The organism is Dyella acidisoli (assembly GCF_030160295.1).
Classification (GTDB): domain Bacteria; phylum Pseudomonadota; class Gammaproteobacteria; order Xanthomonadales; family Rhodanobacteraceae; genus Dyella_B; species Dyella_B acidisoli.
Window position 1 is genome coordinate 664 of record NZ_BSOB01000061.1, and the last position, 56969, is coordinate 57632.

At 60.8% G+C, this 56969-nt stretch carries 50 protein-coding genes, 1 tRNA gene and 2 pseudogenes; 37 read left to right on the forward strand and 16 right to left on the reverse strand.

Features of this window, described 5'->3' with window-relative positions:
* Positions 1-128: 128 nt before the first annotated feature.
* The 3 genes from QQJ86_RS20715 to QQJ86_RS20725 form a co-directional block, all read right to left on the reverse strand.
* The gene (locus QQJ86_RS20715) at positions 129-1508 is read right to left on the reverse strand and encodes a PhoH family protein (RefSeq protein WP_284322883.1); all 1380 of its coding nucleotides are present in this window, start codon (positions 1506-1508) and stop codon (positions 129-131) included.
* Between the two features lie 71 nt (positions 1509-1579).
* On the reverse strand, positions 1580-2041 hold the full coding sequence (locus QQJ86_RS20720) for a peroxiredoxin (RefSeq protein WP_284322884.1): 462 nt from the start codon (positions 2039-2041) through the stop codon (positions 1580-1582).
* Between the two features lie 103 nt (positions 2042-2144).
* Positions 2145-2708 carry a glycine cleavage system transcriptional repressor gene (locus tag QQJ86_RS20725; RefSeq protein WP_284322885.1) on the reverse strand — a complete coding sequence of 188 codons (564 nt, stop codon included), beginning with the start codon at positions 2706-2708 and terminating at the stop codon, positions 2145-2147.
* A 124-nt stretch (positions 2709-2832) separates the two neighbouring features.
* Here QQJ86_RS20725 and dapA point away from each other — a divergent pair, with 124 nt between their 5' ends.
* A complete protein-coding gene (gene dapA / locus QQJ86_RS20730; RefSeq protein ID WP_284322886.1) occupies positions 2833-3726 on the forward strand; it encodes a 4-hydroxy-tetrahydrodipicolinate synthase in 894 nt (297 codons plus the stop codon).
* Between the two features lie 38 nt (positions 3727-3764).
* Entirely contained in the window at positions 3765-4361 is a 597-nt protein-coding gene (locus QQJ86_RS20735) for a hypothetical protein (RefSeq protein WP_284322887.1), read from the forward strand.
* Between the two features lie 178 nt (positions 4362-4539).
* Here the strand turns inward: QQJ86_RS20735 and fdxA are convergent, their stop codons facing one another.
* Both fdxA and QQJ86_RS20745 read right to left on the reverse strand, forming a co-directional pair.
* On the reverse strand, positions 4540-4863 hold the full coding sequence (gene fdxA, locus QQJ86_RS20740; protein ID WP_284322888.1) for a ferredoxin FdxA: 324 nt from the start codon (positions 4861-4863) through the stop codon (positions 4540-4542).
* 57 nt (positions 4864-4920) lie between these two features.
* Positions 4921-4996, reverse strand: a tRNA-Glu gene (locus QQJ86_RS20745).
* A 370-nt stretch (positions 4997-5366) separates the two neighbouring features.
* On the opposite strand from QQJ86_RS20745, the gene pcnB reads away from it, so the two are divergent.
* The 5 genes from pcnB (at position 5367) to panD (ending at position 9608) form a co-directional block, all read left to right on the forward strand.
* Complete coding sequence (pcnB, locus tag QQJ86_RS20750; protein ID WP_284322889.1) at positions 5367-6716, forward strand: polynucleotide adenylyltransferase PcnB; 1350 nt, start codon at positions 5367-5369, stop codon at positions 6714-6716.
* Entirely contained in the window at positions 6713-7195 is a 483-nt protein-coding gene (gene folK, locus QQJ86_RS20755) for a 2-amino-4-hydroxy-6-hydroxymethyldihydropteridine diphosphokinase (RefSeq protein ID WP_284322890.1), read from the forward strand. Before pcnB ends, folK begins: the two co-directional genes overlap by 4 nt.
* Positions 7196-7249: 54 nt before the next feature.
* Positions 7250-8080, forward strand: coding sequence for a 3-methyl-2-oxobutanoate hydroxymethyltransferase (gene panB / locus QQJ86_RS20760; RefSeq protein ID WP_284322891.1), 831 nt, complete (start codon positions 7250-7252; stop codon positions 8078-8080).
* Between the two features lie 13 nt (positions 8081-8093).
* Positions 8094-8939, forward strand: a complete 846-nt coding sequence (panC, locus tag QQJ86_RS20765) for a pantoate--beta-alanine ligase (protein WP_284322892.1) — start codon at positions 8094-8096, stop codon at positions 8937-8939.
* 282 nt (positions 8940-9221) lie between these two features.
* Positions 9222-9608 (forward strand): aspartate 1-decarboxylase, encoded by a 387-nt coding sequence (gene panD / locus QQJ86_RS20770; RefSeq protein WP_188792548.1) that lies wholly within the window; start codon positions 9222-9224, stop codon positions 9606-9608.
* 141 nt (positions 9609-9749) lie between these two features.
* On the opposite strand, the gene queG is transcribed toward panD, so the two are convergent.
* The gene (queG, locus tag QQJ86_RS20775) at positions 9750-10811 is read right to left on the reverse strand and encodes a tRNA epoxyqueuosine(34) reductase QueG (protein ID WP_284322893.1); all 1062 of its coding nucleotides are present in this window, start codon (positions 10809-10811) and stop codon (positions 9750-9752) included.
* Positions 10812-10845: 34 nt separating this feature from the next.
* Here queG and QQJ86_RS20780 point away from each other — a divergent pair, with 34 nt between their 5' ends.
* The 5 genes from QQJ86_RS20780 (at position 10846) to QQJ86_RS20800 (ending at position 17479) form a co-directional block, all read left to right on the forward strand.
* On the forward strand, positions 10846-12330 hold the full coding sequence (locus QQJ86_RS20780; RefSeq protein ID WP_284322894.1) for an NAD(P)H-hydrate dehydratase: 1485 nt from the start codon (positions 10846-10848) through the stop codon (positions 12328-12330).
* Complete coding sequence (gene tsaE, locus QQJ86_RS20785; RefSeq protein WP_284322895.1) at positions 12323-12784, forward strand: tRNA (adenosine(37)-N6)-threonylcarbamoyltransferase complex ATPase subunit type 1 TsaE; 462 nt, start codon at positions 12323-12325, stop codon at positions 12782-12784. Before QQJ86_RS20780 ends, tsaE begins: the two co-directional genes overlap by 8 nt.
* Before the next feature lie 187 nt (positions 12785-12971).
* The gene (locus QQJ86_RS20790; protein ID WP_284322896.1) at positions 12972-14531 is read left to right on the forward strand and encodes an N-acetylmuramoyl-L-alanine amidase; all 1560 of its coding nucleotides are present in this window, start codon (positions 12972-12974) and stop codon (positions 14529-14531) included.
* Positions 14532-14666: 135 nt separating this feature from the next.
* Entirely contained in the window at positions 14667-16490 is a 1824-nt protein-coding gene (mutL, locus tag QQJ86_RS20795) for a DNA mismatch repair endonuclease MutL (protein WP_284322897.1), read from the forward strand.
* A gap of 68 nt (positions 16491-16558) precedes the next feature.
* A complete protein-coding gene (locus tag QQJ86_RS20800) occupies positions 16559-17479 on the forward strand; it encodes a DUF1684 domain-containing protein (protein WP_284322898.1) in 921 nt (306 codons plus the stop codon).
* 153 nt (positions 17480-17632) lie between these two features.
* Here QQJ86_RS20800 and QQJ86_RS20805 read toward each other — a convergent pair whose 3' ends face one another.
* Positions 17633-18415 (reverse strand): enoyl-CoA hydratase/isomerase family protein, encoded by a 783-nt coding sequence (locus QQJ86_RS20805; protein ID WP_284322899.1) that lies wholly within the window; start codon positions 18413-18415, stop codon positions 17633-17635.
* Between the two features lie 295 nt (positions 18416-18710).
* On the opposite strand from QQJ86_RS20805, the gene bamJ reads away from it, so the two are divergent.
* The 3 genes and pseudogenes from bamJ to QQJ86_RS20825 all read left to right on the forward strand — a co-directional run bounded on the left by bamJ (position 18711) and on the right by QQJ86_RS20825 (position 21251).
* Complete coding sequence (gene bamJ, locus QQJ86_RS20810; protein WP_284322900.1) at positions 18711-19463, forward strand: BamJ family beta-barrel-assembly machinery protein; 753 nt, start codon at positions 18711-18713, stop codon at positions 19461-19463.
* Between the two features lie 167 nt (positions 19464-19630).
* Positions 19631-20412: pseudogene (locus QQJ86_RS20820) on the forward strand (CoA pyrophosphatase).
* Positions 20409-21251, forward strand: a complete 843-nt coding sequence (locus QQJ86_RS20825; protein ID WP_284322903.1) for a sulfurtransferase — start codon at positions 20409-20411, stop codon at positions 21249-21251. Before QQJ86_RS20820 ends, QQJ86_RS20825 begins: the two are co-directional and overlap by 4 nt.
* A 149-nt stretch (positions 21252-21400) precedes the next feature.
* Here QQJ86_RS20825 and QQJ86_RS20830 read toward each other — a convergent pair whose 3' ends face one another.
* Positions 21401-22159 (reverse strand): enoyl-CoA hydratase/isomerase family protein, encoded by a 759-nt coding sequence (locus QQJ86_RS20830; RefSeq protein WP_284322904.1) that lies wholly within the window; start codon positions 22157-22159, stop codon positions 21401-21403.
* 24 nt (positions 22160-22183) lie between these two features.
* Complete coding sequence (locus QQJ86_RS20835) at positions 22184-23641, reverse strand: DUF4139 domain-containing protein (protein WP_284322905.1); 1458 nt, start codon at positions 23639-23641, stop codon at positions 22184-22186.
* A 221-nt stretch (positions 23642-23862) separates the two neighbouring features.
* On the opposite strand from QQJ86_RS20835, the gene QQJ86_RS20840 reads away from it, so the two are divergent.
* Positions 23863-24552 carry a LuxR C-terminal-related transcriptional regulator gene (locus QQJ86_RS20840; protein ID WP_284322906.1) on the forward strand — a complete coding sequence of 230 codons (690 nt, stop codon included), beginning with the start codon at positions 23863-23865 and terminating at the stop codon, positions 24550-24552.
* A 221-nt stretch (positions 24553-24773) separates the two neighbouring features.
* Here the strand turns inward: QQJ86_RS20840 and QQJ86_RS20845 are convergent, their stop codons facing one another.
* The 5 genes from QQJ86_RS20845 to uvrA form a co-directional block, all read right to left on the reverse strand.
* The gene (locus tag QQJ86_RS20845) at positions 24774-25139 is read right to left on the reverse strand and encodes an Hpt domain-containing protein (RefSeq protein ID WP_284322907.1); all 366 of its coding nucleotides are present in this window, start codon (positions 25137-25139) and stop codon (positions 24774-24776) included.
* A 95-nt stretch (positions 25140-25234) separates the two neighbouring features.
* Complete coding sequence (locus QQJ86_RS20850) at positions 25235-25912, reverse strand: hypothetical protein (RefSeq protein ID WP_284322908.1); 678 nt, start codon at positions 25910-25912, stop codon at positions 25235-25237.
* A gap of 301 nt (positions 25913-26213) precedes the next feature.
* Positions 26214-26633, reverse strand: a complete 420-nt coding sequence (gene yjdN / locus QQJ86_RS20855; RefSeq protein ID WP_284322909.1) for a VOC family metalloprotein YjdN — start codon at positions 26631-26633, stop codon at positions 26214-26216.
* A 218-nt stretch (positions 26634-26851) separates the two neighbouring features.
* Positions 26852-27280 (reverse strand): acyl-CoA thioesterase, encoded by a 429-nt coding sequence (locus tag QQJ86_RS20860; protein WP_284322910.1) that lies wholly within the window; start codon positions 27278-27280, stop codon positions 26852-26854.
* Positions 27277-30168, reverse strand: coding sequence for an excinuclease ABC subunit UvrA (gene uvrA, locus QQJ86_RS20865; RefSeq protein ID WP_284322911.1), 2892 nt, complete (start codon positions 30166-30168; stop codon positions 27277-27279). The genes QQJ86_RS20860 and uvrA overlap by 4 nt, the downstream gene beginning before the upstream one ends.
* Positions 30169-30342: 174 nt before the next feature.
* On the opposite strand from uvrA, the gene QQJ86_RS20870 reads away from it, so the two are divergent.
* The 10 genes and pseudogenes from QQJ86_RS20870 to QQJ86_RS20915 all read left to right on the forward strand — a co-directional run bounded on the left by QQJ86_RS20870 (position 30343) and on the right by QQJ86_RS20915 (position 41770).
* Positions 30343-30828 (forward strand): DUF2059 domain-containing protein, encoded by a 486-nt coding sequence (locus tag QQJ86_RS20870; protein ID WP_284322912.1) that lies wholly within the window; start codon positions 30343-30345, stop codon positions 30826-30828.
* A gap of 120 nt (positions 30829-30948) precedes the next feature.
* Positions 30949-31263 carry a 50S ribosomal protein L21 gene (gene rplU, locus QQJ86_RS20875; RefSeq protein ID WP_284322913.1) on the forward strand — a complete coding sequence of 105 codons (315 nt, stop codon included), beginning with the start codon at positions 30949-30951 and terminating at the stop codon, positions 31261-31263.
* Between the two features lie 24 nt (positions 31264-31287).
* Complete coding sequence (rpmA, locus tag QQJ86_RS20880) at positions 31288-31545, forward strand: 50S ribosomal protein L27 (protein ID WP_284322914.1); 258 nt, start codon at positions 31288-31290, stop codon at positions 31543-31545.
* Positions 31546-31774: 229 nt separating this feature from the next.
* The gene (gene cgtA / locus QQJ86_RS20885; protein ID WP_284322915.1) at positions 31775-32845 is read left to right on the forward strand and encodes an Obg family GTPase CgtA; all 1071 of its coding nucleotides are present in this window, start codon (positions 31775-31777) and stop codon (positions 32843-32845) included.
* Between the two features lie 185 nt (positions 32846-33030).
* The gene (locus tag QQJ86_RS20890) at positions 33031-34500 is read left to right on the forward strand and encodes a DUF3375 domain-containing protein (RefSeq protein WP_284322916.1); all 1470 of its coding nucleotides are present in this window, start codon (positions 33031-33033) and stop codon (positions 34498-34500) included.
* Complete coding sequence (locus QQJ86_RS20895) at positions 34487-35161, forward strand: DUF4194 domain-containing protein (RefSeq protein ID WP_284322917.1); 675 nt, start codon at positions 34487-34489, stop codon at positions 35159-35161. The genes QQJ86_RS20890 and QQJ86_RS20895 overlap by 14 nt, the downstream gene beginning before the upstream one ends.
* Positions 35151-38531: pseudogene (locus tag QQJ86_RS20900) on the forward strand (ATP-binding protein); the annotation flags it as partial. The gene QQJ86_RS20895 and the pseudogene QQJ86_RS20900, both read left to right, overlap by 11 nt.
* Positions 38532-38538: 7 nt before the next feature.
* The gene (locus QQJ86_RS20905; RefSeq protein ID WP_284322918.1) at positions 38539-39720 is read left to right on the forward strand and encodes a Wadjet anti-phage system protein JetD domain-containing protein; all 1182 of its coding nucleotides are present in this window, start codon (positions 38539-38541) and stop codon (positions 39718-39720) included.
* 233 nt (positions 39721-39953) lie between these two features.
* Positions 39954-41006 (forward strand): glycosylasparaginase, encoded by a 1053-nt coding sequence (locus QQJ86_RS20910; RefSeq protein ID WP_284322919.1) that lies wholly within the window; start codon positions 39954-39956, stop codon positions 41004-41006.
* On the forward strand, positions 41006-41770 hold the full coding sequence (locus QQJ86_RS20915; RefSeq protein WP_284322920.1) for a copper homeostasis protein CutC: 765 nt from the start codon (positions 41006-41008) through the stop codon (positions 41768-41770). Before QQJ86_RS20910 ends, QQJ86_RS20915 begins: the two co-directional genes overlap by 1 nt.
* Positions 41771-42047: 277 nt before the next feature.
* On the opposite strand, the gene rpsT is transcribed toward QQJ86_RS20915, so the two are convergent.
* Positions 42048-42311: a 30S ribosomal protein S20 gene (rpsT, locus tag QQJ86_RS20920; RefSeq protein WP_284322921.1), complete on the reverse strand. Its 264-nt coding sequence runs from the start codon at positions 42309-42311 to the stop codon at positions 42048-42050.
* 265 nt (positions 42312-42576) lie between these two features.
* On the opposite strand from rpsT, the gene murJ reads away from it, so the two are divergent.
* The 11 genes from murJ (at position 42577) to QQJ86_RS20975 (ending at position 56309) form a co-directional block, all read left to right on the forward strand.
* The gene (murJ, locus tag QQJ86_RS20925) at positions 42577-44184 is read left to right on the forward strand and encodes a murein biosynthesis integral membrane protein MurJ (RefSeq protein WP_284322922.1); all 1608 of its coding nucleotides are present in this window, start codon (positions 42577-42579) and stop codon (positions 44182-44184) included.
* A 16-nt stretch (positions 44185-44200) separates the two neighbouring features.
* Positions 44201-45169: a bifunctional riboflavin kinase/FAD synthetase gene (locus QQJ86_RS20930; RefSeq protein WP_284323132.1), complete on the forward strand. Its 969-nt coding sequence runs from the start codon at positions 44201-44203 to the stop codon at positions 45167-45169.
* A 182-nt stretch (positions 45170-45351) separates the two neighbouring features.
* Entirely contained in the window at positions 45352-48210 is a 2859-nt protein-coding gene (gene ileS, locus QQJ86_RS20935) for an isoleucine--tRNA ligase (RefSeq protein WP_284322923.1), read from the forward strand.
* 237 nt (positions 48211-48447) lie between these two features.
* Positions 48448-48936: a signal peptidase II gene (lspA, locus tag QQJ86_RS20940; protein ID WP_284322924.1), complete on the forward strand. Its 489-nt coding sequence runs from the start codon at positions 48448-48450 to the stop codon at positions 48934-48936.
* A gap of 351 nt (positions 48937-49287) precedes the next feature.
* Positions 49288-51357, forward strand: coding sequence for a poly-beta-1,6 N-acetyl-D-glucosamine export porin PgaA (gene pgaA, locus QQJ86_RS20945; RefSeq protein WP_284322925.1), 2070 nt, complete (start codon positions 49288-49290; stop codon positions 51355-51357).
* Between the two features lie 2 nt (positions 51358-51359).
* Positions 51360-53231: a poly-beta-1,6-N-acetyl-D-glucosamine N-deacetylase PgaB gene (gene pgaB / locus QQJ86_RS20950; protein WP_284322926.1), complete on the forward strand. Its 1872-nt coding sequence runs from the start codon at positions 51360-51362 to the stop codon at positions 53229-53231.
* Positions 53232-53233: 2 nt separating this feature from the next.
* Positions 53234-54481 carry a poly-beta-1,6-N-acetyl-D-glucosamine synthase gene (gene pgaC, locus QQJ86_RS20955; protein WP_284322927.1) on the forward strand — a complete coding sequence of 416 codons (1248 nt, stop codon included), beginning with the start codon at positions 53234-53236 and terminating at the stop codon, positions 54479-54481.
* Positions 54481-54930 carry a poly-beta-1,6-N-acetyl-D-glucosamine biosynthesis protein PgaD gene (gene pgaD / locus QQJ86_RS20960; RefSeq protein ID WP_284322928.1) on the forward strand — a complete coding sequence of 150 codons (450 nt, stop codon included), beginning with the start codon at positions 54481-54483 and terminating at the stop codon, positions 54928-54930. The genes pgaC and pgaD overlap by 1 nt, the downstream gene beginning before the upstream one ends.
* Positions 54931-55012: 82 nt before the next feature.
* Positions 55013-55351, forward strand: a complete 339-nt coding sequence (locus tag QQJ86_RS20965; RefSeq protein ID WP_284322929.1) for a hypothetical protein — start codon at positions 55013-55015, stop codon at positions 55349-55351.
* 143 nt (positions 55352-55494) lie between these two features.
* Complete coding sequence (locus tag QQJ86_RS20970; protein WP_284322930.1) at positions 55495-56043, forward strand: Tse2 family ADP-ribosyltransferase toxin; 549 nt, start codon at positions 55495-55497, stop codon at positions 56041-56043.
* Positions 56040-56309 (forward strand): hypothetical protein, encoded by a 270-nt coding sequence (locus QQJ86_RS20975; protein WP_284322931.1) that lies wholly within the window; start codon positions 56040-56042, stop codon positions 56307-56309. Before QQJ86_RS20970 ends, QQJ86_RS20975 begins: the two co-directional genes overlap by 4 nt.
* A 152-nt stretch (positions 56310-56461) precedes the next feature.
* Here QQJ86_RS20975 and QQJ86_RS20980 read toward each other — a convergent pair whose 3' ends face one another.
* The gene (locus QQJ86_RS20980; RefSeq protein ID WP_284322932.1) at positions 56462-56722 is read right to left on the reverse strand and encodes a helix-turn-helix transcriptional regulator; all 261 of its coding nucleotides are present in this window, start codon (positions 56720-56722) and stop codon (positions 56462-56464) included.
* Between the last annotated feature and the right edge of the window lie 247 nt (positions 56723-56969).

Genomic DNA, 56969 nt, shown 5'->3' on the forward strand with positions numbered 1-56969 from the left:
CATGTCTCTTCATTGGAGCAATGGCTAGTTTTGCAAACTTCCCGCTTTCGCGGGAATGACGGCACAAAAAATATCCCACGAGGTTCCCCCCTCTCCCCAAAGTGGAGAGGGGGGGAATGAGGAGCAGGTTACAACGCTTCCGACGCAAAATCCGCCAACCGCGAACGCTCACCACGCCGCAGTGTGATATGTGCCGAATGCGCCCAGTGCTTGAAGCGATCCACCGCATACGTCAGACCCGACGTCGTTTCCGTGAGGTAAGGCGTATCGATCTGCTCGACATTGCCCAGGCACACGATCTTCGTGCCGGGACCGGCGCGGGTGATCAGCGTCTTCATCTGTTTCGGCGTGAGGTTCTGCGCCTCGTCGATGATCAGATAGCGCGAGAGGAAGGTGCGTCCGCGCATGAAGTTGAGCGAGCGGATCTTGATGCGTGAGGCGAGCAGGTCGTTGGTGGCCTGGCGTCCCCAACTTCCGCCTTCTTCCGGATTGGCGAGCACTTCGAGGTTGTCGGTGAGGGCGCCCATCCACGGCGTCATCTTTTCTTCCTCAGTACCGGGCAGGAAACCGATGTCCTCGCCGACCGATACCGTGGCGCGCGTCATGATGATTTCGCGGTAGCGTTGCTGGTCCATCACTTGCGCAAGACCCGCTGCAAGCGCGAGCAGCGTCTTGCCGGTGCCGGCGGTGCCGAGCAGAGTGATGAAATCCACGTCCGGATCCATCAGTACGTTGAGCGCGAAATTTTGCTCGCGGTTGCGCGCGGCGATGCCCCATACGCTGTGATTGCTGTGGCTGTGATCATCCAGCAGCACCAGCGTGGCGCGCACTTCGTCAACATGCAGGACGCGCAATTCCACGCTGTTCTCGCCGGGCAGGAACAGACACTGGTTTGGATACCAATCTTCGTCCTTGCGCCGGTCAACTTTGTAGAACGTGCGTCCGCGCTCGTTCCAGGATTGCACTTCGGGATGGCGATCCCAGAAGTCTTCCGGCAGTTCGATCGAGCCGGTGTAGAGGAGAGCGAAATCGTCCAGTGCGCGGTCGTTCTCGTAGTCCTCCGCATCGATGCCATAGATCTTGGCCTTGATGCGCAGGTTGATGTCTTTGGTGACCAGTACCACCGGACGGCCCGGATGCTGTTCGACCAGCTCGATCACTGCGGACAGGATCTGGTTGTCCGCCTTGCCATGTCCATTGGCGGTGCGCTGCTGGAAATACAGGCGGCCTACGGCGGTGCCGCGTCGGAGCGAGACGCCCGCAGGATTCTCCAGTTCCAACCCATTGCTGATGCCGTGGCCGTTGCCGCGTTCGATCAGTTCGTTGAGGAAACGGCTGACCTGGCGGCCGTTGCGCGAAACTTCCGAAGCACCTTTTTTCTTTTCGTCCAGTTCCTCCAGAACCGTCATCGGGATGAAGACGTCGTGCTCCTCGAAGCGGAAAAGCGACGTCGGGTCATGCAACAGCACGTTGGTATCGAGGGCGTAGATGCGCTTGCTTCCGGTCATGCGGAAGTAACCTCATGAGGCAGGAGGTGGAAGGAACGTGGCACGTTGGCGAGAGCGTGTGACGTGGAAAATTACCGGGTGGGAATCGCGTCGAGCACCGCCTGCGCATGGCCGGGCACTTTCACGCCCCGCCATTCCGCGGCGAGCTTGCCGTCGGGGTCGATCAGGAAAGTACTGCGCACCACGCCCAGATAGCGCTTCCCGTACAGCACCTTCTCGTGGATCACGTCGAAGGTTTTGCACCAGGTTTCATCGGGGTCGGATACCAGCGGGAAAGGCAATTCCTGCTTGCTGGCAAAATTGGCGTGGGATTTCACCGAATCGCGCGAGACGCCGAGGATTTCGGCATGGCGCTTCTTGAACTTCGGATAGAGGTCGCGAAAGTCTTTCGCTTCGTTGGTGCACCCGGGAGTGCTGTCCTTGGGGTAGAAGTAGACCACTACCCATTGGCCTTTCAGTGAATCGAGTTTCAGCGTACTTCCGTCGCCGGTGACGCCTTGCAGCTTGGGGACTTTCTTGCCTAGTTCGGGCATGGGCTCTCCGCTAGCCAGCTTGGGTATTGCACTTGCTGGGACGGAGACTAGCGCGTGTTATGTGACGGAAACAGCCTTGTCAGATTACGCCAGGCGGAGCATCCTAGAATTTCACCGGATCCATGATGGCATCCAGATTCAGGCCATCGCAGAACTCCAGGAAATCGTCGCGCAAAGCGGCGATATGCAATTTATCCGGCACCCCGATCGTGAACTGCGCCTGGAACATCGCGGCGCCCGTCTGCATGGCCTGATAGCGCATGGAGCTCAGTTGTTCCACGCTGATGTCGTGGCGGCTGAAGAAATCCACGATCTTTACCAGGATACCCGGTCGGTCGGAGGACACCACTTCCACCAGATAGGGCAGCAGATGGCCGCTAGGTTCACGCAGGCTGGTGCGGTAATGCGTGAGGCGCAATTCCTCTTCGCGTGCCAGCTTGGTGAGCGCGGTTTCCAGCTTGGCTACAGCATCCCATGCGCCGCTGGCGAGCAGGGTAAGTGAGGTATCCGCGCCAATGGTCGATACGCGCGCGTCGGAAAGATTGCAGCCCGCATCCGCGATGCGTTTAGCTAGCGCGAGCAGCGGCGTACGCGTGGCCGGCGTCAGCGTCTGGATCAGCAATTGATGGTCGTTGCTAGATCGCGCGGAAAAAGGGTTGGTGGACATGGATGGTGGCGACCCCGCGTCGTGCGGGATGACGACGAACGATACGCCAGCTTACTTGCCCGTCCTGCGAACCCGCAAGTAAGATGACTAGTCTACTTTTCTACCTTTTTGTGCGGAACGCGCCATGAAGATTCACGGAAGCGTCTGCGCCCTGGTTACTCCATTCGGCTCGGATGGGGCGCTCGATCTGGCGGCATTCGGCCGTCTGCTCGACTTCCAGATCGCGGGCGGCACCCAGGCGGTGGTCGTCGCCGGCTCCACCGGCGAAGCCCATATGCTTGAACACGACGAATACGATCGCCTGCTCGGCTTTGCCGTCGAGCATGTTGCCGGTCGTATTCCAGTGATCGCCGGCACCGGCGAGGCCGGTACTGCTAAAACGGTGGCGCTTACGCAGCGAGCCCGCGCGCTCGGTGCAAATGCAGCTTTGGTGGTGGCGCCGTATTACGTGCGCCCCACGCAAGAAGGCTTGCGCCGCCATTTCCTGGAAGTGGCTGATCGCGGTGGCCTGCCGATACTTCTCTACAACGTTCCCTCTCGCACGGCCTGCGACCTGGCGGTGGAAACCACCGCTTTGCTGCGCGAGCATCCCGCCATCATCGGCATCAAGGAAGCGCGCGGCGATGCCGAGCGCATCCAGCACACCGCGGAACTTGTGCGGCCGGATTTCGTCTATCTGTCCGGCGACGATGCCAGTGGGGCGCAGGCCATGCTGGCCGGCGCCGCCGGTGTCATCTCGGTGGTGGCCAACCTGGTGCCCAGGGCTTTCCGAGCATTGTGCGACGCTGCCACTGCGGGCGACCGCGCGGCCACCGCACGTTGCGACGCTGCGCTTGAACCGCTGGTGCTGGCGCTCAACTGCGCGCCGAATCCGATCGCGGTGAAGGCCGGCCTGCCGGAACTGGGGCTGGGCACGGCAACGCCCCGGTTGCCGCTGGTGGAACTAGAACAGGGGCCGGCGCGCGAACAGCTACGCAAGGCCTTGGCGACTCTGGCATCCTTGGCGGATGCCGCTTGATCGGTTGACTCAATTCGGAACACAACGGAATCCATTACATGAAGAAATCTTCCCTCGCCGTCGCCCTGCCGGCCCTGATTCTGACCGGCCTGCTGATTTCGGGCTGCGGCATTTTCCGTTCCGAAAAGGCCTGGCAGACGGCCAAGCAGCAATCGCCGCTGGAAATTCCGCCAGGCATGGACACCCCCAACGCCAGTGCTGCGTTGGTGATCCCGCCGACCGGGGCTAATCATCCGACCGCCAACGGCGCCACCGCGCGCGTGGGCAACGTTCCCAGCACCATCACCGACGGCTTTATCCTGGCTGACAGCGTGGACGAAACCTACCGCCGTGTCGGCGAAGCGTTGAGCAACGGCGAAATCGGCACGCTGCAGAGCCATGACGATGCCGCGCACAGCTACAGCCTCAGCGTGCTGGCTTCCGATCAGCCGGCCGAAAAGCCTGGCTTCTTCGGTCGCATGTTCGGCCGTGGTAGCAGCAGTAGCGCGAGCGGTCCGAGCGTAGCGCCGCGTCAGGTAGTGGTCACCATTGCCGGCAGCGGACAGGGTTCGAGCGAAGTGCGCGCGCAGGGCGATGCAGCAGCAGTGGCCAAGGTCATTGATAGCTTGAAGTCGCGCATGGGCGGCAAGGGCTGATTGCGGTAAGCATCAACGTCACCTCACCGTCATTCCGGCCTTCGCCGGAATGACGGTGAAGCGAGTTAAGCTCGCTGGCAGTGTCAGCAGATCTGGCGTATAGCAGACAACAAAAAAGGCACCAACGCTTTGCGTGGTGCCTTTTTTGTTGTCTGGACTTTTCCGTTACTGCGCTTGATCAGCGCTCAAGCAACTTCAGCTTGTCCGGCTTGCCTTCCCACTCCTTCGCATCTGACAAGGCGTCTTTGCGCACGGTGATCACCGGCCATGCTTCCGCAAGTTCTTTGTTCAGCTTCACGAAGTGTTCCTGCCCAGCGGGAACGTCGTCCTCTGGATAGATCGCATTGATCGGGCATTCGGGCTCGCACAATGTGCAGTCGATGCATTCGTCAGGATTGATCGCGAGGAAGTTGGGGCCTTCGTGGAAAGCGTCGACCGGACAGACTTCGACGCAATCGGTGTATTTGCACTTGATGCAGTTGTCGGTGACGACGAAGGTCATGCTGCGGTATACCTCTGGACCGAAAAACCGATCATAAAACGCCGATCATCTTGGAGGTGGCGCTCCCAACGAGGTTCGAACTCGTGTTCCCGCCTTGAGAGGGCGGTGTCCTAGGCCACTAGACGATGGGAGCGTATTGTTGCGAAGCGCGCTAGTATAGCTGAATCGCCCCGTCCGGCAACGCCTGCAGACGCACCCTCGCATCAGCTCAAGCACTTGCAGGACAATGCTCACGACTGGTTTCGGATGGTCGGAGCATGTCAGGCGTGCTCGGCCAGACATCCGGATTTGGAAACCGCAAGGATTTCGAACGCTTGAATCCCACAGTTAGCCCGCATTTCTCACGCCTCTCCTGCTGCGGCCTCCGATCCGCTCGCTCTGATGCGCGCTGCTCCCTCGGTCGAGCTCGGCATACTGCCAAGTACGCCTCCACTCGCCCTCAGTCCGCATCGCACATCAGATCGGCGTCTCGACACCCTCGCTACGGCGGAGAGGTGTAAGACATGCGGACTGCCAACGACGCCAAGCTCGCCCTGCGCATCATTCCGCGCGAGCAGCACACAATCTCCCGCAAGAACATCAGCAAGGCAGCCTTGCGTGTGCTCTATCGCCTGAACGAAGCCGGCTATAACGCCTACCTGGTCGGCGGCGCCGTGCGCGATCTGCTGCTGGGCGGGCACCCCAAGGATTTCGACGTGGCCACCAACGCCACGCCGGACGAAGTGAAGAAGCTGTTCCGCAACTGCCGCCTCATCGGTCGCCGCTTCCGTCTGGCGCATGTGGTGTACGGCGCTGAGATCATCGAAGTGGCCACCTTCCGTGGCACCAGCGATGAGGAGAGCGAAGGCGATCGTCACATCGTGGACGGCCGCATCGTGCGCGACAACGTCTGGGGCACCGTCGAAGAAGACGCCATGCGCCGAGACTTCCGTGTCAACGCGATGTACTACGACATCAGCGACTTCTCGGTGCGCGACTACGTGGGCGGCATGCAGGATCTGCAGGATCGCGTGCTGCACCTGATCGGCGATCCGGGCACGCGCTACCGCGAAGATCCGGTGCGCATGCTGCGTGCCGCACGTTTGGCTGCCAAGCTCGATTTCCGTATTGATGCTTCTGCGTCCGCGCCGTTCGCAGAGCTGGGACCGCTGCTCAGTGGTGTTGCGCCCGCGCGGTTGTTCGACGAATCGCTGAAAATGTTCCTGGCCGGCCATGGTCGCAAGAGCTTCCGCATGCTTGAAGAAAGCGGCTTGCTCAAGTACATGTTCCCCGCCACGGCGCGTGCGCTGAAGCGTGGTGACAAGGCGTTGCGTTCGCTGATCGAGCGCGGTTTGGAAAACACCGATGCGCGCGTGATCGAGGGTAAGTCGGTCACGCCGGCCTTCCTGTTCGCCGTGCTGCTGTGGGGCGAAGTGCGCGATCTCGCACATACGTGGGCCACGCATGGCAAAGATGCCAACGAAGCATGGGCACGCGCCGCCACGCACGTAGTGGCCGAGCAATGTCAGCGCGTGGCGATTCCGCGCCGTTTCACCATCACGATGGAAGAAATCTGGTCACTGCAGCCACGCTTTGAACAGATCCAACGTAAAAAGGTGTTCCGCCTGCTGACGCATCCACGCTTTCGAGCAGCATTCGATTTTCTGCTGCTGCGCGAAGCAGAATCGCCGGCGATCGGCGAACTCGGCCAGTGGTGGGCGCATGCACAGCAATTGCCGCATGAAACGCTGGCTGCGGCATTGCCGTTGCATCAGGCCAGTACGCCGGGAGAGGTTGAGCCGGTGCGCGCAAGCGCTCCGCGCAAACGCAAGCGTCGCCGCAAACCCGCTGCCGGCAAGTCCGGAGCTGCTTGATGCGCGCCTTCGTGGCGCTGGGCAGCAATCTCGGCGATTCGCAACAACATCTGCTCAATGCCATGGAGGCGTTGGCAGCGTTGCCGCAGACCGAGTTGACGGCTCGTTCGCGCATCTATCGCACGCCGCCCTGGGGCGTGGTGAATCAGCCGGACTTTCTCAATGCCGTGGTGGCGCTTGAAACGCTGCTGGAGCCACACGACTTGCTGGATGCTTTGCTGACCATCGAGCGCGCTGCGGGTCGTCAACGCAACAGCGAGCGTTGGGGACCGCGCACGCTCGATCTGGATTTGTTGCATGTTGCCGGTAGAACCGTCAACGAAGCGCGTTTGAACTTGCCCCATCCGCATATCGCCGACCGGGCCTTTGTGCTATTGCCGTTGCACGATGTCGCGCCCGATCTGGAGATTCCGGGGCAGGGCAACGTGGCGGATCTGTTGCGAGCCGTTGATACACAAGGCTGTCAGCCATTGGCTTGAGTGCTGGCCGTCCCGCGCCGGATAATTGTTCACCGCAACATCGAAGGAACTGCCGTGTACGTGGAAAACGCCAACGCTCCCGTCCGCAAGCCGGTCACCGTGCCGAGCCTGCATGCGATGAAGGCGGAAGGGCGCAAGATCGTGATGCTTACCGCGTACGACGCGAGCTTCGCTGCGCAGTTGGAATACGCCGGCGTGGATATCGCGCTGGTTGGCGATTCGTTGGGGATGGTGGTGCAAGGCCAGCGCAGCACGCTGCCGGTGACACTCGATCAGATGGTCTATCACACCAGCATGGTGGCGCGCGGTTTGTCCGCTACGCTATTGGTTACCGACATGCCGTTCATGGCGGACCGCAACGTCGACTATGCGCTGCAAGCTGGCGCACGCCTGGTGGGCGAAGCGGGCGCTGCCATGGTGAAGATCGAAGGCGCCGCGCCGCACATTCTTGAATCGATCCATGCGTTGACCGAACGCGCCATTCCGGTCTGCGCACACTTGGGTCTCACACCACAGTCCGTACACAAATTCGGCGGCTACAAAGTGCAGGGACGTGAGCACGAAGCGGCGGAGCGCGTGATCAGCGAGGCGCTGGCCGTGCAGCAAGCCGGTGCCGATATCCTGGTACTCGAAGGCGTGCCTACCGCGCTGGGCGAACGTGTTACCAAGGCGCTCAACATACCTGTCATCGGCATCGGTGCTGGCCCGCACTGCGATGGCCAAGTGCTGGTGGTTTACGACATGCTGGGCATTACGCCTGGCAAGCGACCCAAGTTCAGCAAGGATTTCCTTGCCGGTCGCCACTCAGTGCGGGAAGCCATCGCAGCCTATGTCGCCGACGTGCGCAGTGGTGCGTTCCCCGCGGCCGAACACGGTTACAACTGAAGAAGACTTTCTCATGCAAACGCTTCAAGACGCAGCGAGCCTGCGTGCCACCATTCGCGGCTGGCGCGCACAAGGCCACATGGTTGGCTTCGTGCCAACATTGGGCAACCTGCACGCGGGTCATCACTCGCTGGTGAAGCTGGCGCGTGCGCGTGCCGATCGCGTGGTGGCTAGCGTGTTCGTCAATCCAACGCAGTTCGGGCCGAACGAAGATTTCGAGCGCTATCCGCGCACTTTGGCGCAGGATCAGGCTGGGCTCGCCGAATCCGGTTGCGATCTATTGTTCGCGCCGGATGTGGCGACCCTGTATCCGTTTGGCGCAGACAAAAGCGTGAGCCTGCATGTGCCCGAGCTCACCGATACGCTGGAAGGTGCGCATCGGCCCGGCCATTTCGATGGCGTGGCGACGGTGGTGTGCAAGCTGTTCAATCTGGTGCAGCCAGATATCGCCATCTTCGGACAGAAGGATTTCCAGCAACTAAAAGTGATCGAGCGCATGGTGCGCGACCTTTCATTGCCGGTGAAAGTGATGAGCGGCCCCACGCAGCGCGCGGATGACGGGCTGGCGCTCAGCTCACGCAATCAATACCTCTCAGTCAGCGATCGGCAGACGGCGGCGCTGATCTACGAAACCCTGCAGCAGATGCGCGACCTGATCGCCAAGGGGCATGCCCGCAAGGTGGTCGAGCAGGCGGCGGCGTCCAAGCTGGAACGTGCCGGCTTCGTCCCGGATTACGCCGCCATCCGGCGCGCCGAAGACCTCGCCGAGCCGGGTGACGGCGAGCGGGAAGGGCTGGTGGCGTTGATCGCTGCCCGTTTAGGGACCACCCGGCTGATCGATAACCTGTTGTTCGACTAAGAGCCTGTTCAATGTCTCGGCGTGGTTCGCATAACCCCTGAATGGTCGTCAGGTGGTCGCGCGTGGCGCAGCGCCAGACTGGCTGTCTGGTCAAGCCGCGCACGGCCGCATGGCGGCCACTCAGGGGTTATGCGAGCTGCGGGGGATATTGAGCAGGCTCTCGGCTTGTGGGTATTGAACGCCTCTTGGCCATCCCCATGTACCGGCCGGGAGCCGTTGCGGCCATGGCGGCAGCGGCTGGATAATAGCGAGCTATGCAGGCAGTTCCTGCTGGAAAAAGTCATGCACCTGAACATGCTCAAGGCGAAGATCCATCGTGCAACCGTAACCCATGCGGAGCTGCACTATGAAGGCTCGATCGCCATCGATGGCCTGCTGCTAGACGCATCAGGCATCCGCGAATACGAACAGATCCACGCCTGGAACATCAATAACGGCAAGCGCTTCGTCACCTACGCGCTGCGTGCCGAAGAAGGCTCCGGCATCATCTCCGTGAACGGCAGCGCCGCGCACCGTGCGCAGCCGGGTGATTTGGTCATCATTGCGGCCTTCGTCCATCTTGATCAGGCGGAAGTGGAAAAATTCCAGCCGACGCTGGTGTACGTGGACAAGGACAACCGCATCAGCCACACGAATCGCTCGATTCCGAAGCAGATGGCTGCCGCGTAAGCGCGGCGGTTTCACATAGATTGCCATGAGGGTCGCGTTACTCTCATGGCCGTCATTCCCGCGAAAGCGGGAATCTATTTTCAACGGATGTATCAGAGCAAGATGGATTCCCGCTTTCGCGGGAATGACGGCATTTGGGCATTAGCCGTGACGTGCGAGTGCCCACGCCACATGCTCGCGCACAATGGCTGAAGGATGATCTGCGCGTGCCTGCAACGCCATACGCACTTCCTCTGACTTTGGCGCATTTCCCAGCGCCACCGCGATATTGCGTAACCATCCTTCATAACCGGCACGGCGAATCGCCATGCCTTCCGTGCGCTTGAGAAATTCCTCTTCGCTCCATGCGAACAGTTCCACCAGCTTGGCGCCATCCAGGCTGTGCCTCGGCGCGAAGTCCGGTTCCGTGGCGTCTTGCGCGAACTTGTTCCACGGGCAGATCAGCTGGCAATCGTCACAGCCGAAGATACGGTTGCCCATTGGCGCACGCAGCTCCTCGGGGATCGCGCCTTTCAGTTCGATCGTGAGATAGGAAATGCAGCGACGCGCATCCAGGCGATACGGCGCCACGATCGCCTGCGTGGGGCAAATGTCGATGCACTTCCGGCACGTGCCGCAATGCGCGCTGGCCGGTTCGTCCACCGGTAGTGGCAGATTGGTGTACAGCTCGCCGAGGAAAAAGTACGAGCCCGCCTGGCGATGGATCAGCACGGTGTGCTTGCCGATCCAGCCGAGCCCCGCATTGCGTGCCAGCGCTTTTTCCAACACCGGTGCTGAATCGACATAGGCGCGATAACCGAAGTCGCCGACCGCTTCGCGAATGCGCTCGGCCAGTTTCTGCAGGCGATTGCGCATCAGCTTGTGGTAGTCGCGGCCCAGCGCATAACGTGCTACGTAGCCTGCTTCGGCATCGCGCAGCACATCCCAGGCGTGCTGCGTGCCGGGCGGAAGGTAATCCATGCGCACGGAGATCACGCGCTGCGTGCCGGGTTCCAGTTCGTCCGGCCGGCTCCGCTTGGTGCCATGGCGTGCCATGTACTCCATCTCGCCGTGATAGCCATCTTCCAGCCAGTGCTGCAGGTGCTGTTCGTCCTGTTCCAGCGTTACGCCGCTGATGCCCGCTTCCGCAAAGCCGAGCTCGCGCGCCCAGTGCTTGATATCGAGGGCGAGTGCGGCGTAATCAGGAGAGGTTTGCGTGGACATGTGCATAGTCTAATCGCGTCCCTATAATCCGCCGATGCATGCAGACCGCCACCTTCGCGATCTCTACACCGTCGAACAGGTTCGCGCGCTCGATCGGCGCGCCATCGATGATCTGGGCATCAGCGGTTTCGAGCTGATGAACCGGGCAGCCACTGCGACGTTTACTTTTCTGTGTCGGCAATGGCCGCAGGCGCGGCGACTGGTGGTGTTCTGCGGTCCGGGCAATAACGGCGGTGACGGCTATTTGCTAGCCAACTTGGCCTATGCCGCCAACCTGGCTGTCGAAGTGGTGGAACTCAGCGACGCAGCACGCGGCGACGCGGCGCTTGCACGTGATACGTGGCTGCGTAATGCAGGCACTACGCATCGCTGGCATCAGGACGCCTTGCTGCCACAGGCTGACGTATACGTGGATGCGCTCTATGGCACTGGCTTGAACCGCGCGCTCGAGCCTGCCGCTGGCGCGTTGATCGAACGCATCAATGCTTCCGGCGTTCCCATTCTGGCGTTGGATGTCCCATCGGGATTGAACGCGGATACTGGGCATTGCCCAGGTATAGCGATGCGCGCGCAGGCAACCGTGAGCTTCATCGCGGCCAAGCGTGGCCTGTATACCGGGCAAGCCGCCACGAAGACCGGCACGCTGTTCATCGATACGCTTGGGTTGCCGGACATCCTGTGGCAGGGCATGCCTGCCGATGCAGCGCTGCTCGACGCCATGCATCTGGGGCCGCGGTCACGCGATGCGCATAAGGGCGACAGCGGGCACGTGCTGGCGATCGGTGGCGACCATGGCACGGCTGGCGCGATCCGCTTATGCGGTGAAGCGGCGCTACGCGGCGGCGCAGGGCTCGTGAGCGTCGCGACGCGTGCGGAAAATCTGATCGCCTTGAACAGCGCTCGGCCGGAATTGATGGCGCACGGCGTCCATGGTCCGCAGGAATTACAGCCGCTATTGAGTCGCGCCACTGTGCTCGCGGTAGGGCCGGGCCTGGGGCAGGGCGCGTGGGGGCATGCGTTATGGCTCACTGCGCTCGATAGCGGCAAGCCGTTAGTGCTGGATGCCGATGGATTGAATCTGCTTGCGCACGAGCAGCGCCGCTTCACTACACCCGTAGTGCTTACGCCGCATCCGGGTGAGGCAGCCCGATTGCTCGAAAAGAGCAACGCAGAAGTGCAAATGGATCGCTTTGCTGCGGCGCGTGAACTGGCTCAACGCTATGGCGCCGTGGTTGTGCTGAAAGGATCGGGCTCGCTCATCGCTCATCCGGATGGACGTCTAGACGTCTGTACATGGGGCAATCCCGGCATGGGGAGCGGAGGCATGGGCGATCTGCTTACCGGCATCATCGCCGCATTGATGGCCCAAGGTTGCTCGGCGTGGGATGCCGCGCGCATTGGCGTAGGCCTGCATGCGCGCGCCGGCGATGTGGCTGCACGCAAGGGCGAGCGTGGCTTGCTTGCAAGTGATCTGCTTGAGCCGCTGCGCTTGCTCGGCAATGGAATCGAGCATGATTGAAGAGCAATGGGATCTGCCTAACGAAGACGCCACGCGCGGGTTGGGCGCGCAGGTTGCCGGCACACTGGTCGGTGGCCTGGTCATTTATCTGCGTGGTGAACTGGGTGCTGGCAAAACCAGCTTCGCCAGAGCCCTGCTGACGGCGCTGGGGGTAGGTGAGCGCATCAAAAGCCCAACCTACAGCCTGGTCGAGGGCTATCGCACCCGGGATGGTCGTCCCGCCTGGCATCTGGATCTTTACCGCATCGCTGATCCCGGCGAACTCGAATGGCTGGGCCTGGACGCGCTGGCCGAGCCCAACGCCGTCGTGCTGGTGGAGTGGCCCGAGCGTGGCCGGGGTGCATTGCCTGAGGCGGATTTGGAAGTGCACTTGGGCTATCGAGGCGCCGGCCGCCATGCGCGCCTGCAGGCCAAGACCCTGCGCGGCGAACAGGCGCTGACCCACGTGGGTTGAACGCGCCACCTCGTAAGTATCGGTGCCATCAAGGAAAACTGAACAAACAGACGGGCTCGCGCCGGTCTGTAAAATGCGTGGCTTAGGGGCAATAGCTTGACCTGATCTGACAAATGCTGCGCAGGTCATGGAAAATTAAAGGAAAACCTCTTGCATTCAGGAATGTGGTGAGCTTCAATGCGGCACCATGAGGGCCTATCTCACTCGCATTTGTTGGCTTACCGGTACCGCGCTGGTTGCTGCGGCGCCTGGGCTCGCCTTGCAGGCAGCCGAGGTGAAGGACGCTCGCGTCTGGGCCAGTCACGACTACACCCGCGTGGTGTTCGATCTTTCCGGCCCCGCCAAATACAAACTCAGCCAGGACGGCGACCGGATCGTGCTCGAGCTGGCCGACAGCAACGCAGCCGGCAAACTGGCACCTTCTGCGCAGGGTCTGTTCAAGGGACTCGATAGCGCGCCACAAGGTGACGCCCTGCGTTTGACCGCCTCGGTGGCATCGGGCAGCCAGCCCAAGACCTTCCTGCTTGGCCCATCCGGCCAGGCCGGCTACCGGCTGGTGCTGGATCTCTATCCAGGTAACGGCAAACCTTCGACTGCGCCCGCCAAGCCCGAAGCATCTGATGAAGCCGGCGATACCGCGGTGGCATCGAGCAAGCCGGCACCGGCTGCTCCCACTTCCGATGCGACCGACGACAACGCCGATGCCCCGGCTCCCGTGGTGATCAATGCCAGCAGCAAGCTGACCTCACGCAAGGGTGTTACCACGCGCCAGGCGGCGGTGTTGTTGAACAGCCAGCGTCAGGTGATCGTGGCGGTGGACGCCGGGCACGGCGGCAAGGATCAGGGCGCGCATGGCCCCAACGGCGTGCTGGAGAAAGACGTCACACTAGCCGTGGCGCGCGTGCTCGCTGCGCAGATCAATCGCCAGCCAGGCATGAAGGCCATCCTTACGCGCGATGGCGACTACTTCATTCCATTGAAACAGCGCTACGAGATCGCCCGCCAGAACCAGGCCGACTTGTTCGTCGCCGTTCACGCCGATTCGTACCCCGGCAGCGACGCCAAGGGCGCGTCGGTATGGGTGTTGTCGCCGCGCGGCAAGAGTTCGGTGGCCGCGCAGATGCTGGCCGATCGTGAAAACAGTTCCGACCTGATCGGTGGCGTATCGCTGGCGGCGGAGAACGACGGCCTCGCTTCCGTGCTGCTGGATATGCAACAAGGCTGGGCCGTGCAGGCCAGTGAAACGGTGGCCCAGAACGTTCTCAACGCCCTGTCGGCGATCGGGCCGACCCATCGCGGCTACGTGGAGCATGCCAACTTCGTGGTGCTGCGCTCGCCCGACGTGCCCTCGATCTTGGTCGAGACGGCCTTCATCAGCAATCCAACGGAAGAGCGCAAGCTGCGCGATCCCACGCATCAGCAGCAGTTGGCGACGGCGATCATGGATGGCGTGAAGGGCTACTTCATGAGCAGCCCGCCGCCGGGTACTTGGTTTGCAATGGAAGCCGCGCGCCGCAAGGGCATGGTGCCAGCCGGCAGCGATGCGGTGGCCAAGTCGGACACGGTCGTCAGTGCGTCCGAGCCCGCAGATGCCGATGCACGCGACCTGCACCGCGTTGCCACGGGCGAAACCTTGCGCAGCATTGCCAAGCAGTACGGCGTGAGCGTGGACTCACTCAAAAGCGTCAATGGCATCAACAGCAACAGCGTGCGCACCGGCACGATGCTGGTGATTCCCAACAGTTAGGCTTCGTAAGTTGGGTTAGCGCAGCGTAACCCAACATCTTCGAAGCGGCATTGTTGGGTTACGCTGCGCTAACCCAACCAACCTACGGGAAATCCGGATAGTTGAGGGGACGCAGCGCTGCTAAGCTTGCGCCCCATGTCCCGCATCCGTCCGCTCCCCCCCGAGCTCATCAATCAAATTGCCGCTGGTGAAGTGATCGAGCGGCCGTCTTCGGTCGTGAAAGAGCTGGTCGAGAACAGTCTCGATGCCGGTGCTGCGCGCATCGAAGTCGACATCGAATTTGGCGGTGCGCGATTGATTCGCATACGCGACGATGGCGATGGCATTGCTGCCGAGGATCTGCCGCTGGCCGTGGCTTCGCACGCCACCAGCAAGATCGGCAGCTTCGATGATCTTGAGCACGTGGCCAGCATGGGCTTCCGCGGCGAAGCGCTGGCGTCGATGGCGTCGGTAGCGCGCTTTGCGATGACGTCGCGCCTGCGCGGTGCGGACAACGCATTTCGCCTTGAGGTCGACAGCGGTCGCATGCAGGATGTGCGCCCCGCACAGCATCCGCAAGGCACCAGCGTGGAAGTGCGCGACTTGTTCTACAACGTGCCGGCACGGCGCAAATTTCTTCGTGCAGAGCGCACCGAATTTGCGCATATCGACGATCTTCTGAAATCGCTTGCGCTTGCGCGTAGCAGCGTGGAATTTCGCCTGAGCCACAACGGGAAATCGGTGCGCGTGTGGAAAGCGGCGCGCGATGAAAAGTCCATGCTCACGCGCGTGGCGGAAGTGCTCGGCGAATCGTTTCCACAACAAAGCCTGCGCATCGACCACGCATCGGCAGGTATGCGCCTGTCAGGATGGGTGGGATTGCCGACCGCCTCGCGCTCGCAAGCCGATGCGCAATATTTTTACGTGAATGGCCGCCTGGTACGCGATCGCGTCGTGGCGCACGCGGTGCGCCAGGCGTATGCCGATGTGTTGTTTCATGGTCGACATCCTGCTTTCGTGCTTTATCTGGAACTGGATCCAGCCGGCGTGGATGTGAACGTGCATCCGGCCAAAAGCGAAGTGCGCTTTCGCGAACAGCGATTGGTGCATGATTTTCTGTTCCGCACGTTGCACGAAGCGCTTGCGGAAACGCGTGCTGGTCAGCATACGCCGGCGGAGACACCTGCATGGCCATCCAGCGCGGGCGTGGTGTCCGCGGTCGCGCAGGAAGCAAGCCGCCAGGTAAGCAGCTGGCCCAGCAACGCCATGCAAAGTCGTTTGCATCTGGGTGTGCGCGAAGAGCCGCTGGCGGACTATGCGGCTTTGCTCGGCGATGCCGCGGTCGAACAGATGGCGATCGCGCCGCAAGCCATGCCTGCCACCGACGATAGCGAAGCGCCGCCGCTCGGTTATGCGATCGCGCAGCTCAAGACCATTTACATCCTCGCCGAGAATGCGCATGGCCTGGTGCTGGTCGACATGCATGCCGCGCATGAGCGCATTACCTACGAAAAACTGAAAAATGGCCGTGCATGCAGCAATCTTCGCTCGCAGATATTGCTGGTGCCGCTGTCAGTGCCGGTAAGCGCGAAAGAAGCGGCTGCCGCAGAAGAACACGGTGAAGCGCTGTCCGTCTGGGGTCTGGAACTTTCGCGCAGCGGACCTTCCGCCGTCGTCGTGCGGCGTATCCCGGCATTGTTGGAAGGTGCAGACGTTGCCGAACTCACGCGCAGTGTGCTCGGTGAACTCGCGCAGCACGGCAGCTCGCGTCAGTTGCAAGAGCTGGAAAACGAACTGCTCTCCACCATGGCCTGCCACGGTTCGGTGCGCGCAGGTCGGCGTCTCAGCATCCCGGAAATGAATGCGCTGCTGCGCGAAATGGAGGCGACCGAGCGGTCTGGACAATGCAATCATGGCCGCCCTACGTGGGTGCAGCTGGGTATGACCGAACTGGATAAGCTTTTTCTGCGCGGTCGGTAAGTGATGCTTGTTTCCCTGATAAATAGACGTCCATACTGGTGGCTCTTGCATCGAGCGGAGCAAAACCCATGTGGCGTAACGTCCTTGCCGGACTGATCCTAAGTAGTGGAGTGGCCCTCGTGCATGCCGATACCGTTCAATCCAATACCGCGCCTGATGCATACCAGCAGGGCATCGAGAAATGGCGCTCCGAGCGCGTTGGGCGATTGACCGCGCCGGATGGCTGGCTCAGCCTGATCGGGCTGGAATGGCTGCAAGAAGGTGCCAACAAGGTGGGTGCTGCGCCCGATAACGACATCGTCCTGCAGGCCGGTCCCGCCCATCTGGGTGTGATCACGCTGGACAAATCGGGACAGGCGCACATCAAGCTGGCCAAGGACAGCGGTGCGACGGTCGACGGCAAACAGGTGGAGGAAGCCACGTTGGTCGATGACGCACACGTCGCCGGCAATGCATCACCCACCAAGGTCACGTTTGGTACGGCGAGTTTCTTCGTGATCGATCGCGAAGGTCGCAAGGCGTTGCGCGTCAAAGATGCTGACGCTGCCTCGCGCAAGCATTTCCTCGGCATCGACTATTTTCCGATCGATCCGTCGTGGCACATCGTGGCGGATTGGGTGCCGTTCGATCCGCCGCACGATCTCCAGATCGGTTCGGTGATCGGCACGATCGATACGGTAAAGGTTCCGGGCAAAGCGGTGTTCACGCGCGACGGACATACGTACGAGTTGCTGCCGTATCAGGAAGAACCGGGCGGCGAGTTGTTCTTCGTGCTAGCCGATCGCACGTCCGGTCATGAGACCTACGGCGCAGCGCGTTTCCTCTACGCCGCGCTACCGCAGAACGGCAAAGTGGTGCTGGATTTCAACAAGGCCTACAACCCGCCTTGCTCCTTCACGCCGTTTGCGACATGCCCGTTGGCGCCGCCGGAGAATCGTTTGGATTTAAGGATTACTGCGGGTGAGAAGAAGTACCGCGGCGGGCATTGATTCCTGATCTGCTTCCTCCCCTACGTGTAGTAGGGGAGGGTTGGGGTGGGGTGAAGCAATTTCGCCATGAATTCAAATAGCGCGGCAAGCTCGCGCAACCCCACCCCAGCCCTCCCCTGCACGCAGGGGAGGGAGTGCATCTCGCAAAGTTTTTTATTTCCCCACAAACGCAGCTTTGCGTTTTTCAAGAAACGCACTCGTTCCTTCCTTCATATCTTCCGTTGCAAACATCAACGCAAACGCCTGCGTTTCAAACTCCAAGCCCTGATCAATCGATGTTTCACCGCCTTGCAGCACGGTATCCAGAATGCTCGCGGCAGCCAGTGGCGCAGCGGCAGCGAGTTGGTCAGCCAGTGCATTGACGGTTTCATCCAACGCTTCGGGTGCGACCACGCGATTGACCACCCCCAACTCGTAAGCGCGCTGTGCGGTGATAACGCCACCGGTTAGGCACAGTTCGAGTGCTGCACCGCGTCCGGCGAGGCGCAACAGGCGCTGGGTGCCGCCAAAGCCAGGAATCAAACCGAGGTTGATTTCCGGCTGGCCGAACTTGGCTTTCTCGCTGGCGATGCGCAGATGGCAGCACATCGCCAGTTCCATGCCTCCGCCCAGGGCGAAGCCCTGAATGCGCGCGATCACCGGCTTGCCCAGCCGTTCGATGCCGCTCATCAGCCGCTGTCCGGTGCGCGAAAAACTCTGTGCCTGCATCGGCGTGTAGCCATTCATCTCACTGATGTCTGCACCGGCCACGAACGCCTTGTCGCCGGCGCCGGCCAGTACGACAGCCCGTACGGCGTCATCCTGCGCGGCCTGGGTGAACGCCAGGGCCAGCTCGTTCAACGTCTCACGATTGAGCGCATTGAGCTTGTCCGGGCGATTGACGGTGATGGTGCGCACGGCACCGCGATTGCCGATCTCGAGGTTGCGATAGGCCACGATGGACTCCGTATCAACGTAAAACGCGGATTTTAGCAGCGGGAACCTTTGTTGCTCCTGGCTTTCTTAGAGCAGTTCGATGATCCCGCGCGGTTGTCAGATCGTCACGCCAAACCCCTGGCATGGCTGCATCGGACGACCGAACCGCTTAGGATGGCGGCTTTCGCCGTATGCTTAGAGTCCGCCCCATGTCTCCAAGTCATTCGCGCTGGTTCTGTTTACTCGTAAGGCGACCGCTTGCCAAACATGCGGGCCGCAAAGAGTCATTGGGCGGCACTGCACCATGGAGAACGTAATGACCTATACGCGTTGGCTGCTTCCGCTTCTCTTGTTGCCTGCCGTGTCCGCGGCTCAGGCGCAGGGGACGAATGCGCCCAGCCCGTCACAGAAGCAGCCCCCGGTGGTGAAGCTGGACAAGCACAAGCTCTCCTACGCGATCGGCTACCGCATCGGCACGCAATTCGCCGATGGAGATTTCCCGGTGGACATGGCCGTGCTGCAGAAAGCCATCGAGGACGCCTACGCCAAGCGTCCTCCGGCCGTGTCGAAAGAAGACATGTACAACCAGTTGGTCAGCCTGGGCGAGCGCATGCACGAACAGGCCATCACCGAATTCAATCGCATCGCGGCCGACAATGCGAAGAAAAGCGCCGAATACATGACCCATAACGCCACGTTGCAAGGCGTGGTGCAGCTGCCTTCGGGCATCCAGTATTCGGTGATCAAGAAGGGCGACGGCGCGGTCAATCCGGCCATCGACAGCCTGGTTACCGTGAACTATCGCGGCATGCTGATCGACGGTACAGAGTTCGATAGCACCTGGGCTCACGGTGCGCCCGTCACGTTTACCGTGGACAAGGTAATCCGCGGCTGGCAGTACGTGATTCCGCGCATGCACGTGGGCGACCGCTGGAAAGTGGTAATCCCACCCACACTCGCATACGGCGAGCATGGTGCGCTGCCGCGCATTGGACCGAATCAGGCGCTGGTGTTCGATATCGAACTGCTGGATATCAAGCCGCCGAATCCGCAGGCGGCGGGGCCGTGATGTGAAGGCGGGGATTTGGCAATAGGGAACGTGTAGATCGCCTTAAGCAATCCATCCCCGCTCTTTGCATATCCAAGAGAAGTGGGTCGCGATTTGCTCGGCCGCGACATTCACACGTTCCCTGTTCTCTGTTCCCCATTCCCTGCTTCCATTAGCATTGCGGAAGCATGTCGAACTCCTCCCTCCTCCCCCAGCAAGCCATTCTCAGCCCGTGCATCGGCATCTGCCGGCTCGATGCACGCGGTTTTTGCGAAGGCTGTTATCGCACGGGCGATGAAATCGCACGGTGGCGCAGCATGAGCGAGACCGAGCGCTCCCATTACCTGGACGTGGTGCTCCCCGCACGCGAATCCCCATGATGGAAGCCCTGCAGCGTGCCTTGCGTCCGCTGTCACAGCCTCCGGCGCCGCCCGGCTGGAATCACGCGCTGATGACCGAATTGATCGGCGAAATCGAGCGCCGCCCGGCCGCCGTGCTGATCGGTCTGCGCGATGCTAACGAGCCGCATATGATCTTTACGGTGCGCACCGATCATCTCAGCTCGCATGCGGGGCAGGTCGCCTTTCCCGGTGGCAGCGCCGATCCAACGGATGCCGATGCGCTGACCACCGCCCTGCGCGAGAGCGAAGAGGAAATCGGCTTGCATCCCTCGCACGTCACGCCGCTGGGATATCTGGATTGCTTCGAAACCATCAGCGGTTTCTGCATTACCCCGGTGGTGGCACGCATCGCCAACCAGGCGCAGTTTCGACCGGCGCCCGATGAAGTGGCCGAAGTGTTCGAAGTGCCGCTGACGTTTTTCCTGGAACCGTCGAATCTGAAACGCTACCAGATGGATTACCGCGGCCGCCGGCGCGAGATGGTGGAATTCCACTACCAAGGCCATCGCATCTGGGGCGCCACAGCGGCCATATTGCAACACCTTTTGCAGAAGATGGAGCAGGCATGAAAAGCACCTTGATCACTGCCGGGGAACTCGCAGCGCTGCCGTCGGATAGCGTGCTGATCGTCGATTGCCGACACGATCTTGCCGACACCCAAAAAGGCGAGCGCGATTACCGCACGGACCACATTCCAGGCGCAGTCTTCGCAGACTTGGATCACGATCTTTCCGATCTCAGTCGCACACCGCTTGGGTTGGGGCGGCATCCGTTGCCGTCCGAGCAAGCGTTTTCCGCGGTGCTCGCGCGCTGGGGCTGGCAGCCTGGCCTGCAAGTGGTGGCTTACGACGCCGGCACGGGTGCATTGGCCGCGGTACGCCTGTGGTGGTTGCTGCGCTTGTGTGGCGTGCGCGAAGCGGTCGTGCTCGATGGCGGCTACGCAGCGTGGAAGGCGGCGAACTTGCCGATATCACAAGCCATTCCGCAGCGGCAGCCGACGCAGGTGAGCATGCATTACGACGCCAGCCAAGTCGTGCTCGATCACTCCGCTGTCGCCAACACGCCAGATGATCTATTGCTCGATGCACGCGCTGCACCGCGCTATCGCGGTGAAGTGGAGCCAATCGATCGCGTCGCAGGTCACGTGCCGGGCGCAGCGAATCGACCATTTACCGATAACTTGCAAGCCGATGGGCACTTCAAATCACCGGCGGAGCTGAAGCAGGAATTTCGCGCGGTAATCGGTGATCACGCACCAAGCCACGTGGTGCACATGTGTGGCTCGGGTGTTACTGCCTGCCACAATTTGTTAGCAATGGAACATGCGGGGCTGGCGGGTTCGCGCTTGTATGCGCCGTCGTGGAGTGGGTGGATCAGTGATCCGTCGCGGCCGATCGCGAAGGGCTAGTTGTTGCGCCCTCTCCCCTCCGGGGAGAGGGCTGGGGTGAGGGGTAAAGGCTTGCCCAGAATTTCATAAAGGCGACGCTTCGATCGAGCTGTTCGCAAGATTGCCCCCTAACCCTCTCCCCGGAGGGGAGAGGGTACTGATCCGTCCACTCATTTAGCTTTGCTTTTCAACCTATCCACCAACGCCTGCAACGCCACCTGCGTCTGCGGATGGAAGAACGCATCCACAAACGTATCGATCGGCAAGGCGTCGATATCCGCATATGTGCGCGTCAAATCCGCACGCGCAATCTTGCGTGTTTCCAGCATGGCGTGCGAGGGCAGGGCGAGCGTCTCGTTGAGCCAGTGCAACGCGCGCGTGGCGACCTCATCCACAACAGCGAGTTCGTCGACAAAGCCATAGTCCAGGGCTTGAGTAGCTTCGATCAGCGCACCGGAAACCAGCAAGCGTTCCGCGCGATACGCGCCCACTACACGACGCAACGCCATCTGGATGCAATCCGGTGCGATCAATCCCACCTGCACTTCGTTCAAGCCGATGCGATACGGGCCTTGCGCCATCACGCGGTAATCGCAGAACAGCGAAAGCACTGCGCCACCGGCAGGGCTATGCCCAGTGATGGCCGCAACAACCGGCACCGGCAAATGCGCGAGTGCAGCGCAGGTGGCGAAGAATTCGCGCCAGTATTCACGTACACCGGCGCGATCGCGCGTAAGCAGCGCAGGTACGTCCACGCCGGCGGAAAACATGCCTTGTGCGCCGGAGAGCACGACACCGCGCGCACCATCGCGTACGGCTTCTGCCAGTGCCTGCTGCAAAGCGCGCAGAAGATCCAGGTTCAACGCGTTGACCGGCGGGCGTGCCAGCTGGATTTCTACGACAGCATCGTGCTTGATGAGGTTGAGCATGGGCGCTCCAGAAAGAGAGAGTGATCAGGATTGTGGCTGTTCGTCAGCCGTCCAGGTGTAGCGCACAGCATAATCGAGCACGGCCTTGCCGTTGGCAGGCACTTCGACCTTGAATTCCAGCGTGTCGGTCGTTTGCTTGCTTGGTTTTACGCTGGACGAGGTGACTGTCCATTGCCGCCAGCGATTCGGATGCTCGCGCACCGTCACCGTGCGCGCACTGTCGCCGGCATTGGTGAGGGTGATGCGGAAAGCTTCGTCCAGTGCGCGGCCGGCCTTGTCAACGTGGAAACTCGTGCGTTCACGCTTGCCACGCAAATCGAACGCGGTGCCTAGCGTGATGGTGGCATCGCTGCCCTTGGGTGTGTCGTTGATGCGGCCTTCGCCGATGAATTGCGGCACGCCGTTGCGATCGGCAGTCAGCACGCGCAGGTAACCGGCTGGCAGGCTGTCGAAGGCTGAGAAGCGTAGCGTACTGATGATGCTGGTGTTGCTGTCCGTATTAAACGTTTCGTTGAGCATCGGCTGCGGCGGCATCCAGTTGCCGCCATTCTCGTAGAGTGCCGTGCGTTCGCAGCTGAGCGTGCGTGCAGCGTAGAGCGGCACCTGGCTGATGCTGCCATCGGGCAGTTCGACCGGCGCGGGCAGGGTATAGCTGCGGTAATCGCCCACCGTTGACTGTTCGGGCAGGGCTTCGGCCGCAACAGGCGCCGCTGCCGCGCGCATCATCATCGGACGCGGTGCGGAGGTCTTGGCGAAATTGGGTTCACCAGCAATCAGCGTCAAGTTGGTGTCGTGCCAGTCGCGACCACTACGGTTGGCGATGCTGGCGCGCGATTCAAACTGCATGCTGCACGCATTGCCCGCTTGCAAGTTCGCGACATAGGAAGCGCGCCAACCAATACCGGAGGTCGGATAGCTGAGCGTGGCATCAGCCTGGCCGCTGCGCGAGGCATCGACGCGCAGACGCAAACTGGAGCCGGTAGGGAAATTGCCGCCCGCCGTAGTCACTGCCGCATATTGGCGAACCAGCGTTGTGCCATGATCCGTGCTCACCACCAGTCCATCTTCACCGGCGCGTAATAAAGTTCCGCTGGCCAGCGCCTGGCCGTTGTCGCCGAGCACGTTGATACTGCTTCCCGTCAAACCGGTCAAAGCTGCATTGGGACCTTGACCGAGCAATAACCGCTGAGAAATGACTTTTGCCTCGCCGCCCGGAAAACCGAGCGCCATGGCTTCAGCGTCGAGATGATTGGGCAGGTCGCCCAGCACCAGATCGTGCACGCCGGATTGCAATGTAACGTCGCGTCGCTCGCGCACTACGGCATAACCGTCGTTGGCGTCGCTGTCGCCGCTGCTTGCGTACAGGGCGGGGCTGTCGCTGCGATACAACGTCATTGATGCACCATCGGCCGCCCACACAGACGGTATGGTGCACAGCGTGGCGATGGCGATGCTCAGAACGTTTCGGTGCCGGATCGGCATGACGCACTCCTTGGGCGGATGTCGGCGCCGATCATAGCGAGCCGGACGCAGCTTCGTACGTGTCTCTATAGCGGGTCGTTCGTTAGCGCTTCAGGACGGTTGCTTGCCGTGCTGCACGGTGCGACCATCGCCGCCAGCTACCGTTCACCGGCGCGACGCCATCAGCGGGTCGTCGTCGGATGGTTTCAAGGTTGCATGCGCAACGGACTCAAAGGCCGCAAATGGAAGGCTTCTCGCTGAGAGTGGTGCTTGCGGACGATCATCCCGGGATGATCGCAGGCGTCAGGCATGGTCTATCTTCTGCCGTCACCATCCAATTGACCGGCACAGCGGGTAATTCGACCGAATTGTTTCGCATCTTGGATACGGGATGCTGCGATGTGCTCGTTTCGGACTACTCCATGCCGGGCAACGAACACGGCGATGGCATTGCACTGTTTTCGCTGATCCAGCGGCGCTATCCGTCAGTGAAGCTGGTTGTATTGACGATGCTGGACAATCCGGCAGTGCTCAGCGCGTTGCGCAGCCAGGGCATCTCCTGCGTCGTCAGCAAGGCGGATGCGGTCAACTATCTGATTCCCGCCATCCACGCTGCGGCAACGGGGGGCACTTACTATTCGCCTTCCGTCGAGAAAAGCATGCGTATGCGTGACATGGATAGGCGCACGCCTGAGTTGTTGAGTAAGCGAGAGCTGGAGGTACTGCGGCTCTACGCGAGTGGCCTGACCGTCAATGAGATTGCGGAACGCGTGAGCCGCAGCAAAAAGACAATCAGCACCCAGAAAGCGCGCGCTATGCAGAAGCTGGGTATCGAACGCGATGTGGATCTGCTGCGTTATGCGATGGAGAACGGGATTGTTGCTTCGTCGTCGCAGCCGGGTGCGGCGGTGGATGATGCGCCGGAGGATTAGGCGCCTCCGTGATCTCCATGGTCGTCATTCCCGCGAAAGCGGGAATCCATTGTGCTCTGATGCAAGAGCCGAAGGTGGATTCCCGCTTTCGCGGGAATGACGGCCGTGGGGTTATATAGCGACGTGGCGGTGTAAGCGGTGTAGGTTGGGGTGAGCGTATGCGAACCCCAACATCGCCATGCATTGCACCGCGTAGGGGTTCGGCTGCGCCTCACCCCAATCTACGCTACGTCGCCATGCATGGCTGCGCGTCGTTCCAGCACAGACGATGCGTGTTCCGCGAACAGCTGCATGGCGGTTTTCAGGGATTCCCGATCTTTGGAGGCAATCAATGTTTCCATGTTTGCAGCCATATCAGCCGTCTCCATCTCGCGAATCATGGCGAACGATCCACGCAGGGCATGCAGATGATCGCGGACACTTTGCAGATCACCTTTGTCCAGTGCCGTATCTATCGCCCCCACGGATTGCCGCAAGCTTTGCTGTAAAAGCATGTGAATCTTTGCTGGCAACGGTCCGCTGGTCAGATCCACAGGCTTTGGAGCGGTGTCATCCGGCTCCATGACACCAACGAGTCGTCTCAACATGCGATCGATCGTATCGAGCAGAAGAGGTCTGACGAGCACCTCATCCATGCCAACGGCTGCACAACGTTCGTACTCGGAGGGGCTCGCATTGGCCGTCATGGCAACAATGGGAAGCGTCGCCCCTTGGGCACGCAGGTGCTGCGCAAGTGAGCAAGCGCGTTGTCCGCGTTAGCCTGAGTGTTCGCGCCCAGCGCCACGGCTTGCGTACCGTTGGTAAACACATTCGAACCGACTGCGACCGAATACGGCTGGTCCGAGCCCGTTTGGGCGCTGCTGCCAAGTGCGACGGAGTTGTCGGACAACGCAACGGCCTGCAGGCCGACTGCGACTGTGTTGCCACCGCTGGCAATCGAGCTTGAACCCATGGCAATCGCGGTATTGGAAGTCGGATCTGCGCCATTCACGGACGCAATGTTGCTGCCGTGCGTGCCTTCGATGGCAGCCAGTGGGTCGGTCACATCCATGACGCCGATGGAGCCCGCATTGCGCGGAGCCGCGGTGGAGGTGAATTGATTTGCTGCGTATGACGGTGCGTCGGTCGTGTTTTCTTTGCTTTCGACGTCGGCGTCGGTCGTTGTGTCGTAGCTCGCTGCAACCGGCGTATCGGTTACGTCGACGCCGCTGGCCATGGCTGTGCCCATGATGGCTTCGGCCAGCGCCAGTGCGATCAAGCGGCGCATGACAGTGCCTCTTGTGCGCTTCTGTGTGTTGTTGGTCGGAATCGTCGCGATGGTCGTCGACGTGCTCTGGGTCGTGCCGTTTGCCAGGGTCATGATGTGCTCCTCATCAGATCGTTTGGTGATGAGGAAATGCTAGAAACTGCGCGTATTTGGATCAGTCGGCCGGGGACGATTCACGTGGGACTAGTAGTAGTCCTAGTCCGAAATCGTCCGATACCATCGTTGCATGGCCGGTTTGCTGAACAGCATTGCGCTGTTCGTTCATGGTTGATAAGCGGCGTCTCTATGAATCGTCGCCCCGGCGAAGGCCGGGGCCCAGCGACTTTCTACGTGCTTAAAGACACTGGGTCCCGGCCTTCGCCGGGACGACGAATCTGGAATTCTTTTAGTGCTTCTAGCCTTCGTGCGCCACGTTGACCATCCAAGGAATGCCGAACTTATCCACCAGCATGCCGAAGCCATCAGTCCAGAAGGTTTTCTGGAACGGCATGGTGACCTGGCCGCCTTGCGCGAGTGCGTTGAAGCATTTTTCGCCCGAGGCGGCGTCGCTCGCGGAAACGGAGAGGCTGAAGCCGGAGTGGTTGGTCTTCTCCTGTCCAGCTTGGCCGTCCGACATCATGAGATGCGTGCTGCCGATCGCCAGCGAGGCGTGCATGATCTTGTCGGCGACTTCGGGTGACGTCTGGTAGTCCTCACTGGCGGGTGCGTCCTTGAAGCGCATCTTCATGAGTTCCTGCGCGCCAAGTACGCTGCAATAGAACGCGATGGCTTCTTCGCAGCGACCGTCGAAAAAAATGTAGGGCTGAATTTCCATGTGCGCGACTCCGTGGTTGGGAAGGGGGTATTGCTGGCGTGAAGCGCAAGGATTCTACTGAGCCAGGATTGCACGCAATATGTGACAGCTACTGACCTGCAAGTCGGAGAAAGGCGCCACGATCACCCCGAAAGAGACGTGTAACCCTCATGGCCGTCATTCCCGCTTTTGCGGGAATGACGACAAGGTAAGGCGCAGTACTCGTGAAAAACACACTTTTACGTGGACGCGGCATCTTTTATAACCCGCGGCAACGACACTGATTTACCAGTGGCCGGGTCCATCCACACCATCACCACGTTGCCGTCGCAGTAAAGCTTGCTGCTATCGGCGGGATCGATGATGCGATGCGCGACCGTCATGGAGCTGTTACCCAGTCGCGCACAGTACAGTTCGATGTGCACTTCACCGGGCCATTCGATCGGCAGGCGATAATTGAGCGTGCTAGCTGCCATGACAGGCATGGCGTGTTCGTCGGACCATGAACCGGGAAGGTGCTGCAGCCACTGCACGCGCGCTTCTTCCAGATAGGTGAGATAGGTCGAGTTGTTGACGTGATTGAACGCGTCAAGATCGCGCCAGCGCACGCTGATCGCGGCCGTGTAAAGCGGCGAGGGCAGGGAAGCGGAATCGGGTGCCGTAGTCATGAAGCCACTTTGCGTTTGGGTTTGGCGGTTTCGTTTTTGGTTTTGAGCTGCGTCACTTTAGCCGGCTTCAGATGCGAGGCGAGGAAACGGCCGGTGTGCGATCCCACCGTTGCCGCCACGGTTTCCGGCGTGCCGGTTACCAGAATACGCCCGCCGCCGGAGCCACCTTCGGGACCGAGATCCACGATCCAGTCGGCGGTCTTGATCACGTCGAGGTTATGCTCGATTACCACCACTGTGTTGCCCTGGTCGACCAGCTGATGCAGCACGTCGAGCAATTGTTCGATGTCGTGGAAGTGCAGGCCGGTGGTGGGTTCGTCGAGGATGTACAGCGTGCGTCCTGTTTCACGCTTTGATAGTTCCTTCGACAACTTCACGCGCTGCGCTTCACCACCGGACAACGTGGTCGCGCTCTGGCCGAGCTTGATGTAATCCAGGCCCACGGCGCGCAGCGTGTCGAGTTTTCGCGCGATCACCGGTACGTTCTCGAATAGCTTGGCGGCGTCTTCCACCGTCATGTCGAGCACATCGGCAATCGTGTGGCCCTTGTACAGAATTTCCAACGTCTCGCGGTTGTAGCGTTTACCGTGGCAGACATCGCAAGGCACGTAGACGTCCGGCAGGAAGTGCATCTCTACCTTGATCATGCCGTCGCCTTCGCACGCCTCGCAGCGACCACCGCGCACGTTGAAGCTGAAGCGACCGGGCGTGTAGCCGCGCGAGCGCGCTTCCGGCACCTGCGCGAATAGCTCGCGCAGCGGCGTGAACAAACCGGTGTAAGTGGCGGGATTCGAGCGTGGTGTGCGGCCGATCGGCGATTGGTCAATGTCGACGACCTTGTCGAACAGCTCCAGGTTTTCCACCGACTTGTATGCAGCGGGCTGCACGCTGGAGCCGTTTAATTCGGCTGCGGCCAGCGCGAACAGCGTGTCGTTGATCAGCGTGGATTTGCCCGAGCCGGATACGCCGGTAACGCAGGTGAACAAACCCGCGGGAATCGCCAGATCCACGGTCTTAAGGTTGTTGCCGCTGGCACCTTTGAGGTGCAGCCAGGAATCCTTGTCGAGCTGTTCGCGACGCTCTTCCGGCACTTTGATCTCGCGCTTGCCGGACAGGTATTGACCGGTCACCGAACGCGGCGAGGCGAGGATGTCTTTCAGCGAACCTTGCGCGACGATTTCGCCGCCGTGCACGCCCGCGCCGGGGCCGATATCGAGCACGTGATCGGCGGCACGGATCGCATCTTCGTCGTGTTCCACCACGATCACGGTATTGCCGAGATCGCGCAGGCGCGTGAGTGTGCCGAGCAGGCGTTCGTTATCGCGCTGGTGCAGGCCGATCGATGGTTCGTCCAGCACGTACATCACGCCGACCAGGCCGGCGCCGATCTGCGAAGCAAGACGAATGCGCTGTGCTTCGCCACCAGAAAGCGTGTCGGCCTGACGATCGAGCGTGAGGTAGTTCAGGCCCACATCGTTGAGGAAGGAGAGACGTTCGCGGATTTCCTTGACGATCTTCACCGCGATCTCGCCGCGCCAGCCAGCAAGCGTGAGCGTTTCGAAGAAGACCAGCGCATCGTCGATCGAACGTGCTGTCAGTGTAGGCAGCGAGTGGTCAGCCACGAACACGTTGCGCGCCGAGCGATTCAGGCGCTGCCCGTCGCATTCGCGGCAAGGCTGGTCACTGATGTATTTCGCCAGTTCCTCGCGCACCGCCGATGATTCGGTTTCTTTGTAGCGGCGTTCAAGATTCGGCAGGATGCCTTCGAACGCATGCTCGCGCGTGACTTTGCCACCACGCTCGGTGAGGTACTTGAAGGTGATCTTTTCCTTGCCGCTACCGAAAAGGACAGCCTGCTGCACCGCCTTGGGTAGCTTTTGCCACGGCGTGTCCACGTCGAAGTTGTAGTGCTTGGCCAGTGACAGAATCAGCTGGAAGTAATGCGCATTGCGGCGATCCCAGCCGCGGATCGCACCGCTCGCCAACGACAGCTCGGGATGGTGCACCACGCGTTCGGGGGAAAATACCTGGGTCACGCCCAGGCCATCGCAAGTGGGGCAGGCGCCGACCGGCGAGTTGAAGGAGAACAGGCGCGGTTCCAGTTCCGGCAACGAGTAATCGCACACCGGGCAGGAGTAGCGCGAGGAGAACAACTGCTCACTGGCCTTGGCGTCGTCCATGTCGACCACGATGGCCAAGCCGTCACCCAGGCGCAGCGCGGTCTCGAACGATTCAGCCAGGCGCTGCTTGATGTCATCGCGCGGGCGGAAGCGGTCGATCACCGCTTCGATGGTGTGCTTTTGGCGCAGGGTGAGCGGCGGCACGGCATCCAGGTCGTACACGGTGCCGTCGACCCGGGCGCGCACGAAGCCCTGCGCGCGCAATTGCTCGAACACTTGCACGTGCTCGCCCTTGCGCTCGCGGATTACCGGCGCGAGCAGCATGAAGCGTTTTTCCGCATTCAGCGCCAGCGTGGAGTCCACCATCTGGCTCACCGTCTGCGCTTCCAGCGGAATGCCGTGGTCAGGGCAACGCGGTGTGCCCACACGGGCGTAGAGCAGACGCAGGTAATCGTAGACCTCGGTGATGGTGCCTACGGTCGAACGCGGGTTGTGCGAGGTGGATTTCTGCTCGATCGAGATCGCCGGGGAGAGGCCCTCGATATGGTCCACGTCCGGCTTTTCCATCATGGAAAGGAATTGCCGCGCATAGGCCGACAGCGATTCGACGTAACGCCGCTGGCCCTCCGCATAAATGGTGTCGAACGCCAGCGAAGATTTGCCCGAACCGGACAAGCCGGTGATCACGATCAGCCGATCGCGAGGCAGGTCCAGGTCGATGTTCTTGAGGTTGTGCGTGCGCGCGCCGCGGATGCGTATGGTGTCCATCACGCCTGACTATTTGGGGGACCTCGCACTATAACAAGTGGGGGTAGCAAGGCTGTATGACAGCGCTGGAAGCCTGCTGACAGCATGATGTCAGCAGAGTATCTCTAGGCAGCAAACGGACAGGCGACTATGCTCGCCCGCTCGTTCCCGGGTGCGTGACGCGGAGGGTGGTATATGACTGGCAAATGGGTGATAGGCGTGGGGTTGTGCGCAGCATTGGCGGCCGGTCCCGTCTTGGCGGCCCAGCCGTCCGAAGCGCAGGTGCGGGAGCTGATGCAGGTGATGAACGTGCCGGGCCAGTTCACCGTGATGAACAACCAGATGGCCTCGATGATGAGCCAGCAGCTGCCGTGCGTATCGGCCGACTATTGGAAGACCTACATCGACAAGGCCGGCCAGGAACAACTGCTTACGGCGATGATCCCGGCCTATCAGCACCATTTCACTTCCGACGAGGTGGAAGGGTTGATCAAGTTCTATAAATCCCCGCTGGGCCAGAAGCTGGTCGCCCAAATGCCGGCCACCATGACCGAGGCGGCCCAGAGTGGCCAGCAATGGGGCCGCCAGCGCACCTCCGACATGTTCGCGGAGCTGCAGAAGCAGGGGAAATTGGACGCCCAGGGCCGCTGCCCGGGTACCAGTGGGGCTCAGGGACAATAAAGCCCCGCGTTACTGGTTAGTGATTGACCAGAAGGGGGCCTCGTCGCTAAAATCCGCAGTTCGCTGCGCCCGTACGGGTCGCGGCGAACCCAAGAGAATAACGACAGAAGGGCTATTCCCATGAGTTATGCAGTCATCAAGACCGGCGGCAAGCAATACCGCGTTCAGCAGGGCGACGTCCTGCGCGTGGAGCTCTTGAACGCCGAAGAAGGCGCCAGCGTGAAGTTCGACCAGGTGCTGCTGGTCGGTTCCGGTGAAATCATCACCGTAGGCGCTCCCACCGTGGCCGGCGCCACCGTTTCCGCCACCGTGCGCAAGCATGGCCGCGCCGACAAGGTCCGCATCATCAAGTTCCGCCGCCGCAAGCACCACAAGAAGCAGCAGGGACATCGTCAGCATTTCACCGAAGTCGAGATCACGGGCATCAACGCCTGATCCGCCAATCTGGAGTAATCAGTCATGGCACATAAAAAAGGCGTAGGTTCATCCCGCAACGGTCGCGATTCGAACCCGAAATACCTCGGCGTGAAGATCTATGGTGGCCAGGCCATCGAGGCCGGCAACATCATCGTTCGCCAGCGCGGCACCCAGTTCCATCCCGGCACCGGCGTGGGCCTGGGCCGTGACCACACGCTGTATGCGCTGGTCGACGGCAAGGTCGAGTTCAAGGTACGCGGCGAGAACAATCGCAGGTACGTCAACGTCGTCAAGGGCTGAGCCCGTTTCGACGTAAGCGCGAAGGCCCCGCTCCGGCGGGGCTTTTGTTTTATTAGCGGGAATCGTCAATCATCAAAAGCTGGTTCCCGGCCCCTGGCCGTCGTTCCCCGAAAGCGGGAATCCATTTTCGCCTTTCGTCCAAGAGCAAGATGGATTCCCGCTTTCGCGGGAATGACGGCCTTGAGGGGACGATTTACGATTCCCGATTAACGATTTCCGGCACTCAATCATGAAATTCGTCGACGAAGCGATCATCAAAGTTCACGCCGGGGACGGCGGCAACGGCTGCATCAGCTTCCGTCGCGAAAAATTCATTCCGTTCGGTGGCCCGGACGGTGGCGACGGCGGCTTGGGCGGCTCGGTCTGGCTTGTGGCCGACGAGGGCCTCAATACGCTGATCGACTTCCGCCACCAGCGCAGCTTTAAGGCACAGCGCGGCCAGAACGGCATGGGCAGCGACATGTACGGCAAGGGCGGCGAGGACACGACCATCCGCGTGCCGGTCGGTACCGTCGTCACCAACGTAGACACCGACGAAACCATCGGCGACCTCACTGCGCACGGCCAACGCCTGCTGGTGGCACAAGGCGGCAAGGGCGGTCTCGGCAATATCCACTTCAAAAGCTCGGTAAACCGCGCACCGCGCAAGTCCACGCCGGGTACGCCTGGCGAAGTGCGCGAGCTGAAGCTCGAGCTGAAATTGCTGGCGGACGTGGGGCTGCTCGGTTTTCCGAACGCAGGCAAATCCACCTTCATTCGTGCGGTTTCCGCAGCAACGCCGCGCGTGGCGGATTACCCGTTCACCACGCTTCATCCGAATCTGGGCGTGGTCAGCCTGGGTACCGACCAGAGCTTCGTGATTGCCGACATCCCCGGTTTGATCGAAGGCGCCGCGGAAGGTGCGGGCCTCGGTATCCAGTTCCTGCGCCACGTGGCGCGCACGCGCCTGCTGCTGCACATCGTGGATATCGCGCCAATGGACGGTTCCGACGTAGTTGACCAGGTGCACACCATCGAACACGAACTGCAGCAGTTCGATCCAGAATTGCTGCAGCGTACGCGCTGGCTGGTGCTGAACAAAGCTGACGTGCTGCCGGAAGACGAGCGCCAGGCAGTGGCGGAAGACGTCGTCAAGCGTCTGGGCTGGACTCAGCCATGGTTCCTGGTCTCCGCCATCGCGCGCGAGAACACCATGGCCGTGTGCCAGCAGGTGCAGCGCTTCTTCGAGGCGCAACATCAGGCGCATGAAGGGCGCAAAGATATGCTGCCGGGGGATGTACGGCTGCGCGGGGAGTCTTGATCTAGCCTTGCACCAGTTCCCTCTCCCCTCCGGGGAGAGGGTTAGGGTGAGGGGCCAACCTCGCGATAGAGGTTATAACTACGGTTCTTTGGAAAAGCGGCAAGCAGGGCGATGATGGAATTCAAGGCGAGTGTGACCCCTCACCCCCGCCCTCTCCCCGGAGGGGAGAGGGAGTTGTTGGAAGCATGAAGCTCCAAGCCCGTATCGCCACCTATCGCCGCCTGCGCGAAGAAGCACTCTGGCGCCTGCTCGCTGCCGATCACGCGCCGGAAATCATCGGTCTGCTGCAAACCCTCCTGATGGATGGCGAACGCACACTCAGCGCATCCATCCTGTTCGAGCGCCTGCAGCAGCATCTCGACGCTATCAACGCCTCCGACCTGCCGCACGAATTGCCGCGCACCGCGCAGGCCTATGCCGCTGACTGGCTCGCCAAAGGTTTCCTGGAGCGCAGGTTGCCTGAAGGCGCCAGCGAAGAGGAATACGAACTTTCCGCGCAAACCGCTCAAGCAATCCGCTTCGTCAGCAGCCTGGATACGCCGCGCGCCATCGCCACCGAAAGCCGCCTGTCGCTGGTGATCCAGCAACTCGTGCAACTGGCCGAACAGACCGAAACCGATCCCACCACGCGCCTGCAGGCGCTGTATGCCGAGCGCGATCGGCTGGATGCGGAAATCGCGCGGGTCAGCACCGGCAAGGTGGCCGCGCTGGACGGCAAGCGCGCGTTGGAACGCACTCGCGAAGTGATCCAGCTCGCCGACGAACTGGCCGAGGATTTCCGTCGCGTCCGCGATGATTTCGAACGCCTGAACCGCGAATTCCGCGAACGCATCATCGATGACGAAGGTGAGCGCGGCGAAGTGCTCGATCGCCTGTTCGAAGGCGTCGACGTGATCGCCGAAAGCGAAGCCGGCCGCAGCTTCAACGCCTTCTGGAACCTGCTCAACGATATGGAGCAGAGCGCACAACTCGATGCAGCGTTGGAAAACGTGCTGGCGCGCAACTTTGCCAAGAAACTGCAGCGCCACGAGCGGCAGTTCCTGCGCAGCTTCACCGGCACGATGTTGGAGCGAGGTGGCAACGTGCACGAAGTGCTGCAGCATTTCGCGCGCAGCCTGCGCGGCTTCGTACAGAGCCGCGGATATCTGGAACAACGCCGTCTCAATCAATTGCTCAAGCAGGCGCAGGCCGAAGCTTTGCAGCTGCGCGATTCGGTCAGTGCCCGCCAACGCACGCCATATACGCTGCAACTCACCACCAGCCGTCTGCGATCGCTATCGCAGTGGCGGCTGCACGATCCGCGCAACGCTCAGGTCAACGGCAGCATCGTGCGCAGTGAAGGTGCGGCGATTTCGCTGGACAGCGTGAGCGAGCTGGTAGCGCAATCGGAGATCGATTTCCGCAGCCTGCGCCGAAGTCTGCATGAGTTGCTGGCCGAGCACGATCAGCTTTCCATTGCCCAGGTGCTGGATCGCAATCCGGCCGAACAGGGGTTGGGCAGTGTGGTGGGCTATCTCTCGCTGGCGACGCGTCACGGCGTGATCGCCAACAACGAACACGAAGCCGTGAGCTGGAAAGGCGGCGATGGCCATTGGCGTCATGCACGCATCCCTCTGGTATGGTTTTTGAGAAAGAAACGTCATGAATTTGCTTGAAGACGAAACGTTTCCCGTCGAGCCGGAACAGAAGCCTTCGCGGGACAGCACCTTATTCGAAGGCGACACCGGCACGTTGCCGTTGGATGCAAGGCGCGTGCTCTGCCAGCTGTTGAGCGGCCCTAGCGTGGATCAGGGACGGCATAGCCAGCTATGGCCGGCCGTGCTGCGCTATGAATCGAAGCTGCGCTCGCATCTCAACGATTTGTTTCTGGAACTGGTGATCGATCGCGATGCCGGCGTGGCTTTCACGCGCCAGGCCGAAACGGGCGAACTGGAAACACCGGTGCTACTGCGTTCTGCGCCGCTTACATTCATCGAATCGGCGCTGCTGCTGCATCTGCGTCAGCAACTGGCCGAAGCCGATGCGCAAGGTCACCGCGCCGTGGTCGAGGAAGCCGTGCTGATGGATGCCTTGTCGGTTTACGAAAAAAACGTCTCCACGGATCGCGCCGGCTTCAATAAGCGTGTCACGGCCGCCATCGTCAAGCTGAAGGAAAGTCACGTGCTCACCAAGCTGCGCGGCAGCGAGGATCGCTACGAAGTTTCGCCTGCGCTGAAGCTGCTGTTCTCCGCCGAGGATGTACAGGCGCTGGCGCAGATATACCGTCAGCTGCGCGAAGCAGACGAAGTCACGGAAGGGGTTGCAGATGAACGCTAAGCCCAAAGCGGCGCGCAAACAGGCCAAGCACGATACGACGCCCACGCTGTTCATGTCCGACTTGCCCGATCCGCGCGACGAGCAGTTCCGCATGCGTCGTCTACAAGTGTTCAACTGGGGCACTTTCAGCGGCCTGACTGATGTACCCATCGCCGAGCGCGGTTTTCTATTCGTGGGCCGCTCGGGTTCGGGCAAATCCACCTTGCTCGATGCGATGTCGGCCCTTCTAGTGCCGCCTAACCTGGTCGACTTCAATGCCGCCGCGCGCGAAGCCGAACGCAGCGGGCGCGACCGCAATCTGGTTTCCTACGTGCGTGGTGCATGGGCCGATCAGCACGATGGCGAATCTGGCGAGATCGCCACGCAGTATTTGCGCAAGGGCAGCACCTGGTCTGCACTGGTCTTGGAATACCGCAACGCGACGGGCGAAACAGTCAGCCTGATCCGACTGTTCTGGGTCGCCGGCAACAGCTCGGCCGCGGCAGATGTGAAAAAGCATTACATGGTGTGCGAGCGTGCATTCGACGTTGCGAAGGAGCTGCAAGGCTTCGATCTCGACCTGCGCAAGCTCAAGGCACGCCTTGGCGAAGACGTGCATCATTTCGACACCTTCGCCGGCTACGCCGAGCGCTTCCGCCGCCTGCTCGGCATCCACAACGAAATGGCGCTCAAACTGCTGCATAAGACGCAGTCGGCCAAAAATTTGGGCGATCTCAACACCTTCCTGCGTGGTTTCATGCTGGACGAGCCGGAAACCTTCGGGGCAGCGAACCGATTGGTCACTGATTTCGGCGAGCTGGATGCCGCGCACAAGGCCGTGGTGATCGCGCGCGAACAGGTCGATACGTTGGTGCCTGCACGCACTGCGCACGAAACCCTGCTGGCGTTGCGACGTGAAACCAGCGCCTTGCGTGAGCTGCATGTGTGCGTGGACACCTGGCGCGAGCAGCGCCGCCTGGTGCTGCTTGACGAGCGCCTGGCCGAACTGAAGGTGCGCGATGTGGCGCTGGAGGGCGAAATCGCGCAGCGCCGCCAAACGCTGGAAAACCATGATCGCCGCCTCGCCGATCTGGAACAGCAGCGTCGCGAACAAGGTGGCGATCTGATCGATCAGCTCGAGCGCGAACACGAGCAGGTGTCGCGAGAACGCGACGAGCGCATGAAGCGCCGCGACAAAGCGGAAAAGGCCTGCAGCGAGCTTGAGTGGAGCGTACCTTCGACCGCGCAAGGTTTTGCCGAACTGGTTGGCCGCTCGCGTGAATTGCTGGATGGCGCTCGCGACCGCGCTGCCAATCTGGAAGAACGCATGGATGCGTTCAAGCGCGAGCGTGATCAGGCCAGCCAGCGCTTCAGCGCCGTGCGTGCGGAAATCGAAGCGCTCAAGCGCAATCCTTCCAGCATCCCCGCGCCGATCCAGGCGATGCGCGCGCGCTTGTGCAGCGAACTGGGCTGGTCCGAGAACACGCTGCCTTTCGTGGGCGAATTGCTGCAAGTCAAAACCGAGCACGCAGCGTGGCGCGGCGCCATCGAGCGCGTGCTGCACGGCTTTGCGCTATCGCTGCTGGTAGACGAGAGGCATTACGCTGAAGTTTCCAACTGGGTCAACAAGACGCATCTGGGTGGCAAGCTCGTGTATTACCGAGTGGGTCGCGTCGATGCGCTGGGCAATCGTGCGCTGGAATCGCGCTCGCTGGTGCATCGGCTGGATATTCGCGATCACGCGCATCGCGATTGGCTGACCAACGAACTGACGCGGCGCTTCGACTATGCCTGTGTGGATACGCCGGCGGCTTTGCGCAATGCCGATCGCGCCATCACACGCGAAGGCTTGGTCAAGCACAGCGGAGATCGTCACGAAAAGGACGACCGCCGCGCGGTAGACGATCGCCGCAACTGGATACTTGGTTTCGACAACCGCGACAAGCTTGCACTGTTCGAGCGCGAAGGGCAGGAGCTAGCACAGGCGATTGCGCAGACGTCTTCCGAACTGGACAAGCTTAAAGCCGAGCGCGATGCCGATGGCGAACGGCGCATTGCCGCTTCGCAGCTGGCGAATCTGGAATGGGAAGAGATCGACGTAGCGCCCAAGCTGCGCCGTCTGGGTGACATCGAAAACCAGTTGCAGCAATTGCGCGCGGGTGACACCACGCTGCAGGAGATCATGCGGCAGCTCGATACCGAGCGCAGTGTGCGCGAGCGTGTGGCCAAGAATCTGGACGATGCCAAGGCCGAGCGCCTCTCATTGGAAAGAGAGCGCAACAGTTTTGCAAAGCAACGAGAGTCCTGCTTGCCGCTTGCCAACGCCATGTCGCTTTCGCCCGTGCAATCGGAAGCTTTGATGGTGCGCTTGCCGCATCCACCGCTGATGCTGGACAACCTCGATCGCCAGATCAATCAGGTCAAGGATGGCTTGAACCTGGCGCTGACTGACCATGCGACGCAAGACAACGCACTGGTGCAGGCCATCGAGGAATGCTTCCGTACGTTCTGCCGCAAGTGGCCGCAAGACAGTGCCGACTTCACACCCCATATGGATTCGGTGGAAGGCTTCCTCTCGCGCCTGCGCCGCCTGGAGCTGGATGGCCTGCCCAAGCACGAAGCGCGTTTCTTCGAGCTGCTGCAAAGTCAAAGTAAGCAAAACTTGCTGGTGCTGCAGAAACACATGACCGAGGCGCGCAAGTCGATCGGCCAACGCATGGACGAGGTCAACGAAAGCCTGGAGCGCGTGCCGTTCAACCGCGGCACTCTGCTGCAGATCGACCTCACCGACCGCAACTTGCCGGAAGTGCGCGAGTTCCAGCAGCAATTGCGCGAAGTGCTGTCGCACCACCAGACCGAAGACCGTGAGCGCGCCGAAGCGCAGTTCGCCGTGTTACGCCAACTGGTAACCAAACTCGCCGCCGACGATCCCGAACACAGACGCTGGCGCGAGCAGGTGCTGGACGTGCGTCAGCATGTGGAGTTCGTGGGCGTAGAAAAAGATGCCAACACGAAGGATACGGTGGAGGTCTATCGCAGCGGTGCCGGCAAATCCGGTGGTCAGCGCCAGAAGTTGGCTACTACGTGCCTTGCCGCTGCGCTGCGCTATCAGCTTGGTGGCGATGATGGCCATTTGCCTCGCTACGCACCCGTTGTGCTTGACGAAGCCTTCGACAAGGCTGATAACGAATTCACCGCGCTGGCGATGAATATCTTCGAGAACTTTGGCTTCCAGATGGTGGTAGCGACACCTTTGAAATCGGTGATGACGCTGGAGCCCTTCATTGGTGGCGCGTGCTTCGTCGACATTTCGGGGCGCCATGATTCGGGCGTGCTGCTGATCGAGTACGACGAACAGAAAAAGCGGCTGGCCTTGCCCGAAAAAGCACGTCAAGCCGATGCGGGCGCCTGAAGAGCTGCGCAGGCGTCTGCAGGCGCGCTGGCAGAATCAGCGTCGCCATTGGCTGTTGGGTGAGGGAGAGTGGCCGCTGTCATTGAGCATGGAGCCCCCGACCGAAGCGAAAGTATTGGCCGATTGGACGCGCTTTGATGCCTGGCTGGTGCAGTGGCGTGACGTATCAAGTGGTGGCCCTGGCATAGTGCGCTTCGAAGTGCGCACTTGGTCGCGTGTGGGCGAACAAAGCATTCCTTGTGCGTGGCAATTCGCAACTCCGGATGCAGTGGCCGCCGAACTGGGCGAAGCTGCGCGTTGGTCGCAGGCCAGACAGCGCTTCGACACCTTGTCGGCGTGGAAGGTAGATGCCGCCTGGCATGCCGAGCTTGCGCGCCATTTCGACCTGCTGGCCGATCTCGACGATGCGGAATTCCAGCGGTTGTGCAGCGTGGTGGAATGGTTACGACAGCATCCTGCATCTGGCTTTTTTCCGCGTCAGTTGCCGGTTCCAGGTATCGACAGCAAATGGATCGAATCGCGCCGCGCGATCGTGGCGGCGTGGGTCGGTACGTTGCAAGGTTTGGAGACGCAAGGCGATTTCTACGCGATCACCGGCCTGCGTGCCGCACCGGATCGTTTGCGAATGCGATTACTTGATCCAACACTGCGTGCGGCATGCGGTGGTTTGTCTGATATCGAGGCTCCAGCGAGCGAGTTCATTGCCTTGAATCTGCCGGTGCGCCAGGTGTTAATCGTCGAAAACCTCGTGACCGGCCTCGCCTGCGAAGAGCTGTCCGGCACGTTGGTATTCATGCATCGTGGCTATGCGGTGGAGGCGCTCGCCGCACTGCCATGGCTGGCGCAACTGCCGGTGTACTACTGGGGCGATATCGATACGCACGGTTTGGCCATTCTCAGCAGGCTGCGTGGTTACTTGCCGCAGACGCGTTCGCTGATGATGGATGAAGAAACATTGTTGGCGTTCAAGTCGTTGTGGGGCAGGGAAGACAAGCCGCATCCGGCGATGGAGCTTTCGCATCTCTCGGAAGTGGAGCAACGGTTGTATCGCGGGTTACGCGAAGGCGAATACAAGCAGGTGCGGCTGGAGCAGGAGCGTATTGCTTGGGATTGGGCATGGCAGCGCGTATTGCACTCCCTCTCCCCTCAGGGGAGAGGGTTGGGGTGAGGGGTGGATCTTGCAGACGGCCATTCTTTTGCCTCAGCGTCATTCCGGCGAAGGGCGGAATCCAGTTTCAATGACGTTGTGCGAAGCACTCATCCTGTAAATTTGTGTACTACGCACGATTTGAGGCGGATTCCGGCCTTCGCCGGAATGATGCTCAGGAAAACACAACCTGTGCGACATGTATGCAGGCCCTTTATCCTTCATGATGCGATGTCCATGAATTCGAGACACCTATGACCGACCGCCGCGACTTCCTCAAGGCAACTCTCCTCGCCACCTCCGCGCTGGCCCTACCACGCCTCTCTCGTTCTGCCGCAACGCTGGCCGGCTCTGTTCCCGGCAACGTCGGCGCACGCGTCGTCTCCACCTGGGACTTCGGCATCCCCGCCAATCAGGCGGCATGGGCGGTGCTCGGCAAAGGCGGCAAACCGCTGGATGCTGTGGAAAAAGGCGTGATGGTGCCCGAGTCGGATCTGCACAATCACAGCGTCGGTCGTGCGGGTTATCCCGATCGAGACGGCCACGTGACGTTGGACGCCAGCATCATGGATGGCGACGGCCGCTGTGGTGCGGTGGCGGCACTTGAACATATCGGCCACCCGATCAACGTGGCGCGCAAGGTGATGGAGAACACGCCGCACGTGCTGCTGGTCGGCGACGGTGCTTTGGAATTTGCCTTGCAGCAAGGCTTCAAGAAAGAAGATCTGCTTACGCCCGAATCAGAAAAGGCGTGGCACGAATGGCTTAAGCAGGCCAAGTACAAGCCGGTGGCCAACAGCGAGAACATCGATTATCACCGCAGCGTGCAAAACCTGGGGCTGCCCGGCGGCAAGAACAACCACGACACCATCGGCATGCTGGCCGTCGACGCGAACGGACATCTTGCCGGTGCCTGCACCACTAGCGGCATGGCGTGGAAGCTACGCGGGCGCGTGGGTGATAGCCCGATCATTGGCGCGGGTTTGTACGTCGATAACGAAGTGGGCGGGGCGACGTCGACGGGCGTTGGCGAGGAAGTGATCCGTAACGCCGGCAGCTTCCTGGTAGTGGAACTGATGCGTCAGGGCCGCAGTCCGCAAGAGGCCTGCGAAGAAGCCGTACGGCGTATCGTGAAAAAGCGCCCGGATGCGGCGAAAGAATTGCAGGTAGGCTTTCTTGCCTTGCGGCGCGATGGCGAATGTGGCGCCTATGCCATCCAGAAAGGCTTCACCTATGCGGTGTGCGACGTGCAGCAGCAAGATCGTCTGTTAGCTTCGCCCAGCGTTTACCAGACGACGTACTCCTGATGTCTCGACAACCTTTGCTTGAAATTGCGGCCGGCTCGCTGGCGTCGGCCTTGGCCGCGCAGGAAGGCGGCGCTGATCGCGTGGAACTCTGTGGCAGCCTCGCCGAAGGTGGCATCACGCCTTCGTACGGAACGCTGGCCTTGGTGCGCGATCGCGTGCGTATTCCAGTGTATGTGTTGATCCGTCCGCGCGGCGGCGATTTTCTCTACGGCGATGCTGAGTTCGAGATCATGCTGCGCGACGTGGAAGCCTGCGCGCGTGTGGGCTGTGATGGTGTGGTGATCGGCGCGCTGGATGCGGACGGTCATGTTGATTCGCGTTGCCGCGAGCTGGTGAGCGCAGCTGGCAAACTCGGCGTGACGTTTCATCGTGCGATCGATGCCAGTGCGGATTTGAGCCGTTCACTGGAAGACATCATTGCGCTGGGTTGCGAACGCGTGCTTACCTCGGGTGGCGCGGCGAATGCACTGGCTGGCGCTTCGGTCATTGCTGATCTGGTGAAGCAGGCGGGCGAGCGGATCGTGGTGATGGCTGGCGCGGGCATTCGTTCTGCCAATCTGGCTGAAGTGGCGAAACGTACGCAGGCCCACGATTTTCACGGTTCGGCACGTGCCGTGCTGCATTCGGCGATGCGTTATCTCAATCCGGCGTTGTTGGATTTGGCGCCGGATATCGAGCAGAGCAGCGTTGATGAAGTGCGGGCGATGAAAACGCAGCTTGCTGCCTTCTTCTCCCTCTCCCCTTCGGGGAGAGGGTTGGGGTGAGGGGCCAACCTCGAGTCAATGTTTAACAGGGACGTGCTAAGAGCTAGCAACGAGGCAAGATTGCCCCCTCATCCCAGCCCTCTCCCCGAAGGGGAGAGGGAGAAACGAAAAAGCCGGCGTTTCCGGCGGCCTCCCACTCCTCTTGGGAGTGGGAAATTCAGGCACGAAAAAGCCGGCGTTTCCGGCGGCCTCCCACTCCTCTTGGGGGTGGGAAATCCAGGCACGAAAAAGCCGGCGTTTCCGCCGGCTTTTCCACCAACCCTAAATTTGCCAGGCCTTAGGCCAGCTCGTGAATCTTCGCGTTCAGGCGGCTCTTGTGGCGAGCGGCCTTGTTCTTATGGATCAGGCCGCGAGCGGCGTAGCGATCCATCACCGGCTGGGCAACGGCGAAGGCGGCTACAGCAGCAGCCTTGTCCTTGGCCTCGATAGCCTTGACGACCTTGCGCAGGGCGGTGCGGACCATGGAACGGGCACTGATGTTGCGCAGGCGGCGCTGCTCAGACTGGCGCGCGCGCTTCTTCGCGGACTTGATGTTAGCCAAGGTAGGAACTCCGAAGTGAATGCTTGGGCTGGAAAAAGGCGTTAATTATGTCGGTAATTTGCCGATGGGTCAAGCGGTTAAGGGCCGCTGCTTGGTTCCTCTCCCCTCCGGGGGGAGAGGGTTGGGGTGAGGGGGCCAATCTTGCGAGGAGGTCTCGTGCATCCATAAGGTGCGCCAGTAACATCAACATCTTGGCAAGATTGGCCTCTCACCCCGGCCCTTTCCCGGAGGGGAGAGGGAGCAAAGCTTAGGACCTCGCCCCCGCATGAAATCCCCCAGCATGTTACGCGGGCTGCTTTCCTTTAGCAGCATGACCATGGTTTCGCGTGTGCTCGGGCTGCTCAGGGATATTTCGATCAGCCATGTGTTCGGTGCCAACGTGGCTACCGACGCATTCTGGGTAGCGTTCCGCATTCCCAACTTCATGCGCCGCATGTTCGCGGAGGGTTCGTTCTCCACCGCCTTCGTGCCGGTGTTTATGGAAGTGAAGGAGAAGAACAGCCACGCCGAGCTGAAAGAGCTGATGTCGCGGGTGGCCGGTACGCTCGGCGGCGTACTGCTCGTGGTGACAGCGCTGTGCGTGCTGTTCGCTCCGCAAGTCGCAACCGTGTTCACGCCCGGAGCGGTGGAGGAACCACACAAGTTCACGTTGACGGTGGAGCTGTTACGGCTCACGTTTCCGTTCCTGCTTTTCGTCTCACTGACCGCGCTTGCGGGCGGCGCGCTCAACAGCTTCCATCGCTTCGGCTTGCCGGCGCTGACGCCGGTGATTCTCAACCTGTGCATGATCGCTGGCACGTGGTGGCTGTCGCGGCGGTTGCAGACGCCGATCCTGGCGTTGGGTTGGGCGGTGCTTGCCGCAGGCGTGCTGCAGGTGTTGTTCCAGCTCCCCGCGCTACGCGGCCTCGATTTGCTGACGTGGCCGCGCTGGGGTTGGGAGCATCCGCAGGTGAGGCGGATCATGCGGCAGATGGTGCCGACGCTGTTCGGCTCGTCGGTGTCGCAGATCAACCTGTTGTTCGATACGGTGATCGCTTCGCTGCTGATTTCCGGTTCGCAGACGTGGTTGTCGCAGGCTGATCGTTTTCTGGAATTGCCGCTAGGCGTGTTCGGCGTGGCGTTGGGTACGGTGATTCTGCCTTCGCTGTCGCGTCATCACGTAGCGACCGATCACGAGGGTTTTTCCAAAGCGCTGGATTGGGGATTGCGCACGACGCTGTTGATTGCCGTGCCGGCGATGTTCGGCCTGATGCTGCTGGCCGAACCATTGGTTGCCACGCTGTTCCAGAACGGCCAGTTCCGCCCGTTCGACACGCGTATGGCGACGTTATCGGTGACGGCCTTGAGCTTCGGCGTGCCGGCTTATGCACAAGTGAAGGTGCTGCTGCCTGCGTTCTACGCGCGCAAGGACACGCGCACGCCGGTGCGTGCCGGCGTCGCGTCGCTGCTTTCTAACATGCTCCTCAACGGCGTGTTCCTACTTGTGCTTTACGCGCTGTGGGCTCCGTCTGAATTGAAGGCCGGGCCGTTGCTGGATGGTTTGTCCAAAGTCCCTGGTCTGCACCTCGCATTGGGCATGGCAAGTGCGGTGGCGAGCTATATCAACGTGCTGTTGCTTTGGCGCTGGTTGATACGGGCAGATATCTATCAGCGTCAGCCGGGCTGGGGGCGTCATCTGACTAGGTTGGCGCTGGCCTGCGCAGCGATGGTAGGCGTGCTGCTACTAGGTCGCTGGTATTGGCCGGACTGGACGCAACTGCAGGTGATCGGACGCGTCTGGCGACTGGCCTTGCTGGTCGGCGCAGGTGGCGCGACCTATGTCGCGGTGTTGTTTGCCAGCGGCTTTCGTCTGCGCGATTTGCAACATGACTGAACGCTATACTGGTCGGATGATAAAACTGTCCCGGGACGTCGCGGGGCCGTGCCTGGCCCCCGGCGGTAGTGTGGTTGCAGTCGGCGCTTTCGATGGCCTGCACCGCGGCCACCAAGCGTTGCTCAGCGAAGTGCGCCAGCGTGCGCAGGCGCTCGGCTGCACGCCGATCGTGGTGAGCTTCGAGCCGCTGCCGCGAGCGTATTTCTCGAAGGAACCAGTGCCCCGCCTGTCCAGCGTACGCGAAAAACTGCTGGGTTTCGCCGCCGCCGGCATGGAACACACGCTGCTGCTGCGTTTCAACCAGGCGTTGACGGCGATGTCGCCGGAGGATTTCGTACAGCGCGTGCTGATCGATCGGCTCAACGTGCGCGAAGTGTGGGTGGGTGCGGATTTCCGCTTCGGCCACAAGCGCGCTGGCGACGTGGCCATGCTGGAACGCATCGGCAAGGAACGCGGTTTCTCTGCACACACCATGCCGGCCGTGCTGCTGGATGGCGAGCGCGTTTCGGCAAGCCGCGTGCGAGCGTTGCTGGCAGCGGGCAATTTCGGCGCCGTCTCGCCGCTGCTCGGCCGCCCTTTCGTGATCGAGGGCAAGGTGGAATATGGCAACCAGCTTGGCCGTGACCTCGGCTTTCCCACTGCCAATATCCACCTGCGCGACCGCGTGACCCCGGTGCACGGCATCTTCGCCGTGCGCGTGGGGCTGGGCGAGAGCGAGTGCAGTTGGCCGGGCGTGGCCAGCCTGGGAACGCGGCCCACCGTCAACGAAGTGGCCGAGCCGCTGCTGGAAGTGCACCTGTTCGATTTCGAGGGCGATCTCTACGGCCAGCGCATGGCGGTGGAGTTCGTAGCCAAGTTGCGCGATGAGATGAAATTCAACGAACTCGACGCATTGAAGCAGCAAATACGGCATGATGCGCGTTCGGCCCGGGAGATCCTGGGCATGAACCCCGTATTGATCGACGCAAACCAGGCCGCATCATGAGCAGCATCATGTCCAGCTTGCAGATCCCGCCGACGGCAGCCGCCGCGACGATCATTATTATTTGACGAGCACTCGCCGAAGCGCGTGCGCTTGCCGCCGCGCGGCGAGCAGATAGCACGAGGCTTCGGTTCCCCCTTACGGGCATCGAAGCGGAACCCCCGTTAAGACACGGCACCCGAGCGATGACCCAGGACTACAAAAGCACCATCAACCTGCCGCAGACCACCTTCTCGATGCGCGGCGACCTGCCCAAGCGCGAGCCGGGCTGGCTGGCTGAATGGGAAAAGGTAAACCGTTACGCGCAAATCCAGGCCAAGACAGCCGGCCGCCCGATGTTCGTGCTGCACGACGGTCCGCCGTATGCGAACGGCGCCATCCATCTGGGCCACGCGATCAACAAGATCCTCAAGGACGTGGTGGTGAAGTCCAAGCTGTTGGCCGGCTATCACGCGCCTTATGTGCCGGGCTGGGATTGCCACGGCATGCCGATCGAAATCCAGATCGAAAAACAGTTCGGCAAAAACCTGCCCACCAGCGAGGTGATGAGCAAGGCGCGCGCTTATGCGAGCGAGCAGATTGCGAAGCAGAAGGGCGACTTCAAGCGCCTGGGTGTGCTCGGTGAGTGGGATCGTCCTTACCTCACCATGGCGCCGCAGAACGAAGCCGGCGAAATCCGTGCGCTCGCCGAGTTGCTGCGCAAGGGCTATATCTATCGCGGTCTGAAACCGGTCAACTGGTGCTTCGACTGTGGCTCCGCGTTGGCCGAAGCGGAAGTGGAATACGAGGACAAGACCGATATCGCCATCGACGTCGGATTTGCGTTCGACGATCCCGCTGCGGTGGCCAAGGCGTTCGGTCTGGAGAAATTGCCCAAGCCAAACGGCCAGATCGTGATCTGGACCACTACGCCCTGGACGATTCCCGCCAACCAAGCGCTCAACTTGCATCCGGAATTCAGCTACAGCCTGGTCGATACGGCCAAGGGTTTGCTGATCCTCGCCACCGACCGCGTCGAAGAGTGCTTGAAGACGTACGGCGTGGAAGGGCACATCGTGGCTTCGGTGGAAGGCCATGAACTGGGCGATCTGAAATTCCGTCATCCGCTGTATGCGGTCGATCCCGGTTATGCGCGTCTTTCGCCGGTCTATTTTGGTGATTATGTGACGCTGGATACCGGTACCGGCATCGTGCACTCTGCGCCTGCGTACGGCGTGGAAGACTTCCAGTCGTGCAAAGCCTACGGCATGAAAGATGCCGACATCCTCAACCCGGTGATGGGTAACGGCGTCTACGCTTCCTGGCTACCGCTGTTCGGCGGCATGTTCTTGTGGAAGGCCAACCCGAAAATCGCTGAGGCGTTGGATCAGGCCGGTTCGCTGCTGCACCAGAACAAATACCCGCATAGCTACATGCATTGCTGGCGCCACAAGTCGCCGATCATCTATCGCGCCACTTCGCAGTGGTTCGCCGGCATGGATATCACGCCGAAGGACGGCGGCAAGACGTTGCGCGAAACCGCACTGGATGGCGTGGAAGCCACGCAGTTCTTCCCTGCTTGGGGCAAGCAGCGCCTGCACAACATGATCGCCGATCGCCCGGACTGGACGCTGTCGCGTCAGCGCCAATGGGGTGTGCCGATGGCGTTCTTCGTGCATCGCGAAAGCGGCGAATTGCATCCGCGCACGCCGGAGTTGCTGGAGGAAGTTGCCAAGCGTGTTGAGCAGCACGGCATCGAAGCGTGGCAAAGCCTGGACCCGGCCGAACTCCTCGGCGCGGATGCCGAGCATTACGAGAAGAACCGCGACACGCTGGACGTATGGTTCGATTCCGGCACCACGCACTGGCATGTGCTGCGCGGCTCGCACGCGGATGTGCTGCGTTTCCCAGCCGATCTTTATCTGGAAGGTTCCGACCAGCATCGTGGCTGGTTCCATTCCTCGCTGCTCACCGCCGCCATGCTCGACGGCAAGCCGCCCTACAAGCAGTTGCTGACGCACGGCTTCACCGTCGATGCGCAGGGTCGCAAGATGTCCAAGTCGCTGGGCAACGGTATCGAGCCGCAGGACATCATGAACCGCCTGGGCGCAGACATCCTGCGGCTGTGGGTGGCATCGACCGATTATCGCTATGAGATGTCCTTGTCAGAGGAAATCCTCAAGCGTGTGTCGGATATGTATCGCCGCATCCGCAACACCGCGCGCTTCCTGCTCGGCAATCTGGATGGCTTCGATCCAACCAAGCATTTAGTGCCGGTCGAACAGAGCTTGTTGCTTGATCAATGGGCGATAGGCCAAGCCTACGAACTACAGCAAGCGGTTGTCGCTGCCTACGAGCGCTACGACTTCCCCGAGATCGTGCAGCGCGTGCAGAACTTCTGCACCAACGAGATGGGCGCGCTGTACCTCGACATCACCAAGGATCGCCTGTACACCATGCCGACCGAAAGCCTCGGCCGGCGCAGCGCGCAGAGTGCGATGTACCGCATTCTGGAGGCGCTGGTGCGCTGGTTGGCGCCGATTTTGAGCTTCACCGCCGAGGAAATCTGGCAGCACATGCCGGCTGGGCGCGGCGAAAGTGTGCTGTTCGAAACCTGGTACGACGGGCTGGTGAACACGCAAAGCTCGCCGGAGCAGCGACGTTACTGGGCTGATCTGCTTGCGATGCGCGACACCGCATCGCGCGTGTTGGAAGACATGCGCAAGGCGGAAAAGATCGGTGCCGCGCTGGAAGCGAAATTGGTGCTGCATGCTGATCCGGCAACGACTGAGCGCTATGCATCCACTGCGGATGAACTGCGCTTCTTCTTCATCACCTCGGAGCTGAGCTTTGCACCGCTGCAACCGCGTCCGTCGGATGCCACTGCGTTGCAATTCGAAGGTGGTGGAGAGGTGTACGTGGCTGCCAGCGTAAGCGATGCGGCCAAGTGCATCCGCTGCTGGCATCGTCGTGAGGATGTCGGTAGTAATCCAGCGCACCCGGAGATCTGCAGCCGCTGCGTGAGCAACGTGGAAGGGCCGGGCGAACATCGCCAGTGGTTCTGATCTTGCGCGATTTGAACCCTCTCCCCTTCGGGGAGAGGGTAGGGTGAGGGGGTAAGGCTTGCCGTAGCCTTCATCCAAGCGTGTAGGTTGGGGTGTAAACCCCAATACATTGATGCCTCATCGCGCGGTACTGTTGGGGTTTGCACCTCAACCCCCATACAACATTCCGCAAGGTTGTCCCCTCACCCCAGCCCTCTCCCCGGAGGGGAGAGGGAGAAAAGATAGAGAAGGAACACCATGCACCCCAAACCCAACGCACTCCCCTGGCTGCTACTCTCCGCGCTGACGATCGTCCTCGACCAGCTCACTAAGTGGTGGGCGCTCACCGCACTGCAGCCGCCGGGCATGCCGCACGTGGTGATCCCCGGTTTCCTCAACTGGAACCTCGCCTTCAACACGGGCGCCGCCTTCAGCTTCCTGGCGCAGAGCAACGGCTGGCAGCGCTGGTTCTTTGTTGTGCTGGCAGTGGCGATTACCGCCGCGATGGTGGTGTGGCTCACGCGCACGGCGCGGCGCGAGTGGCGCACAGCCTTGCCGTTGTCGCTGGTGATCGGCGGTGCACTGGGCAACCTGATCGACCGCCTGCATGCATCACAGGTGACCGACTTCATCCAGGTCTACTACCACGAGTGGTACTACCCAACGTTCAATGTGGCCGATTGCGGCATCACAGTGGGAGCGGTGCTGTTGATCCTGTTCGGGTTGCGCTCGACGTCAGCCAAGTAGCAGTCCCAACCAGCCTCTAGGGGCGAAAGTGACATAAACAGTCGTCCGTCTCGTCATTGAATGTGATTTTCGTCACATTGTGAACGTGGTCTTCACAATACTGAAATTGTATTACCACCATTATTATTTGTAGATAAAACAATAGGTTGTGCGTAATTTTTACGCCCTCTGCTGGCGTCTTCGTGCACGCCATTCCAAACACAGGCCATCTCCACCCAGTGGCTTGAATCTTGCGTTACTTCTCCCGAGTCAAGGGTGTTCGACGGAGCAGGGGGACTAACGGCTTCACCGAACTTGTTGATGTCACGTCAGACGCGGGGAGCGGCACTGGCGATGGGTAAGTGCGTGCACATGAACATGGCATCCGCAACGCGAGCAGCGACGCTGCAGCGTGCGACGTTGGCGGTGATGATCACGCTGACGTTATGCACGGCGTGCGAAGTGGCGGTCGCGCAAAGCACGCCCGATCACGACGCCTTGCTGATCCAGGCCCGTACCGAGCAATCCACGGGGCGTCGCGTGGAAGCGTTGGCGCATTGCCAGGAAGTGCTGGCGCATTGGCCGAACGATCGCAACGCACAGTTGCTGGCCATCCAACTGCTGTCGGAATTGGGCGGCGCCGCGCGTGCCAGGGAACTGGCTGCGCAACTTTCCCCGTCACTCACCCCGGTCGAGCGCGAAAAGCTACAGGCTGACTTCGCTTCGCATGAAGTGCGCTGGGCCAGGGGCATACCCGCGGATGCCACGCATCCCTACGCGGATGACGACAAAGCCACTGCCGATATCCAGCGCATCGCAGACGATCCCCATGCCCCGGCAGATGTTCGCACGCGCGCACAGTTGGATCAGTTGGTGGCGTTGGATCAGGGCGATCGCGCGCAGGAAGCGATATCCGCATACGCACAATTGAAGCAGCAAGGTGTGCAATTGCCGCCCTATGTGGAGCGTGCAGCGGCCGATGCGTTGGTGCAGCAGCATCAGCCGCGTGAAGCGATTGCGCTGTACGAGGACAGCATTCGTCAAGATCCAGGCCCGTATCCACCGGGCGAAGTCGATCCACATATCAGCCTGGCTTCTGCCTATTTTGATGCAGGCCGCACGCGCGAAGCGCTCGCCACGATCGACAAGCTGGCTGCAGGTGAACCGCGCTGGCTGGATCCGCCTGGCGTTCCTAGTGCTGAGCAGGACCCGGGCAAGGTCGATGCCGACAGTACGGACATCCAATTGCATCAAGACGCCGGCGAGCTGCAGAGCGCCTATCAGCGCCTTGTCGCCATGTGCGCCGAGGCGCCCGGTAATGCGGATTTGCGCCGGCAATTGGCGATGACAGAACTCGCGCGCGGCTGGCCTCAGCGTGCCGCAGAAACCTTGAAAATCGCCGACACGCTCGAAGACGAACACGATGCGGCTGCCAATCTGGACGACGCCGACGTGGCAAGTGCCATGCACGACTACGCCGGTACGCAAGCGGCACTCAATCAAGCACAGCAGCAAGCTGGCCGCAGCGGTCGCGTGCGCGATGCACTGACTGCATGGGACCGGCAGCGCGGCTGGCAATTCGATCTCACGCACGACAACGGCTGGGGCAACAGTCCCGACTACGGCGATCGCGACCAGGAAACGCAGGCGACCTTGGCCAGTCCGTTGATCGACGATCACTGGCGCGTTGTTGCGCTGGCGCGTGCAGCATCCGCTGCATTGCCAGAAGGCCACGTGGAGAGAAACCGCGCCGGCTTGGGCATTCGCGGCTATCTGACGAACCTCGACTTCTACGTGCAGGCGCTACCCGCGGTAGACCACTACGTACGGCGCACAGACGTTGAAGCAGGTGCCAGCTGGGCGATCAGCGATCACTGGTCGGTGGCTGCCGACTGGGCCAGCGCAGGCCAGGACGTTCCTCTGCGCGCACAGCGTTACGGCATCACCGGCAAGACCTTCGGCAGTTCAGTGCAGTGGCGTGCAAGCGAGCTCACGTCCGCACGCCTGGCGGTGTATCGGGATCGCTTCACCGATGGCAACGTACGCAAGGGCTGGCTGGGCGATTTCGTGCAGCGCTTGCATACCGGTCCTAATCTCACGCTGGATGGCGGCGTGGAAATCGGCGGCTCGACCAACAGCGAAAGGAATCGGCCGTATTTCAACCCGGCCTGGGATCGCTCCTACGCACTTACCAGTGCGCTGCAGAACGTGATCTACCAATACGACGACCGCACATGGAGCGAACGTTTCGACGTCGCCGTCGGCCGCTACACCGAACGCAACTACGCCACCGGCTGGATGGCCAGTGCGCGCTACGGGCAAATCTTCCAGGTGCACGCCGGCCTGCGTTTGGGCTGGGGCGTGAGTTGGCACTGGCAACCCTACGACGGCCGACACGAACAGCGTGTCGTGCTGGACGTGTCCTTGCATTGGGGAGAGTAGTGATGCGCTTCGTGCTGCTCGCCTTCGTTCTCTTCGTCGTTGCGCAACTGGTCCGCGCCAACGAATTCGTACCGGATCAATCCGGCTTGATCGTGCTTACCTATCACAACGTGCGCGACGACGTCAGCTTGCAAGACGACCGCGATCCGGACGCCACCAGCACAGATCACCTGATTGCGCATTTCGATTGGTTGAAGGCCAACGGCTACCACGTAGTGAGCCTCGATCAGGTGATCAAAGCGCGTCAGGGGGGAACGCCACTGCCAACGCATGCCGTGCTGCTTACCTTCGACGACGGATTGGAAAGCTTCTACACACGTGTGTATCCCTTGTTGCGTGCTTACGACTATCCGGCCGTCGCCGCCTTGGTCGGTTCGTGGATGGACATGCCAGCCGGCCAGAAAATGCCTTACAACGGCGGCCCCTGCACGCGCGACTGTTTCCTGACCTGGGATCAGGTGAGCGAAATGCAGCATTCCGGCCTAGTGGAATTTGCCTCGCACACCTGGGACTTGCATACGGGCATTCCGGCTAATCCGCAGGGCAACCAATTGCCTGCCGTGGTGAGTCTGCAATACGACAAGCGCACAGCCAGCTATGAAAGCAACGCTGCGTACGTGGCACGCCTGCATCAGGATCTGCACCACAGCGCGGATGAAATCGAGCGTGCAACTGGACATCGGCCGCGCGCCATCGTTTGGCCCTACGGTGCTTACAACCAGATCGCGGTGCAGGTGGCAGCCAGTGAAGGCATGAGCGTTTCGTTCAGTCTGGACGATGCCGTTCCCGTATCACCGGATGATCACACGCTGCCGCGCCTCCTGGTCAGCGGCAACATCAGCGCCAACCGGCTCGCCTGGCTGATCTGCCATCACACACACATCGATCCGGTGCGTGCCGTGCAGGTGGATCTCGATTACGTCTATGACGCTGATCCGGTGCAGCAGGAAAAGAATCTGTCGCACTTGCTCGACCGCATCAAGCGCATGCATCCCAGCGAGGTATGGCTGCAGGCGTACGCCGATCCTAAAGGCGATGGCGTGGCCGAAGCGGTGTATTTCCCCAACCGCCATCTACCCATGCGGGCCGATCTCTACTCGCGTGTTGCATGGCAATTGCGCACGCGTGCACAGGTGCGTGTGTATGCGTGGATGCCGGTGCTGGCCTTCCGCTTCCCGGATGCGCCGAATCTGCCGTCATTGGCCGGCGAGCCGAAGCCAGGCGGTGATCACTATCGCCTCGCACCATGGGACCCGCGTGTGCGGCAGTGGGTGGGCGATGTGTATGAAGATCTCGCCATGCATGGCGACATGGCAGGGCTGCTGTTCTCCGATGACGCTTACATTCGCGACACGGATCAGCTTGGTCCATGGTCGAACAAATCGCCCGCACAACGCACGGCCGCGCTGATCGATTTTACGCACGAACTCACCGCACGTGTACGCCGCTGGCGGCCGTCGGTAAAAACTGCGCGAAACATCTACGCACGCACGATTATCGATCCGAAATCCGAAGCGTGGTTTGCGCAGAGTCTTCCCGCTTTCCTCGCCGGCTACGACATCACCGCGGTGATGGCCATGCCGCAATTGGACAAACACGACGATACGGAAAGCTGGTATCGCACGCTGGTGGCTCGTGTGGCTGCTACAGATCCACATGCGCTGGATGGCACCTTGTTCGAGCTGGCTACACGCGACTGGCGCACGGGCCAAGCGATCACGAATGAAGATATCGATGCACGCTTCCGTCTGCTGCAGATCGAAGGCGCGCGTCATCTCGGCTACTACCCGGACGATTTCATCCAGGATCACCCGCAGCTCGAAGCGGTTCGCCCGGCGATTTCCATCGCTGACTATCCCTATCCGGAGCGATAACGATGAACAGCCACACGCTCCATACGTTGCTTGAGTTCGCTTTCTTCTATCCGTTGGCGATGTCGCTGATCTGGATGAGTGGCGGGTTGATCTACTTCTTTCGTTGGGAACGCAGGGAGCCTTCACGCGTAAAGCCGCCGGCGCTGCCTTCATACCCGCTGGTGTCGTTGATCGTGCCGTGTCACAACGAAAGTGAGCATGTGCGTGAAACACTGCTGCAGCTGGCGAAGCAGACCTATCCATGCTTCGAGATCATCGCGGTGAACGACGGTTCCACTGACGATACCGGCGAGAAGCTCGATCAGTTGATGAAAGAAATACCCGAACTGCGCGTATTGCACCTGGCTACCAATCGCGGCAAGGCCACGGGTTTGCGCGCAGCGGCACTTGCCGCCAAGGGCGATTTTCTGGTGTGCGTTGATGGCGATGCGTTGCTCGATACCTATGCCACGCATTGGCTGGTGATGCACATGCTGGAAAGCCCACGTGTGGGTGCGGTCACCGGTAATCCGCGCATCCGCAATCGCTCCACATTGCTCGGTCGGCTGCAAGTGGGCGAGTTCTCGTCGATCATCGGCCTGATCAAGCGCGCGCAGCGCGTCTATGGACGCATCTTTACCGTCTCGGGTGTGATCTCCGCGTTCCGCAAAGCAGCGCTGCACGATGTCGGCTACTGGAACACCGACATGGTGACCGAAGACATCGACGTAAGCTGGCGTTTGCAGATGCGGCATTGGGAAATCCGTTACGAACCCAACGCGTTGTGCTGGATTCTGATGCCGGAAACGCTGCGCGGTTTGTGGCGGCAACGGCTACGCTGGGCGCAGGGTGGTTCGGAAACGCTGCTGCGTTACGGACCTAAGTTGTTTCGCTGGCGGCAGCGGCGCATGTGGATGGTCGCGCTGGAATATGTCGTGAGCCTGGCATGGTCGTTCGACATGGCGGTGATCGTGCTGCTGTGGTTGCTCGGCTTTGTCTTCCAGCTTCCGCCATCGCTGCACGTTCCCACGTTTGTTCCACAGTGGAACGGTGTAGTGCTGGGCATGATCTGCATGCTGCAATTCCTGATCAGCCTGATGATCGATCGCCGTTACGAAGCGGGCATCGGTCGCAACTACTACTGGATGATCTGGTACCCGTTGGTCTATTGGATGCTGACTACCGCAACGTCCATCGTCGCGTTGCCCAAGGCCATTTTGAAACGCAAGGGCACGTTGGCGATCTGGACCAGTCCTGACAGGGGGATATGATGAAAGCCGAATTCATTATCAACCGACCGCACCGGCAACCGCCGCTGCAACGCACCATGTTCACTCTTATTACGATGGTGGCGTGGACGCTATGGATATCGTTGTGGCTGCCCGTGCTGACCATGATCGCCTGGCTGCTGGGCCTGGAAGACGCTTTCAAGCAACTCGGCCTGATGCATCCCATGCATGCCGCCAACGACTTGAGCATTGTGTTGAGCATTGCCGTGGTGTGTGCGCTGTCGATGGGCTCGTGGTCGCAATACAACCGCTTCCGTTTCGCCGGCAAGCAGCGTCGCCGCGGCAATCGCACGGTGGACATCACCGAGATGGCGCCTGCACTGGCAGCGTCAGTGGAAACGGCGCATCGTCTTCGTGCGGGGAAGCGCTCGGTCATTCACTTCGCGCAGGATGGGTGGATGTTTCTCGACGGCGGCGTCACGTCGGATTAAGTTGACTACGACCCTGCCGGACAAATCCCTAGGTCGCGCGACTTGGCCTAGGGGTCACTCCAAAGGGGAAGGGGAGGGGGGTATGAGGCTGACTTTGGCTGCGCTACTGATCGCGACCGCCTGTGCTGTCTGTTCGCCTATGCCTGCACAGGCCGTCGCGGACGACGGAGTGATTTACGGAGCAGGCAACGCGTCCTGCGGTAGATGGGTTGAAGCGAGGCGGACAAAAGATTTCTTCAACTACACGCCGCTCGTTGATTGGACCCAGGGCTTTATCACCGCTGCCAGCATGGCCGGCTTCCGACTCAAAGAAGCTGACGGAGCTGCCGTTAGAGTTTTCCTCGACGAATACTGCGAACGGAACCCGACCGATAAGATCAACGACGCTGCGTACCATCTAACGATGACGTTGCGGTATTAGTGCGTAGGCTGGGATGAAGACATAGATCGTTTCACCGCTCTCTATATCATCCGAAGGCTGGGGCTGCTCGTCCTGCTCTAGCGCGAGCGTTTACATGCCTATTTGCTACACTCGGCCACACTTTCATGGATAGAGGGTTACTTATGCCGACGGCCGAACAGTTAGCTCAGGCACAGCGGTTTCGACAAGCTTACACGTCCGCCAACTTACCGGAGCGTTTCAACGAAACGGAAGTTCCGAGGGATTTGTGGAGGGGAATGAAAGCCTCACGGTTCGCGGAATTGAACGGCGATATGGAACGGGTCAAGGCCGAATCGCTTGAGGCTCGCATAGAGAGAACTATTCTCTCCGCAGATGGAAAAGTTGCATTCCGATCAGTCGATGTGGAAATCGACATGTCTAGGGGAACTCCTTGGGTTTTGGGCTGCAGCACCATGCGTGGTGGCGGTAAGCATTGGGGGATTTCCTTATTTGACAGAGTTCCCTCCTATGCGCTCAATGATGGCTGGAGACATTTGAAACTCCCTGCTGGTACTCCGATCCCTGAGCCACTGGTGGTTACTCAAGACTCAGCCAAGCAGGGGAAATCTAACCACTACACGATCGCTCCGAAGTGGGACATGCCGCTCGGACTTTATATGGAATGGCTGTCCGTTATGGCAAAGCGCATTACGACATGGACCAATGTATGAGCTCAAATATGCTAAACAAAAATACCCTGCTGCATTCCATACAGTGCGTGGAGGCGATGTCTCGTCTTATGGAGGAATACCTCGCCTCACCTATGGCAACTGATGTCGACCGCGAGGCTTTCGGTGAGCTTTTGATGGATTTCGACAGCGTTGTCGACAATTTGACAACTGTCTATGAAGAAGCGCGAGGCGGTGACGAGCACTTTCCGGCTGCAGAAGAATTGACCGGTGCATTCAGTCAATTTGCGCTGATGCGAAAGTCCTGAGTGATCTGGCTATCCCGGAAGACAACCAAGTTCGCTATCGATACGTTGGCCGCGATGTTGACTAGAACGGGTAACCAAATAAAGACAAAGGCCGCGTAAGCGGCCTTTGATCCATTGCATTGGTACGGTGATAGGTACGGAAAAGCCAGTTCTTATGCGGGGTGCGTGGCATTAAAAGAAATTGCACCCCCAAATGTACCCCCAGAAGTGGTTGGCTTGCTGGTGATCCATGCCTCTACCTCAGCCGCGAGCCATGCAACGGTGCTCCCGTTGGGAGTGAGTGATCGAGGGCGAGGGAACTGGTCCTGCCGCATCCAACGGTAAAGCGTAGCGCGTGATATGCCGACGCGTGCGAGTACGGCTGGCAGACGGAGGAGGGAAGATGTAGGGGTAAGGGCAGCAGCGTGTGTCATCTAATGAGTGTCCGTTGTTGCACGACATGACGACGGCTAATGTGCTGGCCGTGTCGACGTGCTTTCTGTGGGATGTAATGAGAAAGTGGGGGTACCGGGGGTGATCGGTCGTGTGCTGACCGTCTGATACCCCTTCGGAAATTTGCGGCGAACATTTCAGGGGCCGTTTCGCAGGCCATCAGTTCGCGGTTGGATGCCCGGTGTGCTGCGGCAGGGTGACCGCCAGGGCATGGAACGCTCGGTGATT

Bases quoted from the DNA above. Each gene is read 5' to 3' on its own strand.
- QQJ86_RS20735 (WP_284322887.1), top strand. From the start codon at position 3,765: ATGAAGAAATCTTCCCTCGCCGTCGCCCTGCCGGCCCTGATTCTGACC.
- QQJ86_RS20870 (WP_284322912.1), top strand. From the start codon at position 30,343: ATGACTGGCAAATGGGTGATAGGCGTGGGGTTGTGCGCAGCATTGGCG.
- QQJ86_RS20830 (WP_284322904.1), bottom strand. From the start codon at position 22,159: ATGCTCAACCTCATCAAGCACGATGCTGTCGTAGAAATCCAGCTGGCA.
- queG (WP_284322893.1), bottom strand. From the start codon at position 10,811: ATGTCCACGCAAACCTCTCCTGATTACGCCGCACTCGCCCTCGATATC.
- QQJ86_RS20980 (WP_284322932.1), bottom strand. From the start codon at position 56,722: ATGACACACGCTGCTGCCCTTACCCCTACATCTTCCCTCCTCCGTCTG.
- pgaD (WP_284322928.1), top strand. From the start codon at position 54,481: ATGAAAGCCGAATTCATTATCAACCGACCGCACCGGCAACCGCCGCTG.
- QQJ86_RS20790 (WP_284322896.1), top strand. From the start codon at position 12,972: ATGAGGGCCTATCTCACTCGCATTTGTTGGCTTACCGGTACCGCGCTG.
- QQJ86_RS20845 (WP_284322907.1), bottom strand. From the start codon at position 25,139: ATGTTGAGACGACTCGTTGGTGTCATGGAGCCGGATGACACCGCTCCA.
- QQJ86_RS20860 (WP_284322910.1), bottom strand. From the start codon at position 27,280: ATGACTACGGCACCCGATTCCGCTTCCCTGCCCTCGCCGCTTTACACG.
- fdxA (WP_284322888.1), bottom strand. From the start codon at position 4,863: ATGACCTTCGTCGTCACCGACAACTGCATCAAGTGCAAATACACCGAT.
- cgtA (WP_284322915.1), top strand. From the start codon at position 31,775: ATGAAATTCGTCGACGAAGCGATCATCAAAGTTCACGCCGGGGACGGC.
- rplU (WP_284322913.1), top strand. From the start codon at position 30,949: ATGAGTTATGCAGTCATCAAGACCGGCGGCAAGCAATACCGCGTTCAG.
- panC (WP_284322892.1), top strand. From the start codon at position 8,094: ATGCAAACGCTTCAAGACGCAGCGAGCCTGCGTGCCACCATTCGCGGC.
- tsaE (WP_284322895.1), top strand. From the start codon at position 12,323: ATGATTGAAGAGCAATGGGATCTGCCTAACGAAGACGCCACGCGCGGG.
- pgaC (WP_284322927.1), top strand. From the start codon at position 53,234: ATGAACAGCCACACGCTCCATACGTTGCTTGAGTTCGCTTTCTTCTAT.
- QQJ86_RS20850 (WP_284322908.1), bottom strand. From the start codon at position 25,912: ATGACCCTGGCAAACGGCACGACCCAGAGCACGTCGACGACCATCGCG.
- QQJ86_RS20890 (WP_284322916.1), top strand. From the start codon at position 33,031: ATGAAGCTCCAAGCCCGTATCGCCACCTATCGCCGCCTGCGCGAAGAA.
- dapA (WP_284322886.1), top strand. From the start codon at position 2,833: ATGAAGATTCACGGAAGCGTCTGCGCCCTGGTTACTCCATTCGGCTCG.
- ileS (WP_284322923.1), top strand. From the start codon at position 45,352: ATGACCCAGGACTACAAAAGCACCATCAACCTGCCGCAGACCACCTTC.
- QQJ86_RS20965 (WP_284322929.1), top strand. From the start codon at position 55,013: ATGAGGCTGACTTTGGCTGCGCTACTGATCGCGACCGCCTGTGCTGTC.
- pgaB (WP_284322926.1), top strand. From the start codon at position 51,360: ATGCGCTTCGTGCTGCTCGCCTTCGTTCTCTTCGTCGTTGCGCAACTG.
- QQJ86_RS20840 (WP_284322906.1), top strand. From the start codon at position 23,863: ATGGAAGGCTTCTCGCTGAGAGTGGTGCTTGCGGACGATCATCCCGGG.
- lspA (WP_284322924.1), top strand. From the start codon at position 48,448: ATGCACCCCAAACCCAACGCACTCCCCTGGCTGCTACTCTCCGCGCTG.
- QQJ86_RS20915 (WP_284322920.1), top strand. From the start codon at position 41,006: ATGTCTCGACAACCTTTGCTTGAAATTGCGGCCGGCTCGCTGGCGTCG.
- QQJ86_RS20895 (WP_284322917.1), top strand. From the start codon at position 34,487: ATGAATTTGCTTGAAGACGAAACGTTTCCCGTCGAGCCGGAACAGAAG.
- pgaA (WP_284322925.1), top strand. From the start codon at position 49,288: ATGAACATGGCATCCGCAACGCGAGCAGCGACGCTGCAGCGTGCGACG.
- murJ (WP_284322922.1), top strand. From the start codon at position 42,577: ATGAAATCCCCCAGCATGTTACGCGGGCTGCTTTCCTTTAGCAGCATG.
- yjdN (WP_284322909.1), bottom strand. From the start codon at position 26,633: ATGGAAATTCAGCCCTACATTTTTTTCGACGGTCGCTGCGAAGAAGCC.
- QQJ86_RS20780 (WP_284322894.1), top strand. From the start codon at position 10,846: ATGCATGCAGACCGCCACCTTCGCGATCTCTACACCGTCGAACAGGTT.
- QQJ86_RS20715 (WP_284322883.1), bottom strand. From the start codon at position 1,508: ATGACCGGAAGCAAGCGCATCTACGCCCTCGATACCAACGTGCTGTTG.
- mutL (WP_284322897.1), top strand. From the start codon at position 14,667: ATGTCCCGCATCCGTCCGCTCCCCCCCGAGCTCATCAATCAAATTGCC.
- pcnB (WP_284322889.1), top strand. From the start codon at position 5,367: ATGCGGACTGCCAACGACGCCAAGCTCGCCCTGCGCATCATTCCGCGC.
- QQJ86_RS20800 (WP_284322898.1), top strand. From the start codon at position 16,559: ATGTGGCGTAACGTCCTTGCCGGACTGATCCTAAGTAGTGGAGTGGCC.
- QQJ86_RS20825 (WP_284322903.1), top strand. From the start codon at position 20,409: ATGAAAAGCACCTTGATCACTGCCGGGGAACTCGCAGCGCTGCCGTCG.
- uvrA (WP_284322911.1), bottom strand. From the start codon at position 30,168: ATGGACACCATACGCATCCGCGGCGCGCGCACGCACAACCTCAAGAAC.
- QQJ86_RS20720 (WP_284322884.1), bottom strand. From the start codon at position 2,041: ATGCCCGAACTAGGCAAGAAAGTCCCCAAGCTGCAAGGCGTCACCGGC.
- bamJ (WP_284322900.1), top strand. From the start codon at position 18,711: ATGACCTATACGCGTTGGCTGCTTCCGCTTCTCTTGTTGCCTGCCGTG.
- panD (WP_188792548.1), top strand. From the start codon at position 9,222: ATGCACCTGAACATGCTCAAGGCGAAGATCCATCGTGCAACCGTAACC.
- QQJ86_RS20835 (WP_284322905.1), bottom strand. From the start codon at position 23,641: ATGCCGATCCGGCACCGAAACGTTCTGAGCATCGCCATCGCCACGCTG.
- rpmA (WP_284322914.1), top strand. From the start codon at position 31,288: ATGGCACATAAAAAAGGCGTAGGTTCATCCCGCAACGGTCGCGATTCG.
- QQJ86_RS20910 (WP_284322919.1), top strand. From the start codon at position 39,954: ATGACCGACCGCCGCGACTTCCTCAAGGCAACTCTCCTCGCCACCTCC.
- QQJ86_RS20725 (WP_284322885.1), bottom strand. From the start codon at position 2,708: ATGTCCACCAACCCTTTTTCCGCGCGATCTAGCAACGACCATCAATTG.
- QQJ86_RS20975 (WP_284322931.1), top strand. From the start codon at position 56,040: ATGAGCTCAAATATGCTAAACAAAAATACCCTGCTGCATTCCATACAG.
- QQJ86_RS20905 (WP_284322918.1), top strand. From the start codon at position 38,539: ATGCGGGCGCCTGAAGAGCTGCGCAGGCGTCTGCAGGCGCGCTGGCAG.
- QQJ86_RS20970 (WP_284322930.1), top strand. From the start codon at position 55,495: ATGCCGACGGCCGAACAGTTAGCTCAGGCACAGCGGTTTCGACAAGCT.
- QQJ86_RS20930 (WP_284323132.1), top strand. From the start codon at position 44,201: ATGATAAAACTGTCCCGGGACGTCGCGGGGCCGTGCCTGGCCCCCGGC.